Below are 57,671 nucleotides of genomic sequence, written 5' to 3'. Positions count from 1 at the left end.
TTAAAAAACGGTTAAATTAAGCTTTTCGTTTAAAATCTTAGTGGATATGTTTTCTATTAACGTCAGTTTTGGATTAGAAATTAAGAAAAGAGTATAAAAAGCTCCTTTGTGTTTTAAATTTGTGGGATTGAAAAATAATCATAAAAACCAAAGGAGCCGGATATGAATGTATCAAAATTAGTTGAAATATATTACGCTGTTGATGAATTTCTTATAAAATTTATGCCTTATATGGAATCACATTTGTTACCTACTTCAGATAGAAAACCTACTAGAACATGTTCACTGATTTTGAGCGAAATAATGACAATATTAATTGCTTTTCATGTAATTGGCTTTAGAAATTTTAAGTTGTATTATATTCATTTACAACAATTTCATTCTAATGACTTTTGCAAGTTAGTAAGCTATAGTAGATTTATATCCCTAGTTCAAAGAACAGTAGTTCCATTTTACTTTTTTTCTCAAAGTCTTTCTAAAACGAGAACAGGCTGTTATTTTATGGATTCAACCGCTATAAAGGTTTGTAATATAAAAAGAGCTTATGCTCATAAAGTATTTAAGACAATTGCTAGTAAAGGTAAAACTACTACTGGTATGGTTTTACGGAATCAAATTAAACTTGATTGTCAATGATTTAGGAGAAATTATGAATTTTTCTCTTACTACAGGTAAGTCCAATGATAGATGGCCAGTAGAAAACTTATGTAAAAATTTGATCGGAAAAGTATTTGCTGATAAAGGCTACTTGAGTAAAGAATTATTTGAAAAACTTATGGGAAAAGGCATAGAACTGATTACTCAAATCAGAAAAAATATGAAAAATGCTTTCATGCCTATCTGGGATAGGCTAATGCTTCGAAAGAGATCTATCATTGAAACCATTATCGATCAGCTTAAAAATATTAGTCAGATAGAACACTCCAGGCATAGAAGTATACCTAATTTTATTGTCAATTTAATAGCTGGTATTACAGCTTATTCACTAAAAGAGAAAAAACCGGCTATAGATAATATATATACAACTGGTTTACAATAAGTCTAATCCGAAACTCACGTTATTAGTTATATAGGTTTTAATTTATGTGATTGTGATGATGTTAAGAATACTTTTCTTGTAATCAGTCTTAGATAGTGTCGTCATGAAATATTTTGTATATTAGGTTTGTAGTTCGTATTATATTTTTAGATTAATAAGATCAATTAACCTGAACTCTGGATTAGATTTTCATATTTGCGTATAAAGAAGCTTCTTTGAGTTTTAAATTTAGGTGATTGAAAATTACCTCTAAAAACTAAAGGAGCCGCTTATGAATGTAGACAAATTAGTAGAAATATATTATATGGTAGATGAGTTTTTAATAAAATTTATGCCTTATATGGAGAAAAAGCTGTTAACAGAGCCCACAAGAAAACCCACTAGAACTTGTTCTCTTAACTTAAGCGAAATAATGACTATACTAATTGCTTTTCATCTAATAGGTTTTAGAAATTTTAAGATGTATTATATTCATTTAGAGCAATTTCACTCAAGTGAGTTTAGAACATTAGTGAGCTATAATAGATTCATATCACTAGTAAAAAGAACGTTAGTTCCTATGTATTTCTTTACGCATAGTCTTTCTAAGACAAGAACAGGTTGTTATTTTATGGATTCAACAGCCATTAAAGTTTGTAAGGTACAAAGGGCTTGTTCTAACAAAGTATTTAAATCAATAGCTACTAAAGGTAAAACAACGACTGGCTGGTTTTTTGGGTTCAAGTTACATTTGATTGTAAATGATTTAGGTGAAATTATGAATTTTACACTTACCCCAGGTAGGGTCAAGGATAGATTCCCTGCAAAAAGTTTATGCAAAAATTTAATCGGTAAAGTATTCTCGGATAAAGGCTATATCAGCAAAGAATTATTTGAAAAACTTATGGAAAAAGGAATAGAGCTCATTACCCATATCAAGAAAAATATGAAAAATGCTTTTATGACATTATGGGATAAATTAATGCTTCGAAAGAGATCCATCATTGAAATCATTATCGATCAGCTTAAAAATATTAGCCAAATAGAACACTCTAGACACAGAAGCATACCTAATTTTATTGTCAATTTAATAGCTGGTATTACTGCTTATGGGCTAAAAGAGAAAAAACCGGCTATAGCTAATATATATACAACTGGTTTACAATAATTCTAATCCAGAGTTCAGGTTAATAATATTCACCTAAAAACTTTTGTTTTACAATAGAGGTTAGCAAAAATAAGAAACATCCTAAAATCCCAATATTACAAAGACATATCAATTAAATATTTTCTTATACAAAAAATACTTCAGGGATGACTAATAAGGCTATCGCAACGGTCTCGATTTGTAATCGTTTGAGGCCATTTGCTTTTAAAAAACCTTTTGTTTACCTTTCATCCATAAGCAGTGGGAACAATCAGCTAATTTAGGTTGTATTATAGCAATCCGCTAAATAGATAAATATATTAAATATGAACTTGTCTATCGTAGCCCCTAGTGGTAGCCTTTTCAATGGAGAAGTGAATAGTGTAAAGCTACCAAGTCCGCTTGGTCCGTTTCAGGTATGTTCTAATCATACCCCTATATTAAGTAGTTTAACAGCAGGGCAAATTACTTATACAACCGGACCTACTACAGCATCGATTTTAGTAAAAAGTGGCTTTACTTCAGTAGCTGATAACCAAGTTATAGTAGTTTGTGAGCCAGTAAAGTAAAAAGTGGACGATTTGGTCAAATATAGCTAACAAATAGGCCTACAATAAGTAGACTATATCTAGTAGCTTTTCTGTTTCTTGAACTCTAAATAGGAAGTTTTCAACTTTTTGGCTCTTTAATCTTAAAAGATCCCCACCTGCTGCTGCTTTGGCTTACTATAAAGTATACTATACTACAATTTTTAAGTAAAGTAGTCTAAAATATTTTTTTGGTTTTGAGTAAACATTAATCTAAAAATGTAATATATTAAACAGTATACTCCTTTTCGTTTATCTGAATAGATAGATAACTAATGAATAATTAGGCTAGCAAAGCCAGTTTGCCGTATTTTTCCAATAATTACAGCCAGTATGCAATAAGCATCATTAATAACAAAAGGACTAAAAATGCTACACCATTGCACTAGTATTATATTATCTGAGGCCAATCAATACATTCAATCTAAAACGAATGTAAAAGGGCCAGTTATATCTTTGGCAATTTTAGCAAATTCTCAAATAGAAAGCAAATCCTTAAAGGGTATTATGATGAGATTGGTGGATATTACGTCCGTAGAATTGTGTAGCAATCCTACCCAATATGTCCCACAAGGAGATGGTTTTATATTACGAAAAACACCAGAAGCATTCAACCTTTATTTTTTATTTTCTGTTGATTATAAACCATCTGAGTTGCTAAAAAATTTAGAATTACTGGCTTATATAGCTGCATTCTTTCAAAATAAGTCCCATTTTGACAGCTGTAATACGCCCATTCTACAAGAAATAGGCGTGGAAAGTTTTTCCGTTGAGTTGGTTAAGATGACTGCATCAGAAAAGGCCATGCTTTGGGAAAGTTTACATGCGCCGTATAGCCCTTCTTTGCTATATAAAGTGGGCCTTATATTTATAGGAGATACTACTATGGGTTTAAAAGTCGTATCCACATTTTCATCACGTGAAAGGTAATAGTTATGGCCTTTGCAACAAAATTATTTCGAATCGCTATTTCAAATAATTATTATAAATCTAATAATGTCCAAAATGATTTTGATATTCAACCAACTTTTTCGACTGCTTCTTGGATGGTACAACGTAGGGTTCGTATGTTAACTCACTCGGATGGCATAGAGCTTATATGGCTTTCACAGGATTATGACCATCCATTGGAATTGTTTAAAAAAAAGGCAGAGGGCATCATTCTTTCTTTTATAATGATCTTAAAAAATAACCAAGCATTGAATCTTTCAGAATTAGACGCAGGTTATCCAACAGGTGAAGTCTATTACTTATCTAATCGATATGCTAATAGTGATTTGCTACATAACAAACCCTTTATCAGTATATCAGACTTGGTAAAGATTCGGGAAGTGGAACATTATCCTACACAACCGGGTTGCAATATTTTTGCAATGATTGATATAGATCTTACCTATTGGATCCCTCTATTATCCAAACAAAAAAAGACTTCTTGTATAGAGCCAATTCTCTATAAAATTAAAATTCAAAATCGCGCCACTTTTTGGCGATACTATTTGGTAGATACTAAAAAGCGACTGAATGGATTATTAACCATTCTATCTGAAGAAGATGGCTCTTACTTTAGTGCTGTAAAAGCTTCTACTGAATTGCCTAATACCTATTATGCAGAATCTAAGATGCCCATGGAGCTTTTTGATCAATACGATCGTTCTTTTTCACTTTGTGAGCTTGATAAAAGCACTGACCAAAATAAAACAATAGTATTAAAAAAATTGCCTTATCCTACCTATGATTCGCTCAAGAAAGATAAGGTCAATAAAAAAAAACTCTATAGTGATATAGTTGTATATGTTTAATTTAACTTTTATTATAATTAATTTAAAAATCAAATAAATAAAATGGCTGAAAATTTAAAAACTCCCGGCGTGTACATCGTCGAGAAGGATACGGGTGCCAACGCTGTGGTTCAAGTATCAACTGCAGTTCCTGCTTTTATAGGTTTTACTGAAAGAGCTGAAATCAACGGAAAATCTTTTCATATGAAACCAGTTCAGATCTCTTCACTTTCTGAATATGAGTTATTTTTTGGAGGGCCAGCTGTTCCTGTTTATACCATTAAGGAAGTTACCAATGGAAATAAAGATTTGGTAATGAATGGAAAATCTTATGCAATGGAACAGAGCCAAAATTCTACATTCTATCTCTATAATAGTTTAAAACTATTTTTTGACAATGGTGGAGCAGACTGCTTCATTGTATCTGTCGGTCAATATGGCGATCCAAATGTCCAGCCAGCCATTACACCGGACCTATTTAAACAAGGTATAGACACATTAGCTGGAGAAGAGGTACCAACTATGTTGTTAATGCCGGATTCACTTTTATTAGATGAAGAAGATGCCTCTTACTATGCGGTGCAGACCTATGCACTGGCCCATTGTGGGAAGTATTTGAATAAAGTGGCATTATTTGATATATGGGGTGGCAACCATGAACTATCTATCGAAGATAAAAACAAATATGTAAATAGATTTCGTGAATACATTGGATTAGATAATTTGAGTTATGGAGCTGCCTATTATCCATGGGTTAGAACAAACATTATCCCATTGAATAGTATTGATTACAAAAATTTTGATCTAGACGCGCTAAAGAATGTGTTGCAATCAGAGCATCAAACCATGCTTTCTAATTTGGTCAGTGCTACAACAGAGAAAGAAAAGATTTACTGGGATGCTGGACTAAAAAATAGCAGTAAAGAATACAAATTACTTCGTAAAACCATTGCAGATCGATTAAATATTCTTCCAGCAGCTCCAGCTATGGCAGGCCTTTATACTAGAACAGATAAGGCAAGGGGTGTATGGATTGCGCCAGCGAATCAAAACTTAAATGCTGTGGTTGAACCAATGGTTAAGATTACCCATGAAGAGCAAGAAGCTCTTAACGTAGATAATATTAGTGGTAAATCCATCAATGCCATCCGTACTTTTAAGGGAGCAGGTGCTGCTGTAGTTTGGGGCGCAAGAACCTTGGCTGGAAACAGTCCAGAATGGAGATATATTAATGTTAGAAGGTTGTTTATACTTATTGAGCAATCTATTAAAAATGCTGCATTTTCTGTTGTTTTTAGGCCAAACGTACCCGTTACTTGGGCTGTTGTACAGGGTATGATTTCTAACTTTTTGACCAATCTTTGGAGGCAAGGTGCTTTAGTGGGTGGAAGTCCTGCAGAGGCATTTACGGTACTTTGTGGATTAGGTGAGACCATGTCGCAGGATGACGTTAATGAAGGCATCATGCGTATTTCGGTAAAAGTATCAGCTCCTAGACCAGCTGAGTTTATTGTGATTACCTTTGAGCAAAAAATGGGTGCAGACGGTTAGCCATGCATATGTGTACAGGGGGGGTAAACTAGTTTTTACCCCCTGTATTAAGACGATTGTTTATAATTCTAAAAAATATTTAAAACTGAAATAACCATGGCTGATAATTTGTTAATACCTGCTATAGTCCATTTTAATTTAGGTTCTTCAAAGGTTAGTATAACCGATTACCACATAGCAGTTGCTTTAGAAAATCGATCTCAATATGTAAGATCCATCAATGGACAAGGCAAGGCAGTCTATGCGATACATAAAGGGGCAGAAATCAATCAAACAGCTGATGTTAAAGTTTCTATTCTCAAAACACCAGATAAAAAGTTTGATGATGATATTAAAAAGATAGAAAAAAACTTAGATGCAACCAAAGAAAATAATCCTGACAAGTATGTAGAAAATATGCTCTTTAGCATTGCAACCAATGATGATAAACCATTTACCCATATGCAATTTCAGGGGTACGTGAGTGACATAAGCAGTGAAGTAGATCCTGAGACGGGATTACAGGAAGTAACAGCAGAACTTTCTATTTATGATCCAGTTAGTTTTGTTATTAAACAATAACTTTCTGGATCCATTATTGAATTTTACAGATATTAAATAGGTTAACTAGAAAGAAACAGAAAGATATTATGCAAAGAGTAACTATTGATTATAAACACTTTAATCAAGCAGGTTTTGATAGTAAAACTTGTAGTGTTTCTGCGGTTGGTATGCCTAATCAAAGAACATCTACTAAAGCTACCGTATATGATACGGCAACCCGTGCACCTCTTTTTCAGAATCAACACAGTGCGCAAGAAGTAGTAACCTTTACCGTAGAGTTTTTACCTTTTATAACTGGTAAACAGTTATTAACTAAAGCATATAGTTTGGTACAAGAGGTGCTTGCAGATAAATATAATGCAGAGCCATTTACACTTTGTGTACATAAAAAAGATGGTTCAATAGATACAAAAACAACTGTAAATGACGTTATTGTACAAAAAGCAGAGTTGTTTTTAAATAGGAAAAACGAGACTACAGGTGAAATGGGCTATATCCGTATACGTTTTACTTTACAAGGCTTGCAGCCAGATAAGAAGTAATTGTATGATGTTTGAATATGAATTCTAATCTTTATGGCGGATTTTAATTTAGTCCACTCACATTCTTTTCAAGTAGAAATATTGGGTGTCACAGATGGTAGTTCCCCAGAGTATTTCTATAAAGTGGAAGGATTAAATAATTTTTTAAATATGGAGGCCTATTTACCTGGGGGGGCTAATAGGCCTTATTACAGATCCAGTGCATGTGAAACCACCGACCTGATCTTGACTAGGCCTTTGGTAGAAGGGAAAACTAAAATGACGGTTTGGTGCGAAGATGCCATTGATAAAGGTCTTTTTAAGCTTACGCAGGCCCATATTTTAGTCTTGAATAAAGAAGCGAAGATTTTGGCGCAATGGAAGCTAGAGGATGTCTATCCAAAAGGAATTGCCATTACGCCATTCCAGTTAAATGCTCAGACAGATCCTGGAATAGGAGAAACCATTACGATTGGCTATTCTAGGCTTGTACGAACAAAGTAATATCTATAATGTCTCGCTGTTTGTATTAAAAATTAATTTTATTGATTATGCCTGTTAAAATTAATGAATTAGTAATCCAGGTTAAAGTTTATGAATCCAATAAGCAAGTAGATTGTGCTAAAAATAGGTCGGATGTGTTTTTATTCAATACTACAGAACAGCAGAAGCTCGCATTGGCAAGAGACTTTTTGAACCTATTAGAGGATCGATCTACAAGGTAAATGATACATCTACTGTTATGAGTAATGTTAGCAAACTAGTTATTAAAGCATGTAATGATAATAAATTTTCTTCTTTTTCAGGTGAATTTATTACATCTATTAATCCAGAAAACTTAACAATTAAAAGTGCTGTATCATACCATGTACCTGAGGGCATGGCTGGTGCTAATTTGCTCAAATATTGTGGGTCGCCTCCAAGATTGCTTTCTTTTAGTCTTTTGTTTGATAATACAGGCATTATACCTGGTAGCAATGCAATTGCAGTTATGGAACAAGTAAAACAGCTACAAGATGTTACCTATAATCCCCATAAAAAGCATAATGCTCCTAATTATATTCGCATAATCTGGGGCCATATTGATTTTAAAGGCAGGTTGGTAGATTTAGATATAGTCTATTCCATGTTTCAAGTAGATGGTACGTTGGTGAGAGCGGAGGCGCGTATAGCTGTATTAGAAGAGATTGTTCCTTTAGGTAAAGGGAAATCTGCTGCTGGTGTAGACACCAACTATGCAAAGCCATCTGGTACCCATGCAACGCTACATCAAACGAAGCCTGGCCAGTCTTTATCTAGTGATACAGCTTTTGCACCGACACCCAATGGTATGAATGGTGCCTACAGTGGTGCGCCAGATGGTGCCTATAGTGGAGGCCCTGATGATGTCTATCATGGCGCTAATAGTTCTAGCCATCAGGTGCACGGTGCCAACGTGGGCCATGCTGGAGGAAAGCCTACTGCTAATCTCGACAAAGATAACGCTGGTCATTATGGTGCTAGTGTAGATATGGATCATTCTACTGGTTCTACACATTCTGCCAGTTATAGTGCTGGATCAGATGTTGACCATACTAGCAATGGCTTTAAAGGCGGCGTTGCAGGTAATGGGCCTGGTGGCAGTGGAGGGGGGATTGGTGGAGGAGGACATAGGCTAGCTATTGATTCAGGTTCATCCGGAGGAGATACTGTTTTGACAGGAATAGACAGGTCCTCCAATCGATCTGCTCCAAGTAGTAAAAGCCATCTGTTAGGTGGTAGTTTAGGTAGATCTTCCAAACATAGTGTGGCTTCTGGGCCAAGTAGCCGTACAGCTAAAGGTAAAAGACGCTTCCCCAAAACAGGTAAAGCACTAGCTAGTGGTGCCGCAGCAGCTGGTAGTGCTGCAGCTGCAGTTGCGGCAAATGCACCAGATAGTTTACGTAAACTAAGTGGACTAAAAGCAAACGTTAATGTTATGAGAAAGAAAATAAGCTTCTTGCGAAGGCTCAAAAATTTTGCTAAAAAAGTAGCACCCAGAGCATATGATGCTGGAAAAAAAATAGTCAAATCAAGCGGATTTTAAAAAAATAAGGCTGTTTTGAATCCCTCTCTTTTCTCGTAATACTTTTTTGAGAAGTGCATCGACGTTCAAGTATATTTCAATCTATTTTTCTATATTTATTACGGTATCATCCTTTAAATAATCCATTCAAATATTTAAATGTAAAAATCCAAAAGTGCTTTTTAAATTGTGGGTAATCTATCTGACCCGAATGGCTCTTATCATATTTAATAAACTTCCATAATTGAATTGATTCCGCAATTGGTGCATCAAAAATATTTTACAATTGAATACATCAATTATATCCCACTAAGGCATGGAATGTGGGACGGATTTGCGCATGATCGATATAAAACTAATGTAGAATATGACCCAAACTTAGCACCACCTAAAGTTTGGACATGGCATCCCATTCACCTCGAGTGGCAAAGTCAAGAAATTGTTTTGTAATAGACTAGTTGGTTATATAAATGCTATAAGCTAGAAGAGACTTATCAGCAATCTCAAAGAGAGGAGGCGCTTATGCCATAGTATAGCCTTTTATGATGTTTATTGATCTATTAATCTATTGATATTTTTAGCTTGTTATAAGCGCTATTTACTAAAATGCCTATGGAAATAAATATTTTAAAGCCCAAATGTTGGGCTATACTTTTTGCCCTTTTCCTGCCTACACCCATTCTTTTAGCCAAGGAGTTATTTCCTGAAAAGGTAATTGAACAGGCTAAAAAATCGGTAGTAACCATTGATGTAAGTGCTTCTTTTGCAGCTTACGAAAAAGGAAATAAGTGGAGTGGAACAGGATGTGTGGTAGATAAGGGACATGGCTATTTGTTAACCAATCAACATGTAATAGGGGCTGCTGTAGTGGGTAATTACAAAGTAACCTTTTTTAATGGCATTCAGCAAGAGGCCCATCTAGTCTATTATGATCCATGGCTGGACTATGGATTTTTACAAGTTGCACCTACAGCTATTCCACAAGAAGTTACCGAAGCTACTTTTAGCCGTCGTAATCCAGTTATGGATCAGCCTATTTTTATCGTTGGCAATAATGCAGGGTATAGCTTTTCTTTACATACAGGCGTTGTAGCAGATTTGTATGAGGTGGAAGGTAACATGCCCCAACACTCTGTTAAGCTTAGTTTAAATACCAAGGGTGGATCAAGTGGTTCTCCTGTTTTTAATAAACATGGACAGGCCATAGCCCTTAATTATGCTGGAAATAATACATTTGCCCTGGCCATCCATCCTGAATACATTCGGTATGCCTTGTCAGCCATCCGGCAGGGTAAATGCCCCATTAGGAAGCAAATAGGGATCATTACCCAATCTACGCCTATTAAAGATTTGGTTCAGTATGATGGGTTGCCCACATCATGCCAACAACAATACATCAAGACATTTCCTAATGGCGCCACCTCTGTGATTGGAGTAGATTATGTGCTAACTGGTAGCCCTGCGGATGGATTGCTATTTCCTGGAGATGTGATTTGGGCCATTAATGGTCAGCAAATAGGACCTAATTTAGTTGCTTTTGATATGGCTATGAATCTCGCTACTACAGATCATGTAGTGTTAACCATTTTTAGAATGGGTCAGTGGCATAATATTAAAATAGGACTTTATGATCTTGAGCGCCATAAGATCAAAAAAATGGTCCATTTTGGCGGAGCTATCTTTTTTGAAATGGATGATTATTCGGCTAAAATAAATGGTATAGCTGCTAAGAACTTAACCTTTGTTAAAGCAGACGCAAATCATATTTTTAATCATGTTGCGCCTAATAGGATTAAAAATGATTTCAGGGTTAAAGTTTTATCTTTTAATGAAAAACCGCTTGCCAGTCTTGAAGCATTAGGGGCAGTGATACCATCTTTAATAGCTAAAAAATACTTTACTATAGCCTATACAGACTTGTCTCCTTTTTATTCATTTGGTGCGCTACATTTAGGTACTAGGCCATCAAGAGACTATGTCGAGTATAGAGCCCATATTCCTCAGCCCAGATGGTTTACTTGGGATGAGACCCATCATCAGTGGATCAGTTCTCCTATAAGTGTAGAATAATTGCTCTTTTAGCTCTTTATAAGCGCTTTTTGCATCATATACCAAGTGGTTAGAGGAATAGGTTCACTGGTATAGCCCTTTATTTGACCCTATTAGCGGGATAGATAGACTTATGGAACTAGATAATATAGACAAACATATTTTAAATATTTTGCAAGTTGATTCAAAAATCACAAATGCTGCCCTTGCACAAAAAATCAATTTATCTCCTGCTGCTACGCTTGAGCGGGTAAAAAAGTTGGAGCAGTATGAAATTATTACCCATTATGCTGCACAAATCGACTATCCAAAATTAGGTTTTGGGCTACATCTAATGGTTGCTATTCGTCTTCAAAAGATCACAGTCGACCACATCAAATTGTTTAAACTTACAATTAATAAAATACCATCCATTGTAACTTGCTATCAAGTAATAGGTGACTTTGATTTTATTTTAATGGCTTACGTTAAAGATCTATCTAGTTATCAAACAATGGTTATAGAAAAACTTCATATGTTGCCCATGGTAGACCATGTCAAAACTTTGCCAGTCAGCCAACTATTTAAAAATAAACCATTATCTATAGAATAGAAGGCTGATTAGAAAGTAAAATTTTATTGCATATATTTTCCATTTCTGGCACTATAGCCATAGATAAAATCTTATTAACCTGCGTCGTTCTGGATTAGATTGTTTGTTTATTTAATAAGCATTTTGTTTGCTTTTATCAGCTTATTATATATAATAAGCTGATAAGTAGCTAGCCAGCTATATGAATAAAAGTGTAAACCTTTTTCCCTTCTTTAACATACTTGTTGTGCCGCATTACCGCATGCCTAGTAGCTAAAATTTCATAATCTTGAATTTCATTGTTTTGTTTTTTCTTTTTTAAGGCTTCTTGTAGTGATTTGCTTATATCTAATTTGCCTTCTATTCCTTTAGCAATAATCAATATGATTTCTTTGATATCCCCTTCTATAGGATCTATAGCCCACCATTCATCCAAAAATTCCTTTGGTATACCACCTTCTTCATCATCATGATTACCCCTATACTTCATACCATATTTTATCGTTTTAGGAAATTTTTCCGATGTCACACGGCCATAAAAGTTAGGGGTTAATACCCAGTTAAACGCTTTTTCATCATCGACTGCATCGTCGACTTTATCGACGTGAACCATATTATTACTAGATTTAAAACCAGCATCATCGGGATGAATAGGTTGTTGACCACGTGCAATATGGAAGCGCAGCCTTCCTAAGTCTAATTTGGTAATCAGACACTTATCTTCAGGCAAATCTTCCTCTGGCTCATTTAACTCAGACCATCTAGGATGATAAACTTCCACTTCTTGTTTTTCAGCCGGACAAGAGGATGCGCCCAAGAAGGACACTGGAATGATAAGAACTGAAACCTTGAGAAGGAATAATAACAAGCTTATAAAACAACGCATAAAAAATTGGAGTTAACTCACCCTGCATTGCAAATACAGGGCTTAAGATTACGGCATGAATGCCTTAGCCACAGCTAGTTTTCGACTTGAAAGTCTCCAAGTTGATCTTCTATTTATCCATGTCTATCAACATAATCCTTGATCAGTTGATCTGTAAAAGTACTAGAATTTTTTACAAACAGATTACTTTTTTATAAAATTGAACCTTTAATTGCCAAATATGTTGAAACGACGCACTGCAAGTGCGGGGTTTTTCTCCCAAAGTGAGACAATAAAAAAGGTAAAAAGAAGGTTAAACCGATCACCTTGGGCAATTTAGAAAAAATAAGTCGAATACAAAAATGATTGGAGCACACCCCCTAGCTTACCGACCAGATGCATAGAAGTGGCTGTATATCGAAAAATTGACTGATTTAAGATCATAACAGACAAAAATCCAACTCAATATAGGCAAAATAGCTGGTTTTTTCAGAAAAAAGACGTAACATTGTGTGGTATTATGGATTTTATCGCTAAGACCTACCTGTAGCGGTAAATTTCATAAAAGGGCCCATAGCTCAGTCGGTTAGAGCATCTGACTCATAATCAGCAGGTCCCAGGTTCAAGTCCTGGTGGGCCCACATCATTTATCTTTCTTATTGCAATGATACTTAGCCTTAACCCATCAGTTGCCTGGTTTGTCCATACAGTCAATCCTTAATAGTAGCCATCCCCTTCTACTGTGTTTCCCGATATATATACCTATGCGCCAATTGCCATTTATGACAGTGGTGTAGGTGGTTTAACCATTGCTAAGGCAATCAAAGAAATTTTACCACAGGAATCCATTCATTATATCGCAGATACTAAAAATCTACCTTATGGTGACAAAACATCGGTAGCATTATGTGGCTATATTGCACAAGTAGTAAATTTTTGTCTAAGTAAACGGTATAAACTACTGGTCATTGCGTGTAATACAGCCACTGCTGCCGCAGATTATTTTATGGCCAATTATCTTAAAACAATAGGACATAAAATGGGTATCATCAATGTAGTTGATCCAGTAGTCAGATACATCGATGGAATAAATCGCTATAACCAGGTAGGTCTTATAGGTACAAAATATACTGTATCATATGGCATCTATGCAAAACGATTTCGAGCCACTGGTATAACGGTTACTTCTCTGGCCACGCCGCTACTGGTGCCTATGGTAGAGGCCTCTTTCAATGGCAAATCAGTAGATCATCTTTTATTAGATGGTTATTTAAATCAAATCGTTTCCCCAAACTTAGATGCACTGATTCCAGCTTGTACACATTATATATTTTTAGAACAAGCCTTAAATTTTTTTTTAAAGAAACACTTTTCAAAAGAGATTGAACTGATCGATCCAGCAAAACTTACTGCATTAGCGGTCCAGCAACTTTTAAGTGTACATCATCTTTTAAATAAAACAAAAAAAAGATTGCCTGACTGTTTTATGGCAACCGCGTTAATCCCATCTTTTAAAAATGCTATTGATAAATTATTTGGACAAAAACCTATGGCCATCAATCTATCGGACTATACACCATTCATAGACCTTACATCACTCTATTGATGGTGTCATATGTTTGTAATTGAATTGGATTTAAATTATATTAAAATTCAGTAACCTATCTGTATTGGTCTAATAATGGTAACTAAATCAAACAAATGATGGCTTCCACTTAAAAAATATGTTTTTATTTAAAATTTCTATCTGCATAACTTTTTTACTATTTACGGTCAGTTGCGATTCTAATAGACTCCCTCAAAATGGTAGTACAAATTCCCACCAAGATCATACCAGGCCATTAATAGTTTTGTTTCATGGGTTAGGTGCGGATGCTTCCTCTTTTAGTATGCTTAAAAAACAGCTTGAGCAAACTTTTCCTAGTGCTTCTGTAGTTGCGTTGACTAGTATACCGAAAGAGAAAACTGCCCTATATTCCATAAAAGAGCAAGGTAATAAGTGCTTCACAGATCTTTCAGATAGCATAAACCTACAGAGGCCTACACTACTAATAGGTCATAGCCAAGGTGGTCTTCGTGCGTATAATATGTTTGATCAGTACAAAGATAAGTTAAATGTAAAAGGGATTATTACACTAGCTACGCCATGGGAAGGAGCGCCTATCCTTGACACAATTGACAGACTTAACCAACTTGACAGAATTACCAAAGTTAAAAACGAGGCATTGTATTTAGAATACTTTACACTGCCTGTTTTGAATGATATGTGCACACTATCCTATAGCATGGGTCAGCCTACCAACTGGATTGAACAAGAGCTTGTGTGCAGGCTAGAAAATTTGGTAGTTTCAGAGGTAATTGCTGGATGCTACGATTTAAAACCAGGAAGTATATTTTTAAACTCGATTCAGGATACACTTTCTGAAGAAGAAGTGCCTATACTAGCTATAGGAGGAGGTCTAAGTGACTTTAAAATTTTTCTACCTAAAGAAAGTAGCTATGAAAGTAGCTATGATTTTAAACACCTCAACAGCGCATGGACTAAAATTATAGTTGGCGAAACAGATCTTGGCGAAACAGATCTTGATGTTAAAGACAAACATGATATGATTGTGCCGCTCTATAGTCAGCTTGCATGGCATATTACAAACAAAGGAAATTTTAAAAGAAAGATTATTGAAGATGCCCTTCATAGTAAAATTTTAAACGAATCCCCTATTGAAGAGACTAAAAGTATATTATGTCATCCTACTATGGTAAAAGAGGTAATCCAGTTTGCGAAAGATATCTTCTACAGTGATTCTATCACATCTGAATGTCAAGCCCCCGAATACAGCTGATCCAATCAAGCACCCACGACACGATAAAAGTGCATACAAAAAAAGTAGCTTTTATTGGCCAAAGTGCAACGCTAAAGCTAAAGTTCAGCCCAAGCTTTGCGTACGAATTGCGCGAGAGAACGAATATGTCCCTTGCTAAAATCAAAACCAACACCCGCTGTTTGGTAGACCCTAGGGATCGATGTGGTATAGCCTAATTTTAATGCATTTAGGTAACCATTCAATGTTTGTTTAGGGTTTGTTTGCGCATGCTTCCATACTCCTATTGCGCCAAGCTGTGCGATAGCATATTCAATGTAATAGAAGGGCACTTCAAAAAGATGCAATTGTTTTTGCCATAAATGGCTTTTCACTACCTCATAACCTGTCCAATCCGTTACACTATCTGAAAAACTACTAAAAATACGATTCCAATTTTCTGCTCTTTCTGATAAAGTATGATCAGGATGCGTATAGACCCAATGCTGAAAAGCATCAATGGCAGCTATCCAAGGCAAACAACTGATCACATGGATCAAATGATCTTTTTTAGCACGATTAAGCTCCTCTTGTTTGGTAAAGAAAACATCCCAGTAGGGCATAGTGAGTAACTCCATAGACATAGAGGCCAATTCTGCAATTTCTGATGGACAATGCTTAAAAGCATTTAGGGACAAGTTATGCACTAAAAAAGAATGAATCGCATGGCCTCCTTCATGGAACATAGTTCGTACATCATCTACAGTAGAAGCTGCATTCATAAAAATAAAAGGTACACCGGTCTCATCCAATGGATAATTATATCCACCAGGCGCTTTTCCCTTACGGGAGGCCAAGTCCAAATGGCCCATTTGTTGCATGGTACGCAAACAATCTCCTAAAAAAGGATCCAACTGCTCAAATACCACAATGGTTTTAGCAACCAGTTCTTTGGCATCTGCAAAAGGACGCAATGGCTTTCTCCCCTTTATATCTACTGCATGATCAAATGGCTGGAGTATGGCCAATCCCAGCTCTGCTTTGCGCGCTTTTGCCCATTCATTGAGCAGTGGGACTATTTCTTCTTGGATCGCTGTATGCAAGGTCAAACAATCTGCTGGGGTGTAATCAAATCGATCCATAGATACGAAGGCGTAGTCTCTAAAATTCTTAAAGCCAGCATTTAAGGCCAATTGATGGCGTTGCTGAATCAACTTTGAGTAGAGTGCATTAAGTGCATCTTTATCTTGCAACCTGCGTTGTTGTATCTTATCATATACCTCACATCGAAAGATCCGGTCAGTAGATTCTAAATGGGGTGCAGCTTGTTGCAAAGTGCATTCTTTGCCAGCTATTTCTACTACCATCGCACCTGCTATCACACCAAATTGATTTGTATTTAACTGAATTTCAGTTTGAATAGGTATGTTCTCTTGTCTGTAGCAACGCAATTGATTTTCAATCTTTCGAAAAAAAATATCATATTGCGTTTCTTTACGTAGTATATGGGCTGCTTTTGCAGCTAAAACTTTTTGATGCAATTCATCTGTAACAGCAGCTAGATGAGGGGCTATGGCTGTAATATAATATTCATAACGATCTTTAGCCACTGCATCAGTCGTATCGCAAGAGGTACGAATGTAACGCCAACCTGCATCCTCTTCTAGCGCCCCTTCTAGCTCACTCCAATCAGCTAAAAATTGTCTTAGACCATCCAATGAAGAGAGGTCTCTAGCCAGTAAGTGGCTGTAGAAGGGCTCAATGGATGCCCAATCTGTAATGACGTAATCTGTTGGCAAAAAAGTACGAATGTATTTCTGCATGGAATATATTTTTTATATGGCGAATTTTTCTAACCTGAACGCTGGATTAGATTTTAATTTTTGAGTTTAAAGAAGCTTCTTTGTGTTTTAAATTTTGGGGAATTGAAAAATAACCCGAACAATTAAAGGAGCCAATTATGAATGTAGACAAATTAGTAGAAATATATTATATGGTAGAATCTAGATTATACGAAAATAAAATTCTTATTTTTTTGTCTTATTTTTTGAGTCCATTACAGAAGCATGTAAGCAAGAATCAATTCTAGACATCGCCTTTCCTAATACGCTAACGGCGATGGATCCTTTAAAATCAGGTAAAGTACTAACCGTTACATATGCCCAAACTTCGATTGGAAGATATTCCAGAGGCCATAGTGATAGCCCTCTGCTATACACTTTATTAGCTTTCCTCCACTAAGAATAGTAGCCAACAGTGAAGCTACTAGGATGGCTGTAGGAAACCGTTTGTTGCCCACAGCATATTCCCGAAATGTGGTGGCTGGTTTGCGAAATAGTCCTATTACTAAAGCCAATACTAAAAAGACTCCCACTATTAGGAGTGGTGTGTTAAATGATAGCATATATGACTTTATATAAGAATAAGATGCATGGAACAAACTGCATTTTACTTAATTGTTACTACATATGCAAGTGGTTTGATACCTTTTGGTATATAAAGCCTATCTTGGGCGTCAGCTAAATTATAGAACGATACAAGGCATATATTACACCAGTTTTTCATCAAAAAAGTTTAAATTAGCTATTGCATATTAGGATTATACAACATCATGGCCTCCCTTACGTCAGCAGAAAAACACTACCGGTTGGCACTTTCTTTGGTACCAGGTATAGGCGCGGCTCGGTTAAAAAAATTATTGGCCTATTTTGGCAGCGCCCAAGCAGTCTTTGCAGCAGCATATAAAGGCAATACTTTGTTGCCTTATAGACTAGCTCAATCGATTGCCTCAAGCAGTAGCCTGGCTCAGGCAGAAAAAATCCTACAGTTGCATGCATCAGAAGCCATTCAGTTGCTAACCATAGAGGAGGATACCTATCCCAAAAGATTGCTAGACTTACCAGATCGTCCTGCTATGTTGTATTATAAAGGGCAAGCCCTTTTGAATCAACAGCGGGTAGTCACTATTGTTGGTACCAGACAATTGACACCCTATGGACAAGCTGCTATTACTAAATTTTTAGAAGAACTCGGTCCCTATCAGCCTCTTGTAGTCAGTGGGTTAGCCTATGGAGCAGATATATGGGTCCATAAGCAGGCATTAGAGATGGGTTTGACCACTGTAGCCGTTTTGCCTACAGGTTTGGATCAAATTTATCCTACTGCACACAAGAAAATAGCCTTGGAGATGTGTGGGGGTAGCGGAGGCTTACTTACGGAGTATCCCATAGGAAGTGGACTAGGTCCCTATACTTTTGTAGCCCGTAATAGAATTTTAGCTGGTTTGGCAGATGTAACCATAGTTATTGAAGCTAAGGAAAAAAGTGGTGCATTAATTACTGCTTACTATGCCAATAATTACCATCGAGAGGTTTTTGCTTTGCCAGGTAGTATCTACTCAGCTACTGCTGCAGGATGCCATCGGTTGATTAAACGCAATCAAGCCCATCTTTTGACCCATATCGATGACTTGGTCTATATCATGAACTGGAAAGTGGACAAGCCATCTCAACCAGATGCTTGTCTTAACCATCCGCTTACCGAATCAGAACAAATGGTTTTTATCCAGATTCAGGAAGCCACGCAACCCATCACGATTGATGCTTTAACCCATGCCACCGACTTGCCACCTGGGACGTTACAAGCCGCATTATTGTCCTTAGAATTACAAGGTCTATTACATGCCCTACCAGGTAAGCGTTTTATAATAGCTCCTATCTACAGCCAGAACCGTAAAGTATGATTTATGTAAAGAATTTAGCTAAATTTGAGGTAGCTGAAATAGCATGCATAGATCAACCTCATTCAATATATGTTTAAAGTAGCAACTTTATATAAATTTGTACCCCTAAGTGACCTAGCTGCACTACAGCAGCAACTTCAATCTATATGCAAAGAACTAACCGGCACACTGTTGATTGCGCCAGAAGGGATCAATGGTACCATTGCTGGTTTACCTGGTCCGTTGGATGAGGCCGTGGCTCATCTAACGGCTATGCCATCATTTGGCGACTTGTGGTATCAATATTCTGAAGCCAGCACTAAACCATTTCGCCGTCTAAAGATTAGGATTAAAAAAGAAATTATTACTATGCACCGACCAGAAGGTTCATGTATGCCACTGCGTGGTCGCCATGTCTTGGCCAAGGACTGGAATCAGATTTTAGAACAAGCAGCCCTTGTTATTGATGTCCGAAACGATTATGAATGTCGATTGGGAAGTTTTTCTGGTGCCTTAAACCCGCATACTACCTATTTTAGTCAATTTCCTGCTTTTGTTGACCAAAATTTAATGGCTTATAAAGGGCAACCCATTGCAATGTTTTGTACAGGAGGCATCAGATGTGAAAAAGCATCTGCTTATATGTTGTCCAATGGGTTCAAAGAAGTTTATCAACTCAGTGGTGGCATTCTACAATATTTAGCCCATACCCAATTAAATCAATCCAAATGGAAAGGCGAATGTTTTGTTTTTGACGAGCGCATATCCTTAGGTCATGGATTAAAAAAAGGAAGTTGCCTACTTTGCTATGGTTGTCGTATGCCTTTAACCTCAGCAGATCTAGATACAGATTATCAACCTGGTGTTCACTGTAAATTTTGTCTAAAAAATAAATAATATAGGGCTATACATAGAAAAAAATGGATGCTTTTAAAATAAACTTTTAACCATTGCTATAAACTTAAATGTATACAAATGAAAGGATATTTATTTCCTGGTCAAGGGAGTCAGTATATAGGAATGGGAAAAGCGCTCTATCAACATAGCAGGCGTGCACGTCAAATGTTTGCAACAGCTGATCGGATCTTAGATATGGATTTGACACAAGTTATGCTAGAAGGCACTTTAGAAGCTTTAAAAGCAACTACTGTTGCACAGCCTGCTATTTTTTTATATGCGGTTGCAACCGCTTTTTTAAGTGATGCATTTCATCCAGCAGCCGTGGCAGGCCATTCTTTAGGCGAAATAGCCGCTCTGGTGGCCAGTAAGGTCATTACATTTGAAGATGGCCTTTATTTAGTAGGGGTCCGTTCTAAAGCGATGCAGAAAGCCTGTCAGCTTTGTCCCGGTACAATGGCTGCTGTATTGGGTCTAAAGGAGGAAGTAGTTGAAGCAATTTGCGCAACGATTACAGAAGAAATCGTCGTTCCGGCCAATTACAATTGTCCTGGACAATTGGTTGTTTCAGGAAGCCATGCAGGTATCAACTTGGCGACAGAAGCTTTAATACAAGCAGGTGCGCGAAAAGTAATACCCTTACAAGTAGAGGGGGGATTCCATTCCCCACTTATGGCGCCTGCCCAGGAAAATTTTTCCACTGCGCTCTCCTCTATTTCTTTTTCTAAAGGGACTTGTCCTATTTATCAAAATGTGGCTGGGTTACCCGTTACCGATCCCCAAATCATTAAAGAAAACTTGCTGCAACAATTGGTTGCACCCATTTATTGGACAAAAACCATTCACCATATGGTGCAAGATGGCATTAGCGAATGCATTGAATGTGGACCAGGAACTGTTTTACAAGGATTGACCCGAAAGGTAATTCCTGATTTATCGATTGGATCCCTTCAGCTAAGCCATTTGATAACCTAATAGTGTAGTAATTTAGCCATTACGTAAAGATTCTAGTAGTATCCTTAAAGCTTGGCCACGGTGTGATACAATATTTTTCTTTTCTTTTGTTAATTCAGCTGCCGTAAGGCCTAGCTGCGGATCATAAAAAATAGGATCATACCCAAAACCGTTATTACCTTTAGCTTCACGCCTTACCACGCCCTTCCATATACCATGACATATCAGCGGTGTGGAATCTTCGGGGTGGCGTAAATAAACCAATAGACAATCAAATTGGGCCTGGCGGTCATGATCTGGTATATCTTTCATCTCTGTTAATAATTTTTTGATATTATCCTGATCAGAACCATACGGACCACTATAGCGTGCTGAATAGATACCTGGAGCACCTTTTAATGCATGAACAGAAATACCTGAGTCCTCAGCAATAGCAGGTAAGCCAGTTGCTTTTGCAGCATGACGTGCCTTTAAAATAGCATTTTCTATAAAAGTTAGTCCAGTTTCTTCAATTGAAGTTATACCTAGATCGGTTTGAGCTAGAATATCAAATTTGAATGCTTTCAGCAGTTCAGATAATTCATTAACTTTACCGGGGTTGCCTGTAGCCAATACTACTTTTTTCATAAAATTTTCTTAATGTTTTAAATAAAAAATAGCTATTTAACAATTTAGGAGCAGATGAGCCACCTTTAGCGCTGCTTGCTCATAGGGATGGTTTAGTAGGAAGCAACAATGATTTAGCAGAGGGAACGTTGTCAATATACAAATAAATAAATTAGTATACTACATATAAATGCTTTTTGTGCTATGTAAGCAAACCGCCATCTACCTGGATAACTTTTCCCGTAATATAGTTTGATGCATCGGAAGCTAAAAAAAGTGCACAATTCGCTACATCTTCCGGAAGCCCTGGGCGCTTAAGGGGAATATTTTGGATCCAGGCTTGTTGAATGGATGGCTCCATTTGGTCTGTCATAGCAGTGGTTATAAAACCTGGTGCAATAACATTAGCACGTATATTCCTACTGCCTAGCTCTAAGGCAATTGACTTGGTAAAACCAATCATACCAGCCTTAGAAGCTGCATAGTTCGTTTGTCCAGCATGGCCACTAATGCCTACAATAGAAGCTATATTGATAATAGAACCACTGCGTTGCTTAAGAAAGGTTTTGATAGATGCTTTGACAGTGTTAAAAACAGATTTTAAATTTATATTTAATACTGCATCCCAATCCGCTTCTGACATACGCAATAGCAAGTTGTCTCTAGTAATGCCTGCATTATTGATCAATACATCTAATCCACCAAAGGTCTCTATTGTGTCTTCTATTGCTTTATGAGTAGCTTTAAAGTCAGAAGCGTCTACATGTATAGACTGCACCTTAACACCAAAAGCACGTAATGCTGCTTCTGTAACTTGTACCGCTTTTAAGTCAGATGCACAATAGGTAAAAGCAATATGACCGCCTGCCTCTGCCAATTTAAGTGCAATGGCTTTTCCGATTCCTCGTGTGGCACCTGTAATAAATATTCTTTTCTCTTTTAGATGCATAATAAAAACTGATAATAGATGACCTTTAATGAAATAAATAATACATAAGTATCCAGAATAGAATTTTTAATCGATTATATAGTTAGAGATTAAAATTAAGTTATTAGTGTTTTACCATGGCTATATTTAATATATTTTGAATATGTAGCTCCAATTCCTGACTTATGGTCACTAGCTGCATTTGTATGGCCAATGGCAGGTAAAATTTTTGGATTAACCTTGCTTTTTCTATCTGTTTTTCAGCCGTGTGTCCAGCAATTGTTCTTGCATTATGCAACACATCTGCTAACCTAACCAGTATAGCGTCATGATTTTTATTACGTATTATAGCTTCAATATAGGTAATATAATTATCTTTTTGGCTTGGTAGTTCTTTTTCTAAATGGGCTGCAACCCGTACAATCTGTGTAATAGAATTGCCAAATAGTGTGGTTAAGCCTGCTTCTGTAAGAGGCGTATTTTGTACTACATCATGGACTAAGCCAGCAATAATAACATGGGCATCATCTGTTATATTCAGTAAGATAGAAGCCACTCCCATAGGATGCAAATAAGATAACTCACCTGTTTTTCTTCTTTGCGTTGTATAATAAACTTTAATCAATTGCAGCGCATCCATAACTGTATCAATGTCCAGGTCTTTTTTCTGCTTAACTTTTTCTAAAAAATCTGCTTCTTCTTGCATGCTTATTGGATCTAAGACCATTTTTTTTGTATGGACCACAGGTGAAAGTGTAGCAAATGCCTTAGTAATTTCTTTTACATTTACAGGTATTACGTATAAATGGGTAATAGCTGCTTCAGAATTGAAGCGTTCATAGTGACCATAATGTGCATGGACGATATGTTGATTTTCTGAATCAATTTTTTCTTCATTCCCATCTAATATTTGAATATCTGCCATTTCTGTTACTTTGTATAAAGGGCGTATGGCAGGCAAGCGTGTATCGGTTGTAATGATCAAGCTAATCGCATTTATTTTTTGTAATTTACCCTCTAAAAGCGTTAACCGATAACCTAATTTTGTATCATCTATATAGATATATATATCTTTTTTTTGGTCGTCATGTAGGGTATTATATGCACTACAAGAGTACAAACTATTGATAATCAAGTTTTTTATACTTTCTATGGCACATTGTATATAGAGATGTTTGGTATCTATGATTACATATGGCACATCATATATATTGTTCATTTTTATAGCATCGAAACATTCGGCTAATAATTGATCAATGCTAATCCAATTGGTAGTTAAATAGAGGTTATGTTTCAGATGGTTAAAAATACGGTTGCGATACTTTTTTAACATAGTAGCTTGTTCTGAATAAGCAAGAAAGCGCTCTTCCGGTTTTTCCAATCGAGTGAGTTTATTATTCAATTGCGACATAATACAATTGCTTTCATAAGCAAGTGCTTCTATTTGTTGTTTATTAAACAATTGTTTTGCATTTTGTTCCTCTTTTTCACAAGTTAATGCTTGTATGATGGATAAAAGTTTATCTAAGCCCTTATTATGGTACAGGAAGCCACCAATTAAAAGAAAGACCATGAATACTCCATATGCAATACCTATATTAAAGTCTAAAAAGTAAGCTATAAATGTATTATTACTCATATAGTGGAACATGATCCAGGCCATCATCGCACTTATCATATATCCAAACCATACCACAATGGTTGGGGTTATAAACATAGCTAAGGCTAGATTAATCATAAAAATTATATTATGTATATGTGCGAATTTAGTAAGTATAGCCATACCAGTTCCTACCAAGAAAAAAAAATAGATATGACTCAATGGCCACACTACTGATGCAATTTTATGGATATATGGTTGAGGAGTAATCGACAGATAGACTAAGAAAAATGTAACCACAAAGAGGCTTGGTATAAGAACAAAGGACTCTAATGTAGAGTACCATTCGGGATTACTGGAAAAAGTATAAAAAGAGCCATAACCTGTCAACAAGATATAAAAACTAAAAAGTATATAAGGCAAAGGATCTTTTGGCAATTGTTTTTGAAGGTAGTCCCAAAGGTTGAATTGCTTAATATTTTTCAAAACATATTTAGAGCATTGCTTCCATAATGGTGGTATGTTGGATACTATTGTTTGAGCCAATATATTGTAATATGGCTTGGAAAGCTGTTTGCCTTTTACCATTTGAATAGCAATACTGCTCAGTAGATTCATACCAATGGCTGAGAGTACACCATGCATGGCTAGGTTAGATTCAAAACAGTACCATGCTATAGTGGTTAAACCTCCTGTTAGCATACCGATTAAGACTGCATCTGGATGAAAGAAAATTCCAATTAAAGAGAGCAGTAATGGTACACTTATAACCGTTTTAAACAGCATAATAGCCATCCATATTACTTGATCTTTAGCGTATAGTGAAAGCAGTGTAGCCATTACCCCTACTATAACCTGATACAGGACTGGTTGTTTAATCCATCTAAATAAATTGGGTAAATCATTAGCCATTAAACCAGTAGCTGCATGCAAGTGTGCGCCTGCTGTAGAGATCGTTAAAGCTGTAACCCCTAGCATAAATAGGGGTTTTAATTCCATATACGTAGTAAAGGTACCACAGGAAACAGCTGATAGCATCAAGTTACAAGTATCTTTCTGTACCAATAATGCAACCCATAGTAAAAGTAAGTTTATGCTTAAGGAAAAAAAACCAGCTCCATTAAAGGAATGTTTGATCTGGGTGGCATTTTTAGAAAGTACAATACGGTCTACCTGAGCAGGATAGAAAGCAGGAATAGCAAAAACAGTAAAATAAGCAATATAGTCTAGTGGATTAGTATGGAGGTCCATTAAGCTATTCCAAGAGCGTTTAATGGTTAAAGCAAGATGCATTTGATTGGCATGATGCTGACTTACCATATGCTTCCACACCGTCCAAGCCATCATGGGTAATAATATACCAAAGGTAGTACAACGTACTACACGTACCAACGTTAAGGATTGTATGTTATTCGACCCAACACTAAACGTTATCAAGAGAGCAGCTATAATCAAACTATAATTTCCTTGAATAGAAAAGAACCAGCATATAACAATCGAGAGTAGTTTGAATTGTATGGCCGCTACTGCTACGCTATGTAATATACCACATATGGCTACAATTTTTCGAATAAGATGGCCATAGAGTTTACCCATTGTTTCTGCTAATGAACCATTGCTTAAAAAAAGATATAGACGATTTGCGAGCAAGTTTCCTATTATAAAATAGCTAATGGTATTACCTGCCAATCGCAATAAGTCATCTATATTAAGCGGATTACAGAGCACTTCCCCCCCATAGGTTATGGCCAAGATGGCGCCAATAATATTGGGTGTAGTAGATTGGGTATGTTGGATACGAGGACGTCTAATTGACCGGATGCCAACAAATAGATTAACCAATAGAAAAAGAAGAAAAATAAAACTGTTTACGTGCATGTAGAGGCCTTTTGTTATTTTGCTGAAAAAATATGCTTTTATAAGGATTTAACGCCACAACCGTCTATAAAATTTTTAAATAACAAATAATAGGGGGCTCGTAAACCCATTATTAAAGCTACACGAAGCCGTTAACAGCCACTATTGGATCACTATTCAGGTAACTCTCTACGATCTATTTAGTAAAAATCTAAAATGTTGCAACGATTTAATAACTACCCTATTTAAAATAGGATAGTGGATCTTTTCCTCCTTTCCAGTATACACATATCCTATTAAAAAGACAAGTTTAGAACCAGTTGTATCTAAAACATCATCTAATATGGATTTATTGATCCGATAGGCTTCCCGAAGCAACCGTTTTACATTATTACGCTGCACCGCAGAGCGGATCTTTCTTTTAGAGACCGCAAATAGAACTTTATTATATAAAAATAGTTCTTTCTTTTTTTGCAGGTAAAACACATTACAGGGATGCAGCTTAAGCATGCTACCTTCCTGAAAAAGCATACGTATATGGCTTCGGTTGGCTAATCTATTGTACTTGGGGAATCTGTTTTTTCCCATGGCCAATAGGAAAACGAGGATATATTAACGCTTGTGCCTGAGCTCATCAGAAACCGTTAACTTGGATCGCCCTTTGGCACGCCTTCTGGCCAATACAGCGCGACCATTGGCTGTGGACATCCGCTCTCTAAAACCATGTTTGTTGCTTCGTTTTCTAAGTGATGGTTGAAATGTTCTTTTCATAGCCGGTTAAAATCTTAAATATAGCTTTAGAATAAATAAAACCTTTACTTTTTATATGGTTACTTTATGTGTTCTTTTATCAATCAATCAATCAATCAATATACATTATCTATAGATTATAGTTTTATCTTAGATAGGCATTACCAAATGTAATCCTTTTGTTTTATGATTTTGCCTTGGTAAGGTAGGTAAATCTCTGAAGGAATCCAAATGATTGTATCTGTATTTTTCGTAAATAAACTCATTTTCAATAAGTTATTATTCTTTGCTTTTTTGATTTATCATCCCTTAAAATAAGGTAATAATCTTAGAGTAATAGAAAAGGTTTTTTATAAGTATTAAATGGAAATACCCGTTTAATACTTTGTTTAAAACAAATGCAACAAAACCAACATTAAGAATTTATATCATCTTTTAGATGAAGGGCGTACAAAACAACTACTAATCCAGCGGATACCGCTACATCTGCTAGGTTAAAAATAGGAAGGCAATATACATAATATCCGCCCCAGATGGGTAGCCAACTAGGCATAAGACCAGACCAAAGGTCAATATGCAACATATCAATGACCTGACCATATAACCACTTCATAGGGGCATCGGTAGGGGCGTTATTCAAATAAACACCATAAAAAACACTATCTATACTATTGCCAATAGCCCCCCCTAAAATCAAACTCCATCCTAAGATCCAAGGCGCAGCTGCCTTTCTTCTTATGGATTGAATGATATACCAAAAAATATATAAAGAAGCTAAAACACGGAAGGTTGTAATCAATACTTTTTCATACTTGAAACCAAGATGCATACTAAAAGCCATGGCTGGATTCAAAGTATAGGTAAGTTTTAAGATATTTCCCAAAAGATTTATTTGTCCATCTGGCCCCATTTCCATATGGGTATATACCCAGAGTTTAGAGGCTTGGTCTACAAGCACAATCAAGGATATTATAAAAAAGTACTTTACAAACTGTTTCATGATAAAATATTTTATAAGATAAAATTGGTTGTTTGTTCTTTTTTTTGAGATGTAAGCAATCGTCTAAAAGCATAGAATAGAAGCCCCAATCCAAAAAAAATAGCCATATCTGCTATATTGAAAATAGGCAACACACAAACCTCTTGCCCGCCCCAAATAGGTACCCAATTAGGCAGGATACCAGACCAAAAATCGATATGGAGCATATCAATGACTTGACCATGGAACCACTTCATTGGGGCTATATCAGGTGCATTATTTAAATAAATACCATAAAAAACACTGTCAATGCAATTGCCAATTGCTCCTGCTAAAAGCAATATCCATCCCCAAATCCAAATAGGGGGGGCAGCGTGTGCCAATAACCGAACAATATGGATGGCTATATAAAAAGAGGCAAAAAGACGGACCAAAGTAATGAATAATTTCCCATATTTAAAACTAAATTGCCATCCAAAAGCCATACCATAGTTTAATACATAGGTAAACTTAAATAGGTCACCAAAGATTTTAATATGGTCGTCCAACCCCAATGACATATGACTATACACCCAAAGCTTAGATCCTTGATCGACAAGAATAATCAGCAACCATACTAAAAAGTATTTTAGATATTTTTTCATGATACAATAGGGCTTAATTATGCTATATAGCGCGCCATCATTTGCTTAAGTTGTACTTTTTTGCGCAAAACTTTGATCGCATATTTTTTTTGATTTCTGCAGTGGAATACGGATTAAAAGATACAAACTATAACCAAAAGCATGGTCAGATTCTTCTAATCCGAACCCTGGAATATCAAATGGAACAGTAGCTAGAGGCTTTTCTAATTTTTTACTGAATTTGTAACGAGCAGTACAACCAATCGATAGCATAGGCATTACATATACCTTCCCCCCTACTACCCACTCCCACCAGTGGGCTACTTGAGCACCTTGGGGCTTCTTTAAGGAAGCCGATAAGCTATTAGGTGGCCTACATTTTTCAATACAGGGCTTATCTGAGGGATGTTTGCACTGCAATTTATTACTTTCTAATTGAAAATTAAAAAAACTTCTAGCATAGCGAAAGCCTATAAAAAATTGATTGTGGTCGATGGTAGGCGCTAGAAAATTATATCCTAAGCCTATTCTAAAATAGTACCCCCTAGAAAGTGTAAAAGAGCCTTTATGTTGCCTATAGTCACGTTGTATGGTCCCAATCCCATAGTCTAGATCCAATAAAATGCGGCTAAAATCAATAGACCCATTCATTTCACAAGCAGAACCTGTCTTTTGGTACCAACCCACAGAAGTTTTTGCTAGATCTATACCAAGGCAGCAGGTAGTGGGCCAAATTCTATTAGGGGGCAACTGATCCTTAGCTGCCATATAGTGAGGCACTGCAGCCAACAAAAACAGGCCCAGGAATGGCTTAATAATATAACGTAACATGATTAACATGTGTTTGCACTCCTTCATTTTTTGAGTTTAGGAGTACTGGATGTTCGATTTCGAAACGTTTGAAAATAGCCTTTTCTGTATTTTTATCAAACTGTATGCCTTTAATACGGTATTGTATTTGCAGCCCGCCAGCTTGAGGAGAAATCATGGAAACAATCGTTTCATAATAAATGGTAACTTTTTGATGATGCGGGTTTTGTTTGCCTATTGTAGCCTCTATGAGCTCAAAGCTGACTTGATTGGTACTGGAGTCGAGGGGTATTTTTAAAATATCAGTTAATTTAAAGTTTTCCTTATTACCTAGAAAAGTTGGCTCTATGGAAAACACCGGGCCCGAAAGTTTTTCGCTGCCCAAGTCTTCTGGTACGCCTGGTGCCCATTCATCCATTGCTACTTGAAATTTAATCTTTAGTTCATTTCCATATATACTTTCCCAATTTTTAAAGTCCTTACAGCCCAATAGGCCGAATAGCCACAAGTAGATAAAAACATTTCGTAAGTGGTTTAGCAAGCCATAGGAAAACGAAAAAAAAGCAAACATGTAGCAAAAAGTTTACAAATAATGGTTGAAAAACCCTACAAAAAAGCTGAACCTAAATTAAGGTAACCTATGCAAAGCGATACGATTGGATGAAGATTGGATGCTACTACACATAAAAAAGATAAAATTTAACCGTAAATTTACGTCTTAAAAAGGTAGCAAGCAAACAGACCAGACATGATAATACGTATGGCTTCTTATGACCAAAATATCCCGCAGTTTGGTGTGATCTAATGAATAGGCTGTTTTAAGCAGATAACCCCAACTCTTTTTTTAAAAAACAACCGGTATGGCTCTCGGGTACCCTAGCAACTGCTTCTGGGGTACCTTCTGCGACTAGATATCCTCCATCTCGTCCACCATCGGGTCCCATATCAATTACATAATCTGCTACCTTTATCATATCTATATTATGTTCTATAATTAGCACCGTGTTCCCTTGGTTTACTAATTTTTTTAATACAGACAATAGGGCTAAAATATCTTGAAAATGGAGCCCGGTACTGGGTTCATCTAAAATATATAGGGTATCTCCTGTACTTTTTTTGGCCAATTCGGTGGCCAATTTCACCCGTTGCGCTTCTCCTCCTGATAAGGTAGTAGCATGTTGTCCCAAGGTAATGTAGCCAAGCCCTACTGCTTCTAGGGTGCGCAGCTTAACCAGTATAGAGGGATGGCATTCAAAAAAAGGAATGGCATTCGATACCGTCATATCCAAAACATCGGCAATAGATTTACTTTTATATTGTATTTCTAATGTTTCACGATTGTATCGCTTGCCTTTACAGCTGTCACAGGTTACGTATACCTCTGGAAGAAAGCCCATTTCTATACGTTGGATACCAGCGCCTTCACAAGTGCTGCAGCGGCCTTCTTTTAGATTAAAAGAAAATCTACTTGGCTTATAACCTCTTATTTTAGCTTCTGGGAGAACCGCAAAAAAGTTGCGGATATCTACAAACATACCGGTATAGGTACTAGGATTAGAACGGGGTGTTCTACCTATAGGTGACTGATTGACCTCTATTACTTTATTAATATGGATCAATCCAGTCGCTTTTATGTAGGGGAACGGTATAACCTGACTATTGTAAAGCTGTTTTTTAAGAATAGGCAAAAGGGTTTTTCGAATCAATGAAGACTTTCCACTCCCTGATACCCCTGTTACGCAAATCATTAGACCCAGTGGAATGGTTAAGGTTACATTTTTTAAATTATTCCCACTGCATCCTGTAATGGTTAAGGTTTTACCATTGCCTTGTTTGCGATCGGATGAAAAGAGAAAGCGTCTTTTGTTGGTTAAAAATTCAGCTGTAGCGCTAGGCTGTGCTAGGAACGACCCTAAGGGACCTGCTGCGACTATTTTACCCCCACAAATACCTGCCCGGGGCCCTATTTCAATCAAATAATCTGCTGCCAACATGATGTCCTTATCATGCTCTACTACCAATATGGTATTTCCTATATCCCTAAGCCTTTTTAGAGCATGAATAAGCCGTCCATTGTCCCGTTGATGTAGGCCAATACTTGGTTCATCAAGGATATAAAGAACCCCTAATAGTTGGGTACCTATTTGGGTGGCCAGCCTAATCCGTTGTGCTTCCCCTCCTGATAAGGTACTTAAACTTCTATTAAGATGTAAGTAATGTACTCCCACATCTATTAAAAACTGCAACCGCTTGGTAATTTCTTTTATAATCTCATTTCCAATGATTTGCTGTTTGTAGGTCAATGCAGTGGATAAGGAAGCAAACCATTCTTTGAGTGTATCTAGATCCATAGAAACCAAATCAGCAATACTTTTGTCTTTAATTTTAAAAGACCGAGCGGTTGGGTTTAATCTAGTCCCTTTGCAATCTGGACATATAACACTATAGATCAATCCTTCTTCTGAATTACCATGCTGTATAGCCGTTTCTCGTTCTTGTTGTCTGATGAGTGTAGTAACAATGCCTTCAAAAGGTTCGACGCAATTTGCAACCACCGCAGAACGATATGTTGTAACGTTGCCAAACAACAACAAATTTAATACAGCCGTAGGAAGTACTTCAACCGGATCGGTTATTTGACATTGAAAAAACTTTAGTAAAGCAGCTATTTTTTTAAATAAAAGTGACGTTTTATAAGGACCTAAAGGTAGAATAGCGCCATTTTGAATGCTTAAGCTTTTATCTGGAATAAGCTTATCTATATCTATTTGGGTAGTTTCACCCAATCCCTCGCAAGTAGGACATGCTCCATAAGGTGTATTAAAAGAAAAAAGGCTAGGTTCTGGTGGACCATAGGCAAGTCCTGTTTCTTCATCTACTAAGTAGGTAGAAAAATGGTAATCTTTTTGCTCACTATCTACGACTAATAATGTCCCTTTGCCATGTTGTAGGGCCAATTCCAATCCATTTTTGATGCGATCCAATATTTTTAGATCTATGCGCATATGATCTATAATCAAGGCAATATCATGTTTTTTATGACGGGCTAGTTGTAGACGATCCGTCAACTCAATGATTGCACCATTCACCCTAATTTTATTAAAACCCAGCTTAATAAAACGTTTTAAAAGTGTTTCATGATGGCCTTTTCTTCCTTTAACGAGAGGAGCCATTAAGGTAACCTTTTGACCAGCAAAAGTGCGCAATAAATGGGCAAGGATTTGCGCCTCATCTTGGGTGACCATTTTGTTACCTGTCGTATAGGCATAGCCATCGGCTACACGTGCAAAGAGCAAACGGATAAAGTCATAAATTTCTGTAGTAGTTCCTACCGTAGAGCGGGGATTCCGATGGGTTGTTTTCTGTTCAATGGCAATAACTGGACTGAGTCCATTTATTTTATCTACTTCCGGCCTGGTTAAGCTACCTAAAAACCCCCGTGCATAGGCACTAAAACTTTCCCTATATCGTCTTTGACCTTCTGCATTAATGGTATCAAAAGCCAAAGAAGATTTTCCACTACCACTTACACCTGTAATGATGACCAATTGATTGCGTGGAAAAGTAATGTCAATATTTTTTAAATTGTGGGTCCTTGCACCCAGCACTTCTATATAATTAAAACCATAACGCGGTTGCGTGGCGTAATCGGTCTTTGGGATATCCATTTTATCTGCCATACTACTACATACTTGCCAGGTTTAAATTGAATCAGACAAGAGAGGTGTAATACACCTCTACAAATCACACAACTTAAATATTAGACGCTGCTTCCAATAACTTTATAATCTCTACGTGATTATATTTTTTCGCATGGTCCAAAGCAGTCATTTTAGAATCATCTTTTATATTCAGATCTGCTTTTTTTTCTATCAATAGCTTGATAATATTTATATTACCAGTTATCACTGAACGTATCAAAGGAGTTTTCCCTCGGTTATCCTTTATATTCAAATCTGCCTTGCTATTTATCAATAATTCGGCTACACCTGTATTGTCATATCCTATTGCACAGATCAAAGCAGTTTCTCCTCCGTTATTCTTTATATTTAGATCTGCTTTGCTCTCTATCAATAGCTTGGCTACACCTGTATTGTCATATCCTATTGCACAGATCAAAGCAGTTTCTCCTCCGTTATTCTTTATATTTAGATCTGCTTTGCTCTCTATCAATAGCTTGGCTATATCTGTCTTGTGATATTTTGTTGCATAGATCAAAGCAGTGTCTCCTTCAAAATCTTGTCTATCTAGTTTTACGTTTCGGTTTATAAACAATTCCACAATATTTTCGCGATTGTGTGCTACTGCATGCATCAAAGCAGTTTTTTGTTTATAATTTGCTGCTTCTAGGTTTGCTCCTCTCTCTAGCAATAATTTGCCCGTGTTAACCGCATTGTATATAGCTGCATATGCTAAAGCAGTGTCCCCCTCACTGTCTATTGTTTCTCGTTTTGCACCTTTTGCTAGTAATAATTTCGCACAATCTACATCATTATATATGGCTGCATACATCAAAGCAGTCTTATTTTTTGCTTCATGGTTTTGTATTTCTAAATTTGCACCACAGTTTAGTAATAACCGGGTATTATTTATGTTAGATTTTATTACTTCACGCATTAAAAGCGTCTGGCCAGCAGCATCTGTCAGATTCAGATTCCCTCCATTTTCTATTAAGCATCTAATATAATCTGGATTAGCGTTATCACATGTTTCTGGATGGGGATTTTGTATCTTTGATATTGGACAGGTAACATTGGCACTACCCGGCAGAGGTGTTGTGGGTGGTATATATGGAGGTGTAGGTGTAACGTTGGTCCCATTTTCCCCGGGTATAATATCTGATTCTGAGGACCTGTTCCGATATAGTATACCTCCAGAAATTGCTGATCCGACCAATAATCCGGCCAAGCAGGTACCGATGACTTTTTTCTGGTTCCTATTATAGCTCCTTTTTACATTACCTAAGGTAGGTCTTTTATGCATCGCTTGCTTAGTGTCTATACAAGATGATAAAGTGCTTAAACTTAAAAGGCCAATACATAGCCCTATTTTCCCGTTTATTTTTTTCATATAAATTATGTTTGATGTATTTATGTTTATATAAACAATTAGCGCATCCACTCCACTAGCAGTAATCTCTTTTATTCAAAAATTACTGCTTTGCTAAGTAAATGATATTGAGCACTATATGGAAAAGGATGTAAGTTTTCTACCAATAAGTCAAGCGTATAGGCTGGGCTATATAAAGCCACAGAAACATCCAACGTAGTTTTACCAAATAGGGGCATCTCCAATTTAGAAAATATGCGCTATTTTCCAAATGGAACAGAGCTTTGTTACCTTTGGTACGTTTAGGAGTAGGAGTGATAGAGGTGTCAATAGCTGGACCATATTGAACCAGTACAACATGACTCCATAGCTGGCTACTAATTATGGTTCTGTCGCATTTGTTTTAAAAAACGGTTAAATTAAGCTTTTCGTTTAAACCCTTAGTAGATATGTTTTCTATATAGTCCCATCTTATTGTCCGATTTTAAAGGATTTTGTTCATCATCGGCAGTGATTTTGTTATTCGTGTACATGAAATACCGCTTTCCATTAGGCTATAGAGACTTCGATGGGATGATGTACTCACATTCCGCATCAGAAAATATTTGCTTATTTAATTATTTTCTATTGATTAATAATATTTTGAGACCGTTTCTATAGATAGTTATTGTAATTTTTGATAAGTTTCAGGTGTTATTTTTTGTAGTTTTTGTGGTCGTACGTTTGTATTATACAATTATACGATTTTTTATCTCAAAAGAGCTGGAAAAGTGGGCAACGTGATTAGTACTAGATACTTTCCGAAAGGTTCAGTCCTTAGCTCTTTTCATCTTAACAACTAAATAGTTCATCGTCGTTATGTAACCAGATAGATCTTACTCCTCCAGGAGAGACAAGTATACTTTGCTGCTTTAATTCATTGGATATAGTAAGTTGTCCATATACTGGGTAAGACAATCTTTTTTAAACAAATGCGAGAGAGCTCTATAAACTGTTGTGAATAATCTAATCATCATGTAACTTAGTACTTGTCATAGTTTCAATTCTTTAGGTTATCTATGCTATTAAAACTTCTATAAAAGGGAAGCAACAGTTATGGGCTTATGCATTATGCTGGGCCATCTTTTTATAATTTGGAAATACATTGTTCACCCGTTGGCAAAAAAATAGATGGCTATATTACCCTGTCTTGTAAAAGGTATGCGCGACTACAGCCCTCTTCAGCTGTATCGTCGCAATTATATTCTTTCTATCATTCGGTCTATTTATGCTTTGTATGGATTTGAACCGCTCGAGACGCCTGCTTTGGAAACCCGCGCTACCCTTACAGGAAAATATGGTCAAGAAGGAGAGCAATTGATCTTTAATGTCCTTAAATCTGGTAATTTCTTAGGAGGAATGGCTGAAGCCATAAGCCCTACAGAATATGGAAAATTAAAAGCGTTAATCAGCGATAAAGGGCTCCGGTATGATTTAACCGTTCCTTTGATGCGTTATGTAGCAGCCCACCAGCATCAAATATGCTTCCCTTTTAGGCGCTACCAAGTACAGCCAGTATGGCGGGCAGACAGACCGCAAAAAGGCCGTTATAGAGAGTTCTTACAGTGTGATGCCGATATTATTGGCAGTCCCTCTTTATTGTGTGAAGCGGAGATTTTAAAACTAATCTATGATATAGGTGTCCAATTGGGTCTGCAAAATTTTTGCATTAAAATCAACCATAGAGCTGTACTATCCGCTATTACTGATCCAGAAAAAGAAACCCTATTTTGCACCATTGTAGATAAGTTAGAAAAAATTGGTTTTCAACAAGTATTAACTGCATTGCAAGAAGCAAATTTTAATGACACAACCATTGCATCACTTTCTTTATTACAAAACTTTAAAGGGAGCAATGCCGAACGGTTGATCCAATTGCAGGCTGCTATTGGCCACACCGACCAAGGATCCAAGGCGATTAAAACATTCACCGATATACTAGCACAGACCCATACGCTTGGTCTGCCAGATCAGGTTTGCGCTATTGAACCGACTCTAGCTAGAGGATTGAACTATTACACCGGCCTCGTTATGGAATTAACTATAGCAAATAGCCTTGTAGGAAGCCTAGGTGGAGGAGGTAGATATGCCAACCTTGGCAATCTATTCGGGGCGACTGGATTGGTTGGAGTAGGATTTTCCTTTGGCATAGATAGGCTTTATGATGTTATGGAAGGACAAGATCTTTTTCAAAGCATTCCTACTTATAATACGGAGGTATTGTTAACCAACATGGAAGAAAATCGAGCCACACAACTGCTTCATCTATTGCGTCAATTGCGTGTGCATGGATTTAAGTCAGAGCTATATCCTCAACAAGTAAAAATTAAAAAACAATTGACCTATGCCCATAAAAAAAATATCCCTTTTGTGGTTATATCAGAAAAATCTACATCTGTTAACCATTATTATATACTAAAAAATATGCAAACAGGCGTACAAAATAGGTATAGTTGGTCTGAGCTTTGTGACGCATTAAGAGCCGCTTTAGTAGCAACATGTTGACTATGGATGTACTCTGGACCATTATGATTGCTGCGTTAGCCAGTATAAATTGTGCCTTAGTAGGCAGCTATTTGGTTTTAAGAAAAATAGCCATGATGGGAGACGCGATTGCCCATTCAACCCTACCAGGAATCGTATTGGCACTTCTACTCACTGGATCTAAAAACTCCCCTATACTGATTGCTGGAGCCGGTATAACGGGCATCCTGGTTACCTTTCTTATAGCATTTTTAGAAAAAAAAATAAATATACAGGCAGATGCTGCTATAGGGATTAACTTTACCTTTCTTTTTGCTTTAGGTGTTGTTTTAATCTCTTTTTTTAGTAGAAAAATAGACTTGGACCCAGAATGCAGTCTGTATGGAGAACTGGCAACAGTATCGCTAGATATCTGGCGTACCAGTAGTGGTATACATTTAGGACCTAAACCATTTTACGTCTTATTAACAGCATTACTAGTCAATTTAACTTTTCTTATCATTGGTTATAAGTACTTATTTGTAAGTACCTTTGATCCACAATTTGCGCAAAGCATTGGGATCCACACGACCCGTTGGCACTATTGTTTAATGGGTATCACCTCATTGACCACTGTTGCTACATTTGAAGTAGCAGGAGCTATTTTAGTAGTTGCGCTTTTAATTGTTCCAGCTGCAAGCATGTATTTGGTTACAAAATGTCTTAAACGTTTGTTATTTTACAATATACTCTTTGCTATAATAACCTCTGTCAGTGGATATTATATCAGTTTCTGGTTGAACAGTGCTATGGCACCTACAATGGTGACCATAGCAGGGCTATTATTTTTAGTGGCTTTTGTATATTCCAAAAATAATTAACATAATCATAAGTAGAATGCACCATACAGCATTGATAGAAGTACTAATTTTTGTTTATTAAACCCATAAATACCATGCATATAACTGGAAAATTATTTGAAATTGGTCCACCACAGCAAGTGTCTGAATCATTTAAAAAAAGAAACTTTGTAGTAGAATATATAGAAAACCCACAATATCCCGAATATATCTCCTTTGAATTGATTCAAGACAAATGTGATCTATTAGATGGATTTACAGAGAAAGAAGAAATAACCGTTCATTTTAATCTACGCGGCAGAAAATGGACCAATCCCGAAGGCGTTGTAAAATATTTTAACGCTTTACAAGCATGGCGTTTAGAAAAAGGCAATAAATCAAATGATGCTCCGGCATCTAATCTATCTCCTGCTGATTTAGAAGATGATCTACCGTTTTAGGCTATTTTTTGCCATTTTTTTACCATCTACGTTCTTTTTTTTAACAAAAAGCTAGCCAAGTAAAGGTTTACTTAAAATAATTTATTGATTTGATTTTAAGCAATAAAATGTAATATTCATGATGTCTATTAGCCGCAATTAAGATTATTTATTAAAAAAAGTATAAATTTGCAATGTAAGCCTATGCCTTATATAGGTTGCTAAAAATTGATAGGCTTACAAAGCGTAAAAGGTTAAATATAATTTTTACATATTAGTACTATATATATCGTGCATTTACTAGGAAAAAAGGCCCCTGCTTTTAAGGCGTCTGCTGTTATAGATGGTAAAAATGTTACAGCTAACTTTTCACTCGAGCAGTTTTTAGGAAAAAAAGAAGTGCTTTTTTTCTTTTATCCAAAAGATTTTACTTTTGTTTGTCCAACTGAATTATTGTCCTTTCAACAGCATTTACCCCAATTTATAGAACGGAATGTAGCACTGGTAGGTTGCTCTACTGACACAGAAGAAACACATACTGCTTGGTTACGAACTCCTAAAACACAAGGAGGTATTGCTGGCGTAACCTATCCATTGGTTGCAGATACGAGTAAGACCATTGCTTCTAACTACGGTGTATTAGGAGGTAGCTGGAGCTACAATGAAGATAATCAACTGATTTTCACAGGTACGCCTATAGCCTATCGGGGAACTTTTTTAATTGATAAGGAAGGTATTATACGGTACGTATCCATCCATGATTTACCACTAGGTAGAAATATCAATGAAATGCTACGAATTATTGATATGTGGCAGCATGTGATTCAATTTGGTGAAGTTTGCCCAGCCAATTGGGCAAAAGGTAGTATGGCCATACAGGCTACTCCTGAGAGCGTATCTAACTATTTAACCCTAAATACAGAACTATGAAAACAGCATGATACATATTTTCTAAAACCATTTTAAAGCAGCATAAAGTATCTAATGCACTAAGTAGTTTTCTGTATACTTTATATTTTAACTAAATTAAAAACACAATGATCACAAAAAAAGAATTTGGTAATATACGTGGGACTATGTTTCCCATTCATAAAAGTGAGCTACGTAAATTTTTGCCAATGGCTTTTATGTTTATTCTTATATCTTTTTGTTATTCGGTTACCCGCTCCCTTAAGGATATGAATATGATGAACGAAACCGATACTACCGCTATTTACTGGCTAAAAGCAGTAGCCATTACCCCTAGTATGATTTTTTTTACTATTCTTTATGGAAAAGTTAGCCGTTCTACAGGAAGGGATGGTAGGTTTAATGCAGTGATGATCTATTTTTTTACTTTTTTTACCCTTTCACTGCTTTTTTTACTCCCACAAAAAGAGACTTTGCAACTCAATACTTTCTCTAAAATGATGGAAGCAAAATGGCCAAACTTTATAGGGTTATGGGGAGCCATTTGTCATTGGCCCATTTCTTTGTTTTACATTCATGCTGAGGCTTGGGGAACTTTTGCACTAAGTGTAGTATTTTGGACTTTTGTAAATGAGATTACTGGTGTAAATCAAGCTAAACGTTTTTATAGTTTCTTATGTATATCTGGTGCTATTGGTAGTATCCTAGCTGGATCCATTCTTAAACTAGATAGTGTTCGTACCAATTTCGATCACAGTTTACAATTTGTAATTATAGCTATTGTTTTGATTTTGATCGTATACAACTATTTTACTTCAGATATAAAAGCTAATCCAGCCTATTACCAAATTGAAAAAAAACCTAAAAAAATAAAGGTAAAAATGTCCTTTATGGAGTCTATAAGGTTCTTGGCGAAGTCTAGGTATTTGACACTGATTTCGATATTGGTAATCGGTTACGGGTTAATGATTGCGCTTTTTGAAGCGGTACAAAAAGCCCAAATTCAAAAATATGTACAAATAACTGGTGACAAGACCATTTATGCAGAAATATATGCGCAACAGCAAACTGCAGTAGGTATTATTGCAATTGTAGTAGCACTTTTTCTTGCTACACCTATACTAAAAAAAGGATGGAGGTTTGCCGCATCTGTTACACCAATTACTGCATTGGTGATGACACTTTTATTTTTTGCCTTTCTTCGTTTTGGTAGTGCTTTAGATGAATTTTTGAAAAGTATACATGTAACCGCTTTGTATATGTCTGTTCAGATAGGCATTTATAATATTGTTTTGATTAAGTCTGTTAAATATGTTCTTTTTGATCCAACTAAAGAAGCAGTCTATATTCCACTAGATGAAGAAACCAAGGTGCGTGGCAAAGCAGCTGTAGATGGTGTAGGTGCTCGTTTGGGCAAAAGTTTGGCATCTGTATTGATTACCGCTATGTCTACATTATTTGGTGGGGGAGGGATTGAGGATATTCGTACGCCCATTGTGCTGATTATCATAGCTGTGATTATACTTTGGTTGCTAGCTGTTCGTACTTTAGGAAAGTTAAAAGCAGCAGCTGAAGAAAAATATAAAGAAGAACTAGCAGAAGCTAATAAAGTAGTGGTAACCGATTAAATGAATAAGTCCCTAATGAAGGGTTATGAAAGGCTGGTATTTAAGTCAAATGCCAGTCTTTCTTCTTATACATTTTGGGGCAAAAATTATTTTATACTTTTTGCTTGATTTTGTTTTTACTATAACTCTAATTTAAAAACATTGGTGTATACAGAGGTTTCGTTACAGTTTGTGGCACTGATACAGCTTACATACAAGTTATATAGCGCCGCAAAAATCTTAAAAAATTAGATGATCCTATTTTTATTGTACTTTTTTTGTTTACATGATTCTTCCTTTAAGTCTAAAAAGGTAAAAGCAGCAAAAAGTTAGTTCTATTTTTTAATTTTTACTACATACCGTGCATTTTTTAGGGAAAAAAGTACCTATTTTTAAAGAGCCCGCTATTTCAGGTAATGGGCCCGCCACAGCTGACTTTTTACTGAGATCCTTAAAGGATCTGACTTTCGCTTGGCCTACTAAATTATTGTCCTTTCAGCAATATTTACCTCCATCCATAAAACCCAATGTAGCGCTCATGGGTTTGCGCTATCGACCCATAAGCAATCCATGCTGCTTGGTTGCATATATCAAAAGCAAAAAAAAGTATTACCAGCGTAAAGACCCATTAATAGAGGATACCAGGAAGACCATTGCTGCCAACTATGAGGTCCATAGGGACGCTGTTATACACATCCCTATGCCAGTATGGGATTGGGCACGTATCCAATTATTTAACCCTAAATATATGCAAGCTATATAATTCCTATTTCTAAAATACCATAAAATGTCGTATGGATACAAACGTTAATTGTATTGGATACCTTATGTATTAACTAAATTAAAAACAAAATGCAAACACAAAAAAAGAATAGTACCATACGTGGAATGATATTTTCCATTCACGAAAGTGAACTGCGTAAATTTTTACCAATGGTCTTTATATTTATGCTTATATCTTTCTGTTATGCCCTTACACGTTCCCTTAAAGATATGAATATGCTCAAGGAAACGAATGCTACCACCATCTGCTGGTTAAAAGCAGTAGCCACTACACCTAGTATGATTTTTTTTACCATTCTTTATGGAAAAGTTAGCCGCTCCACAGGAAGAGATGGTAGGTTCAATGCAGTCATGATTTACTTTCTTACTTTTTTTACCTTTTCATTATTGTTTTTACTTCCGCACAAACAAATATTACAATTAAGTAATCTTTCTAAAATCCTTGAAGCAAAATTTCCCAGCTTTATAGGACTATGGGAGGCTATTTGCCATTGGCCCATTTCTTTGTTCTATATTCATGCAGAGGCTTGGGGAACTTTTGCATTAAGTGTATCATTTTGGACTTTTATAAATGAGATTACTACTATAAAGCAAGCTAAACGGTTTTATAGCTTTTTAGGCACTTTTGGTACCGTTGGTAGCATCTTGGCTGGACTGATTCTTAAATTGGATAATGTTCGTACCAATTTCGATCAAAGCTTACAATTTGTCATTATAGCTATTGTTTTGATTCTGATCATATACAACTATTTTACTGCAGATATAAAAGTACATCCAGCCTACTATCAGATAGAAGAAAAACCTAAAAATGTAAAGGTAAAAATGTCTTTTGTAGACTCTATGAAGTTTCTAGCACGGTCTAAGTACCTGATGTTGCTTTCCATATTGGTAATCAGTTATGGATTAGTGATTGCCCTTTTTGAGGCTGTAGAAAAAGCGCAAATTCAGGAATTGGTAAAAATCACAGGAGATAATGCCCTGTATGCAGGTATATATTCTAACCAACAAATTGCAGTAGGTATAATTTCTATTTTAGTAAGTTTGTTCTTTGCCAAACCTACACTAAAAAGAGGATGGCGTTTTGCTGCATCTGTTACGCCAGTAACTGCACTGGTGATGATGGTTTTATTTTTTACCTTCTTGCGCTTTGGTACTGTTTTAGATGATTTCTTAAAAAGCTTTCATCTCAATGCCTTATATCTGTCTGTTCAAGTAGGGCTTTACAATGTGGCTTTGATTAAATCAGTAAAGTATGTTCTTTTTGATCCTACTAAAGAAGCGGTCTATATTCCATTAGATGAAGAAACTAAAGTACGTGGTAAAGCAGCGGTAGATGGTGTAGGCGCCCGTTTGGGAAAGAGCTTAGCATCTGTACTGGTTACCAGTATGTCTACATTATTTGGCGGTGGAGATATTGCCAGTATTCGTACCCCCATTGTACTGATCATTATAATGGTGATTATAGTTTGGTTGGTAGCGATCAGAGCTTTAGGAAAATTAAAAGTAAGAGCTGAAGAAAACTATGAAGCGGAAATGCTTCCTACCAGGAATGTACAAGTAAGTAAATAGCGCAACAGCGGATGAATTCTGTCGCGTTTGTCACATCTATCTAAAGATTTCTTTAACGCGACAGAACCGACAAGGATGCTCCATTACTTAGTAAGCGCTGTAGCGTACATTTTCAAACGATTTTTCCTAGTACCCTCTGCTCGTCCTGTCTGTAAGATTAAATATTAACTTATACATTTTATTTTGGTCAAAATCAAACTGACTTTGGAGTGGCCTCATAAGAGGCAAAATATTGTATACCTTTTTCTATAGCCTTAATGCATTCCAAACATTTTTTTCTTGTAGCTATATCAAGAACCGTTTCATTAAAATTAGTTATTGCATAGATATCTATATCTTTAGACTTTAGGAGGGCGTCAACTGCTAATAGATTCTTTTCATTTATTGCCGTATGCAGTGGGGTATATCCATATACATCTTTTTCATTGACCTTAATCCTTTTATCTGTCAATAACAATTTGACTAATTCTGAGTCGTTTTTGAATGCTCCCAAATGGAGTACGGTATATTTATCTCCATGTGTTGCATTAACATCAATATTTTCATCTTTTAGTAATACCTTAACCATTTCTATATTACCTTCTCTTCCTGCACTATAAAGTGGGGTATCGCCATAGTCATTTCTTTGATTAATGTTTGCACCATTTTTTAATAAGTATTTTACAAGTTCTATATCCGAATTTAAAATTGCATCAGACAAATCTTGACGGAGCAATGGTGTACTTGACGTGGGGTATCCACTGTAGGCACGTGTTGATCCTATAAAACTTTTAGTATTGTAATCAATTGCATTAGAAAATTGTGTATTTGATGCATTAAGTGGACTTAATGCTGTTACCATACCAATGCTATTATTTAACCCATTTGTATTGGCTACGGATGAACTATCTAAAAGATTAGATATGGCCATTGTACTAGCTCCCAAAATTACAGTTGTACCGACAACTGCTCCAGCAATAAATTTTTTAGGATTTCTATTGTAGCTTCTTTTTAGATTACCTAAAGTATAACCTCGCTCTCTAATATCTCTAACCATTTCTTGCTTTCTGGTTACACAAGATGAAAAACCGTTTAAGCTTAATAGGCCAATGTATAGGCATATACAATAGTTTATTCTTTTCATGAAATTAATGTTTAGTATTATAGTTAATCGATATGCATTTTCTTTACCAGATCTTAGATCTGCTAAAAAGATAAACCACTAAGTGGAAAGCATGAAATATAAGAAAAAAATACTAAATATATTTATAATCAATTCATTATATAGAATAAATAAGATTCTATTGAATTGTCTTAGCTATTTTTTCATAGATTTTTACAAAATAAGGCAACTATACCCAGTCCACTGCGTTATTGAGCATGTATTGAGATGGCAGATCTGTAATGTACAAGGTCCTTGCAATCTAGAGTAGGCCTGTAAGCACAGATATTATATCCTTAACTTATTTTTAAATAAATTTTAATAAATTGTTGTAGTTTATGCAAGCCATGTAATCATCGAGCAGCATCGGGTAGATTCAGATAAACCGTTACACTGCTAGGCATACTCTTTTTAAGTAGCATTATCGCCATATATCCTTTTAGTTATGTCAGAAATTATCGCTAGTCTTGACATAGGTACTAGTAAAGTTTGTGTAGTTATAGGAACACAAAGCCAATATGATCCTAATAAACTTGAGGTATTAGGTATAGGAAGTGCTGCTGCAGATGGCATTGTGCGCGGTATGATTGTGAACATTGATAAGGCAGCTATTGCGGTCAAGCAAGCCCTAGAAGCTGCAGAAGAGGACTCTGGTATAAATATTAATATCGTACATGTAAATATTTCTGGGAAACATGTAACAGGATCTTGCCACCATGGTAGCATTACAAGAGATACCATAGAGGAAGAAATTACGGTAGAGGACATCAAAAAACTTACCAATGATATGTACCGTATTGTCCCCCCCTTAGGTACAGAAATTGTACATGCTATGCCGCAAGAGTATACCATAGACTATGAAATTATAACCCAAGATCCAGTAGGTATGTCAGGGGTAAAATTAGAGGCAAATTTCCATATCATTACAGCTAAGACCCACGCCATTCAAAACATACATAAATGTATTAAAAAAGCGGGTGTAGAAGCAGAAATAGTCATGGCTTCTGCCCTAGCGGCTAGTTTGGCTATATTGAGTGATGAAGAGAAAGAAGCAGGAGTTTGTTTGATTGATTTCGGAAGCAGTATGATTAAAATAGTAATCTTTTTTGATGCCATCATTCGGTATACCGCTACCATTCCATTAGGAGGACATCTGATTACTTCAGATATAAAACAAAGTTGTATGGTTACGGAACGGCAAGCAGAGTTACTAAAGGTAAAATTTGGTAGCATTGGATCCAATACCTTAACTACCCAATCAGTAGTAGCGATTCCAGGATTGCGCAATCGTAGACCCAAAGAGATTATTACTACTAATTTGGTTAAAATCATAGAGGCACGTGTAGACGAAATAGGGACATTTATCCATGAAGAAATCCTGCATTCTGGTTTTTACGATAAGTTAGTAGCTGGTATCGTTGTAACAGGTGGAAGTGCCAACTTACCAGCTATACCAGCCATACTTCAGCAGGTAACTGGATTAGATACACGGTTGGGCTTTCCAGATGAGTATTTAGAAGAGGGCAGTAGCAAACAATTACGGGACCCTAGTTACGCCACTGCTATTGGATTAACACTAGCTGGATTTAAAGCATTAGATTATAGAGAAGCCTACTATAGAGCAGCAAAGTCTGCCGACTTAAATTCTACGAAAAAAAACGTTAAAAAAGCAAAAAAAAGCAACTTTTCTTTTGCACGCATTCTTACCAAAACAAAAGCTTTTTTAGTAGACGATTACGATGAAAACTAATCGACAAAACAATATCATACTGCCTTATATAGCTTGTTGGAATTAAAGCACCTTATTATGTGAATTATGAAGGATATTACCTATAAATTTGATTTACCTACCCACCATAAATCTATTATCAAAGTGATAGGAGTAGGTGGTGGTGGCAGTAATGCAGTGAACAACATGTATAAGCGTGGTATTAGAGATGTGTCCTTTATTGTTTGCAATACAGATGTCCAAGCGCTACAAAATAGTCCTATACCCATTAAGCTACAAATTGGTGCAGCGCTTACAAGTGGACTAGGGGCTGGGGCCAATCCAGAAGTGGGACGTAATGCTGCATTAGAAAGTAAAGAAAGCATTCGAGAATTATTGGATGATGATACAAAAATGCTTTTTGTTACAGCTGGGATGGGGGGTGGAACCGGTACAGGTGCGGCCCCTGTTATTGCTAGTATTGCCCGTCAGCAAAGTATCTTAACAGTTGGTATCGTGACACTACCTTTTTCATTTGAGGGGAAAAAAAAGCATTCACAAGCACAAGAAGGCATTAATGAATTACGGAAACATTGTGATACGGTTCTTATCATCTTAAATGATAAAATTCAAACCATATTAGGCGGACTGTCCATTAGTGAAGCTTTTATAGAAGCGGATAATGTGTTGACCACTGCTGCTAAAAGCATTGCTGAGATTATTACGGTACCGGGTTATGTTAATGTAGATTTTGAAGATGTTAAGACAGTAATGAAAAATGCGGGTGCAGCGGTTATGGGTTCTGGCGAAGCCAGAGGTGAAGGCAGGGCATTACAGGCTGCTGAAACGGCGCTTGCTTCTCCTTTATTAGACTATACAGATATACGGGGTGCTAAAAAAATACTATTATCCATTGTTTCCGGACAAACAGCCGAGCTACAAATGGATGAATTAACCATTATTACCAATTATATACAGGAGCAGACGGGCAACGATGCTGAAATGATTTTTGGTCATGGTTCTGATTCGGAAATGGAAGAAAGTATTAGGGTTACGGTTATTGCTACTGGATTTAATAGAGAAGCAGACCATGCAAATCAAGAGCTACTGGCTCCGTCTAAACAGGAGGTGAACTATACGGAACCTAAAGTATTGCACCATCCAGCATCCAATACGGAAATCTTAGATGCCTCCACAGAAAAGATAATAGTGGGGCCTGTTTTTAAAACAGCTAAAGCAAGTCCCAAGCAGTCTGCAACAGCAGAAGAATCTGCTATACAGTTACCCCTACCTTTTGGTTCTCCTAAGGGAATAGTCTTGGAAAAAAGCTGTGCATATAGACATGTACCCACTGTAACGTCCAAACGGGGTATTGCACCGATAAGCTGGGATGATCGTTATTTAAAAGAAGAGTTGGCAATACCTACTTATTTAAGAAAAAAAATAGTGCTTGATGCGGCAGATGCAAGCACAGAATGGATCCGCTATCGCTTAGATGATACATTAGACCATACTGATTTGAAAGGAGGTCATGTGCCTCATGAGTAATAATAGTTATGCAAGTTACTGCTTATAAAACCCATAAAGTTAAGCCTGGGGAGTCTTTGTACCTTATACTAGATCAGTATTTACCTAAAATAGCGCCTCAAAGTATCATTATAATTACGTCAAAAATTGTCAGTCTATGTCAGAATAGAATAGTTCACCAAAGCATCATTTCTAATAAGCTGGCTTTTATCCAACATGAATCCGACTTCTATCTGGAAGGTGATTATATAGAAAAGTATGGTGTAGTATTAACCATTAAAAATCATATACTTATTCCAACAGCCGGTATAGATGCATCGAATGGGAATGGGTATTATATTTTATATCCTGAAGACCCACAAAAAACAGCTACTGAAATTTGGCAGTACTGTCGCACTCGGTATCCTAATCAAGAGATGGGCGTACTCATTACAGATAGTCACACTACGCCTTTGCGTAGAGGGGTAGTCGGGATAGCATTAGCTTGGTGTGGATTTGAACCGTTATACAGTTATATTGGGAAGCCTGATATATTTAATAATCTATTGCGCGTCAGTATGATTAATATTTTAGATGGTTTGGCAGGAAGTGCTGTTCTAGTCATGGGGGAAGGCGATGAACAAACACCATTGGCTATTATTCAAGAAGTACCAAAAATTACTTTTCAGAGTAGACCACCCAATCAAGAAGAACTACAATCGATTATTATAGACCCCTCAGATGATTTGTATGCACCATTATTGACAAGCGTCAAGTGGATAAAACCATCTTAACGTCAATTCTGGATTAGATTTATTGTAACCCAGTGTATATATAAATGCGATCTTATTCCAGCTCTTTAATTCAGATAATCTATAATAAAACGTACGACCTTAATTTAATGCTGTTTTTAACAGATACGACAGAGCCAAATTTTCTATTGGAATGGCCTCAAAAAATAGGGAAAACTATATCAACCTGCTACAAACGTCTTATACATTTTTCTATTAATTTTTCTATGTAAGAGCAACAGATCCATTTATTTCAGATGGTTGTTTTGTCGTAAATCAGTTGATGTGGTCCCAATATCATCTATAAAATTCACTGTTTTATCATGTGCGCCTGCATAAGCGTCAAATATATTCAATATATACCAAGCACTAGCAATTATAATAAATAGATCACGCGTGCGTTGACATTCCCGAATACGTTTTTTGGTATACGCAGGAACTCGCTCAGATTGATTATTGGCATCAAAAAGAAGCGTTCGGTTATATTTGTGCATTTGTTGATGTTCGGAGTAGATTTTATAGCCAACCAAAGCAAAGCCCAAATAAAGGCAGGGCACTTTCCAGTAATCTTTATTATAAATTTGCCCTAAGCCAGGAACCACCATAGAAGTAATCCACGCGCGTTGTACCATGGTTTCTGTAGGCATGGTTTTAGACCACAATGGTCTTTCTTCTATCTTTTTAGAAGAAAGATCAGATGTATTGTGTATAAAATATAAAGGTCTAAAGGGGTGGTTAATCACATTCCATACAATAGATTTATCCCGTGGGGCAACAGCCCAACTTAGATAAGGAAATAAAAAAAATCCCATTACGCTTAAAAAAAAAGGATAGAACTTTTTCATTCTTGTTTTATATTTGAAATAATAGCCAAAATTCTTCCTAGTTCTTCCTCAGAAGAAAATAAGATCTTAATTTCTCCTTGTTTTTCTGTATCTGCTTTGATAATTACTTTTGTATTAAATTGCTGGCTTAATTGATGCGTTGTGTTTTGTAACTTTCTTTTAAAAGAAGGATTAAGTTGTATTTTAGTAGTTGGCTTTTTCAAATGGCCAATGGCAGAGAGGTCTTGCACCAATTTTTCGACTTCTCGTACAGAAAGAGCGTCTTCGAGTATCTTTTTTAGATAACTTAACTGGATTTCTGGTGTTTGCAAATTAATCAGCGCTCTTGCATGACCCATAGAAATTTTTTGGTCTCGAAGCGCAATTTGAATATCAGGTGGCAATTTAAGCAAACGAAGGTAATTATTTACAGTAGTTCTATCTTTTCCAACCCGTTCAGCTAATGCTTCTTGTGTAAGTTTGCAATCTGTCAGCAAACGTTGGTAGCTCAACGCAATTTCAACTGCGTTCAATGCATCACGTTGGATATTTTCAATAAGCGCAACCTCTAGCATATGGAGATTATCCGTGCAACGTATATAAGTAGGTACCTCTTCTAAGCCTGCTAATTTAGCTGCACGCAAACGCCTTTCACCAGCTATTAACTGATAGGTATGATTGCTTAATTTACGAACAGTAAGCGGTTGTATAATCCCGTGCAACCTTATGGAGGCACTTAACTCATCAAGTGTTGCTTGGTTAAAATCTTGTCGAGGTTGGCAAGGATTGGTAGCAATCGATGCAATCTGAATCATTTTAAAAAAATGGTCAGAAGTATTAAGAGATGTTTCTGTATGGGCACCTTGCAACAAAGCACTTAACCCTCTACCTAAGACGCGATTCCCTTTTGTAGGCTCCATAATTTAATGAATTTTATTATTTCTAACGCCACCTGTGATTTCTTCAGCAAGCCTAAGATAGCTAACCGCACCTTTACTATCTGCATCATAAATAATTGCCGGCATACCAAAACTTGGTGCCTCACTTAATTTAATATTTCTTGGAATAATGGTTTCAAAAACCATGCATTGAAAATGCTTTTTGACCTCTGCTACAATTTGGTTGGCCAAACGAAGCCTTGCATCATACATCGTCATCAATATGCCCTCTATTTCGAGATTAGGATTCAAGCGAGATTGAATAATTTTAGTTGTATTTAATAGCTTTCCTAACCCTTCTAATGCAAAGTATTCACACTGAACGGGTATAATTAAAGAATCTGCAGCGGTAAGTGCATTGATGGTGATTAAGCCTAAAGAGGGTGCACAATCTACTATGATGTAATCATAAATCGACGTTATGGACTTTAAAGCCAATTTGATGCGACCTTCTCTATTCCTAAAGCTTACCATCTCTACTTCTGCACCTACTAAGTTGATATGAGAAGGCAAAAGATCTAAATTGGGTATAGCGGTAGCTTGAATCAACAGCTTGGGATCTACAGTCTCTACAATGCATTCATAGATACTGTGTGCTACTTCTTCTGGCTTAATCCCCACACCAGAAGTTGCATTTGCCTGTGGATCAATATCAATCAGAAGAGTTTTTTTTTCTAAAATAGCAAGACTTGCTGCTAGGTTTATAGCAGTAGTTGTTTTGCCAACCCCACCTTTTTGATTTACAATCGCTATGATTTTTCCCATATTATACTGCGATTTATTCGCATAAATTTTACAAATTATACATAAATAGCCCCAAATCTTTATTTTTTACTCCTTGATTACAGAAGAAACTCCGCAACTAAGAAAACAAAACCAATATTTAATATATACCAAAGAAAATAATAAGGAATAAACCATAAACGGATTTTATCACCGTATGATTACCACATTATATGATGTGCTGGCCTACAATCTATGAAAAAAATAAAATATATCAAAAAAGTATATTTAAAAATGTACGACTTGCTTTATACAAGATATATGTTCCATCTGTGCAGGAATATACTCAAAACTAGACAAAATAGCTTATTAAGCTATTTTGTCTAGTTTTGAGATGTAACTGTTTTGATTACCGTCCTAAATAAACCATTAAAATAGAGATATCAGCCGGACGCACACCGCTTATTCGTGAAGCTTGTCCTAAGGTACTCGGTCTTACTTTTTGAAGTTTTTCTAATCCTTCTGCAGAGATTGCCTTAAGTTTTGTATAATTAAAATCAAGTGGAATGGTATAATGTTCCAATTGTTCCATTTTTTCTACAAGGTCTTTTTCTTTTTGAAAATAATTTTCATATTTAACCTGAATGTTCGCTTGTTGCAACACTTCTTGTCCATAAGTAGATAGTGCATTGCTTTGCTCTTTATCCAATTGAAGCAGATCATTCAAATTAACCTCTGGTCTTTTTAACAACCCATCAGCATATTGTGGAATATCTATTAAACTTGCACCTTGTGCTGCTAAGACTGGATTAATCATTTCTGGCTGTATCTTCCATTTTTTTAAAAAATCAAAGATAGAAACCAGTGCTTTTTTCTTTTTATATACTTTTTGAAGTCTTTCTTCATCAGCCAATCCTATCGCATACCCCAATTCTGTTAAACGCAAGTCTGCATTATCTTGCCTGAGTAAAATACGAAATTCAGCCCGCGATGTAAACATTCGATAAGGTTCCTCTGTTCCTTTGCCCACTAAATCATCTATTAAAACGCCAATATAAGCTTCAGATCTTTTGAATACTACTTGACTAAGTTCATGGATCTTTCTATAGGCATTGATCCCTGCCATTAAGCCCTGACAGGCGGCTTCTTCATAACCAGTTGTTCCATTGATTTGCCCTGCAAAGTATAGATTTTGAATTAATTGGGTTTCTAGTGTATAGTGCAACTGTGTAGGAGGAAAATAATCGTATTCAATGGCATAACCAGGGCAGATCATTTTTACTTTTTCAAAGCCAGCGATAGCCCTTAGCATTTTTAATTGAATAGCTTCTGCTAATGAGGTAGATAGTCCATTTACATAGACTTGAATAGTATGCCATCCTTCTGGCTCCACAAAAATTTGATGGCGCTCTTTATCTGCAAATCTATACACTTTATCTTCGATAGAAGGGCAATAACGGGGACCTGTGCTTTGAATTTGCCCATTGTAGATAGGGACATCTGCTAAATTATCCTTAATAAGGTTGTGGACAGTTGGATTGGTATACGTAATATAACAATTCTTTTGCTTTATAAGCGGAGTAGTATTTAAAAAAGAAAAGTTCCCTGGCACAGGATCGCCTGGTTGTTTTTCCATTTTATTGTAGTCTAATGTTCTACCATCTACACGGGGTGAGGTTCCTGTTTTCATCCTTCCTGTTTGAAAACCCAATTTTTGCAGTTGTTCTGTTATACCCGTAGCAGCCCTTTCTGCAGAACGACCACCAGCCATTTTTTTTGCACCAATATGGATTATTCCATTTAAAAAAGTACCATTGGTTAAAATTACAGCGGAACCCTTTATTGTAATACCTAATGCAGTTTGAATACCCTCTGCCTTTCCATTTTTTACTAGTAATGAGACCACTGTATCTTGCCAAAAATCTAGATTGGGCAATGATTCAAGCGCCCTGCGCCAACATATTGAAAATAATCCTCGATCGTTTTGTGTCCGAGGACTCCACATTGCTGGCCCTTTTGAGGTATTTAACATCTTAAATTGAATAGCCGACTGATCTGCTATAATGCCAGAGGATCCTCCTAAGGCATCTATTTCCCGAATAAGCTGCCCCTTTGCAATACCTCCCATAGCTGGATTGCAAGACATTTGACCAATTGTCTGCAAGTTCATCGTAACCAATAAAACTTTAGCACCTAATTTTGCAGCAGCTGTAGCAGCCTCACAACCTGCATGGCCACCACCTACTACAATAATATCATATTCAAGTACCATAAATTTAAAAATGTTCCACGTGAAACATATCACTAATAATTTGCTAAAGCAGAAAATAGACCATTTAAGGACAATTTATTGGTGTAGCCTGATTACTGAACGAGCAACCTATTGTAAATGAATGGGACCAATATGATTGCTTAAAAAGATCGAACTAGAGGTGAAATATTTTTATCAAAAAAAATAAAATTAAATTACAGAAAGCACAAAAACGTTACGAATCCATCGGACCGCTTAGCTTGTTAATAAAGGATATATTGACTATGGGCATCCTATATGGTAGAGATTTTTTTTACAAGGAGGTCACGACCAGGGAAAAAAAAAGAACTTTCCAATGCAGCTGTTTCATCTGAATCTGAGCCATGAATAGCGTTATAGTCAATAGAAGTAGCAAATATTTTTCTAATGGTACCCTCAGCGGCTTCTCCTGGATTAGTAGCGCCCATTAGTTTCCGTAGATCTGCTACAGCGTTCTCTTTTTGTAAAACCATAGCTACTACAGGGGCAGAAGCTATGAATGCACACAGAGCTTTGTAGAAAGGGCGATCTGAATGGACAGCATAAAAATGTTCCGCAACAATTGGCGTTAACTGAAGCATAGTGATGGCATCTATGGAAAAACCTGCTTTTTCGATCATAGAAAGAATGGCACCAATATGATTGGCTTGAACTGCATCGGGCTTAATCATTGAAAATGTATATTTTCCTTGTGTTCTGTTCATTTGATTAAGGGTTACTAAGATTGCATTTGTTCGTTGTGTACTGAAACCTAGAACACTTTCGCACTTTTCTAGTTGATGTATGATTAACCCTATCTACCAATAAATTAGATTTTCAATAAGGGAATAGCTTAGTCAGCTTTTTTGTATAAAGACAAATATAATACTTTTTGTTTTTTATCCAATTACCTATATAATGTCGTCATAAGAAGTTAGCCCATAGATGGATACATCTAATTTGGACAGCTGCCAAGAATGATGCTGTGTTTTTTGCATACCTAGTGGAGATTCCTCTCCATTGCTTAATTTTGAGAAACATATTTTCAACAAGATGTCGGAATTTATATAGATTTTTGTCAAAATCACGCTTTATTTTTCTGTTTTTTTTGGGTAGGGATAACAGGAACAATACCTTTTTCTCTAGCATATTTAATGATTTTATCGGTATCATAGGCGCGGTCTGCTAACAAATGCTTTGGAGTTATCCCTTCAATAAGATATGTAGATTGGCTACAATCAGCTCTGGTACCTTCTGTGATAATAGCTCTGACCGGCATACCAGACGCATCCACGGCCAAATGTAGCTTCGTATTAAGCCCCCTTTTGTTCGACTCATAAATTGGTTTCCTCCTTTCGCACCCGTTCCATGCATATGTACTTTTATATAAGTAGAATCAATCATAAGCCATTTAAAATCAGGATTATTAATTAGTCTCTCTAAGATCCTTTCCCATATACCATTATCTCTCCAGCGAGAAAATCTACGATGGGTGTTTTTCCAATCCCCATAGCTAGATGGAAGATCACGCCAAGGAGATCCTGTACGTAAAATCCAAAATACTGCATTAATAAACAGCCTATTATCTTTGGCAACAGCTCCCCAACCTCCTTGTTGACCTGGAAGTAGAGGTGATAAAATAGACCATACTTTGTCTGAAATATCATGACGGTGAATCCATTTAGACATCTTAGGAATATAATTGATCTTATTAATCTAAAAATATAATAAACGTGAGTTTCGGATTAGACTTATTGTAAACTAGTTGTATATATATTATCTATAGTCCGGTTTTTTCTCTTTTAGTGAATAAGCTGTAATACCAGCTATTAAATTGACAATAAAATTAGGTATACTTCTATGCCTGGAGTGTTCTATCTGACTAATATTTTTAAGCTGATCGATAATGGTTTCAATGATAGATCTCTTTCGAAGCATTAGCCTATCCCAGATAGGCATGAAAGCTATTTTTCATTATTTTTTCTGATTTGAGTAATCAGTTCTATGCCTTTTCCCATAAGTTTTTCAAATAATTCTTTACTCAAGTAGCCTTTATCAGCAAATACTTTTCCGATCAAATTTTTACATAAGTTTTCTACTGGCCATCTATCATTGGACTTACCTGTAGTAAGAGAAAAATTCATAATTTCTCCTAAATCATTGACAATCAAGTTTAATTTGATTCCGTAAAACCATCCAGTAGTAGTTTTACCTTTACTAGCAATTGTCTTAAATACTTTATGAGCATAAGCTCTTTTTATATTACAAACCTTTATAGCGGTTGAATCCATAAAATAACAGCCTGTTCTCGTTTTAGAAAGACTTTGAGAAAAAAAGTAAAATGGAACTACTGTTCTTTGAACTAGGGATATAAATCTACTATAACTTACTAACTTGCAAAAGTCATTAGAATGAAATTGTTGTAAATGAATATAATACAACTTAAAATTTCTAAAGCCAATTACATGAAAAGCAATTAATATTGTCATTATTTCGCTCAAAATCAGTGAACATGTTCTAGTAGGTTTTCTATCTGAAGTAGGTAACAAATGTGATTCCATATAAGGCATAAATTTTATAAGAAATTCATCAACAGCGTAATATATTTCAACTAATTTTGATACATTCATATCCGGCTCCTTTGGTTTTTATGATTATTTTTCAATCCCACAAATTTAAAACACAAAGGAGCTTTTTATACTCTTTTCTTAATTTCTAATCCAAAACTGACGTTTATACGAACTACAAACCTAATATACAAAATATTTCATGACGACACTATCTAAGGAGGATTGATAAATTCTTTAATTTGCTTACGTAAAGCATGTTGGTCTGTATCTTGCGATTTTTTCAGTAAAAACTTCAATAACCAATTATACTTTTCCAGAAGATTTTCTTTCTGCTCAAGTTGAAACAATTCTGTACGGGCATCATCTGGAAGTGTTCTATCTGACTTCATTTCAGGAAAATGTACTGCAAAATTATAGTGCAACACCTTTCCCAGGGTCAATATAAAGTCATAGCTTAAATTTTTTTCTTTAAATCTGTTGTAGAGCGTATTTCTACTTATACCTATCTTTTCAGCTAATACTGAAATAGAGATACCGCTTCTTCTCACTACATTTTCAATAATTTCTCCTCTATGTTGCATCTGACATTGGCAAATTAATAAGTAGGAAAAGACATGATGATAAGGTCCTTCTCATTGATCTTTATGTTTAAATGTTTTCAACATTCAAAAGAGATACCCTGTAATTGTAAATTAGGAACCATACAGGCAATATAAATATTTGGCACTTTATTTTAAATAAAATCTTAATACAAAAATTATACACAATTTAACTTTTTTAAAATAATTTGCGCTAAAATGTCCGATACATCCATTATAGGAATCGATTTCTTTAATTCTTGTTGCATAGATGTTACTGCTTTGGTTATACCACAGGGTATAATTTGATCAAAAGGAGCCAGTTTATTATTTACGTTTATGGCTAGTCCATGCATGGTGATCCATCTGCTTACCTTAATGCCAATAGAACAAATTTTTCGGTCGAACGATTTGCTATTTTTATCTGCTTTTAACCATACACCTGTTAAGCCAGGTAAGCTAGTTGATGGAATATTGAAATGGGCCAACATTTCTATAACAGATGCTTCAAGTAAGCGAAGATAACGGTGTATATCTGTGAAAAAAAATTCTAAATCAATAATAGGATAGGCTACCAATTGGCCCGGTCCATGATAGGTAATACCTCCGCCTCTATTTACATGATATAAGGCAATTTCCTGTGTTGCTAAGGTAGCTGTATCCACTAATAAATGGTTCATAGATCCCATTCTGCCCAAGGTATATACAGGGGGATGCTCACAAAAAAGTAAATAATTAGAAACTGCTGATTGACTAAGTTGATCTACCGTACCATGCGCATGTTTTTGATCAACTATGGTTTTATAATAGGCCTCTTGAACTGCTAACGCTTCTTTATAATCTATTAAACCCAAGTGTTTTACAATTATTCCTCTATTTTCTACCATTTATCCTAATTTTTGGTTATTTATTTGAATGTATTTCCTTGTTATTGGATAAGCACTGTTTTAAAAAACGTAACTATATACAATATAGTATAGACATATTACAAACGTTGACTTAACAAAAAGCAGATTGTCCTTTTATAAAAACTTATGCTTTCACATAATCAGAACGGGTATCATTTAATAGATTGCCTATAGTTATATATAGGTTATATTAGATAGTGTCGTCATGAAATATTTTGTATATTAGGTTTGTAGTTCGTATTAACGTCAGTTTTGGATTAGAAATTAAGAAAAGAGTATAAAAAGCTCCTTTGTGTTTTAAATTTGTGGGATTGAAAAATAATCATAAAAACCAAAGGAGCCGGATATGAATGTATCAAAATTAGTTGAAATATATTACGCTGTTGATGAATTTCTTATAAAATTTATGCCTTATATGGAATCACATTTGTTACCTACTTCAGATAGAAAACCTACTAGAACATGTTCACTGATTTTGAGCGAAATAATGACAATATTAATTGCTTTTCATGTAATTGGCTTTAGAAATTTTAAGTTGTATTATATTCATTTACAACAATTTCATTCTAATGACTTTTGGCAAGTTAGTAAGCTATAGTAGATTTATATCCCTAGTTCAAAGAACAGTAGTTCCATCTTACTTTTTTTCTCAAAGTCTTTCTAAAACGAGAACAGGCTGTTATTCTATGGATTCAACCGCTATAAAGGTTTGTAATATAAAAAGAGCTTATGCTCATAAAGTATTTAAGACAATTGCTAGTAAGGGTAAAACTACTACTGGATGGTTTTACGGAATCAAATTAAACTTGATTGTCAATGA

52 protein-coding genes, 1 tRNA gene and 5 pseudogenes (1 of these 58 running past the window's edge) are annotated in these 57,671 nt (G+C 36.0%); 32 read left to right on the top strand and 26 right to left on the bottom strand.

All coding sequences use genetic code 11. The features are described from left to right. The 14 genes and pseudogenes from nth to CHV_RS03370 all read left to right on the top strand — a co-directional run. Positions 1 to 4, top strand: the 3' portion of a protein-coding gene (gene nth, locus CHV_RS03430; protein ID WP_223245681.1) for an endonuclease III. It extends 683 nt beyond the left edge of the window; only the last 4 of its 687 coding nucleotides appear in the window; its start codon lies beyond the left edge, outside the window; its stop codon occupies positions 2 to 4. A gap of 158 nt (positions 5 to 162) precedes the next feature. Beyond that, positions 163 to 1,039 (top strand): annotated as a pseudogene (locus CHV_RS05335) (IS982-like element ISCca4 family transposase). Between the two features lie 271 nt (positions 1,040 to 1,310). Further along, on the top strand, positions 1,311 to 2,186 hold the full coding sequence (locus CHV_RS03420; protein ID WP_034576736.1) for an IS982-like element ISCca1 family transposase: 876 nt from the start codon (positions 1,311 to 1,313) through the stop codon (positions 2,184 to 2,186). A gap of 305 nt (positions 2,187 to 2,491) precedes the next feature. Continuing rightward, positions 2,492 to 2,734, top strand: a complete 243-nt coding sequence (locus tag CHV_RS03415; RefSeq protein WP_034577371.1) for a F0F1 ATP synthase subunit delta/epsilon — start codon at positions 2,492 to 2,494, stop codon at positions 2,732 to 2,734. Positions 2,735 to 3,121: 387 nt separating this feature from the next. Continuing rightward, positions 3,122 to 3,682 (top strand): Pvc16 family protein, encoded by a 561-nt coding sequence (locus tag CHV_RS03410; protein ID WP_034577369.1) that lies wholly within the window; start codon positions 3,122 to 3,124, stop codon positions 3,680 to 3,682. A gap of 5 nt (positions 3,683 to 3,687) precedes the next feature. Continuing rightward, positions 3,688 to 4,551, top strand: coding sequence for a hypothetical protein (locus CHV_RS03405; protein ID WP_034577367.1), 864 nt, complete (start codon positions 3,688 to 3,690; stop codon positions 4,549 to 4,551). 69 nt (positions 4,552 to 4,620) lie between these two features. Continuing rightward, a complete protein-coding gene (locus CHV_RS03400; RefSeq protein ID WP_223245680.1) occupies positions 4,621 to 6,081 on the top strand; it encodes a phage tail sheath family protein in 1,461 nt (486 codons plus the stop codon). 96 nt (positions 6,082 to 6,177) lie between these two features. Further along, on the top strand, positions 6,178 to 6,642 hold the full coding sequence (locus CHV_RS03395; RefSeq protein WP_034577363.1) for a hypothetical protein: 465 nt from the start codon (positions 6,178 to 6,180) through the stop codon (positions 6,640 to 6,642). Between the two features lie 68 nt (positions 6,643 to 6,710). Continuing rightward, entirely contained in the window at positions 6,711 to 7,166 is a 456-nt protein-coding gene (locus tag CHV_RS03390) for a hypothetical protein (RefSeq protein ID WP_034577362.1), read from the top strand. A 33-nt stretch (positions 7,167 to 7,199) separates the two neighbouring features. Next, positions 7,200 to 7,649: a phage tail protein gene (locus CHV_RS03385; protein WP_034577361.1), complete on the top strand. Its 450-nt coding sequence runs from the start codon at positions 7,200 to 7,202 to the stop codon at positions 7,647 to 7,649. Positions 7,650 to 7,696: 47 nt separating this feature from the next. Continuing rightward, positions 7,697 to 7,870, top strand: coding sequence for a hypothetical protein (locus tag CHV_RS05610; protein WP_156933596.1), 174 nt, complete (start codon positions 7,697 to 7,699; stop codon positions 7,868 to 7,870). Positions 7,871 to 7,887: 17 nt separating this feature from the next. Next, positions 7,888 to 9,210 carry a CIS tube protein gene (locus tag CHV_RS03380; RefSeq protein ID WP_034577360.1) on the top strand — a complete coding sequence of 441 codons (1,323 nt, stop codon included), beginning with the start codon at positions 7,888 to 7,890 and terminating at the stop codon, positions 9,208 to 9,210. A 591-nt stretch (positions 9,211 to 9,801) separates the two neighbouring features. Beyond that, entirely contained in the window at positions 9,802 to 11,259 is a 1,458-nt protein-coding gene (locus CHV_RS03375; protein ID WP_165393844.1) for a S1C family serine protease, read from the top strand. 112 nt (positions 11,260 to 11,371) lie between these two features. Next, entirely contained in the window at positions 11,372 to 11,830 is a 459-nt protein-coding gene (locus CHV_RS03370; RefSeq protein WP_051602213.1) for an Lrp/AsnC family transcriptional regulator, read from the top strand. A 169-nt stretch (positions 11,831 to 11,999) separates the two neighbouring features. On the opposite strand, the gene CHV_RS03365 is transcribed toward CHV_RS03370, so the two are convergent. Further along, positions 12,000 to 12,695 carry a hypothetical protein gene (locus tag CHV_RS03365; protein WP_130721374.1) on the bottom strand — a complete coding sequence of 232 codons (696 nt, stop codon included), beginning with the start codon at positions 12,693 to 12,695 and terminating at the stop codon, positions 12,000 to 12,002. Between the two features lie 546 nt (positions 12,696 to 13,241). Between CHV_RS03365 and CHV_RS03360 the strand changes: the two genes are divergently transcribed. The 3 genes from CHV_RS03360 to CHV_RS03350 all read left to right on the top strand — a co-directional run bounded on the left by CHV_RS03360 (position 13,242) and on the right by CHV_RS03350 (position 15,514). Further along, positions 13,242 to 13,315, top strand: a tRNA-Ile gene (locus CHV_RS03360). 101 nt (positions 13,316 to 13,416) lie between these two features. Beyond that, positions 13,417 to 14,280, top strand: coding sequence for a glutamate racemase (gene murI, locus CHV_RS03355; protein WP_051602212.1), 864 nt, complete (start codon positions 13,417 to 13,419; stop codon positions 14,278 to 14,280). 118 nt (positions 14,281 to 14,398) lie between these two features. Beyond that, positions 14,399 to 15,514, top strand: coding sequence for an esterase/lipase family protein (locus tag CHV_RS03350; protein ID WP_034577353.1), 1,116 nt, complete (start codon positions 14,399 to 14,401; stop codon positions 15,512 to 15,514). 77 nt (positions 15,515 to 15,591) lie between these two features. On the opposite strand, the gene CHV_RS03345 is transcribed toward CHV_RS03350, so the two are convergent. After that, entirely contained in the window at positions 15,592 to 17,295 is a 1,704-nt protein-coding gene (locus tag CHV_RS03345) for a M3 family oligoendopeptidase (protein WP_034577351.1), read from the bottom strand. A gap of 137 nt (positions 17,296 to 17,432) precedes the next feature. On the opposite strand from CHV_RS03345, the gene CHV_RS05795 reads away from it, so the two are divergent. Next, entirely contained in the window at positions 17,433 to 17,561 is a 129-nt protein-coding gene (locus CHV_RS05795; RefSeq protein ID WP_255346412.1) for a hypothetical protein, read from the top strand. A 63-nt stretch (positions 17,562 to 17,624) separates the two neighbouring features. On the opposite strand, the gene CHV_RS03340 is transcribed toward CHV_RS05795, so the two are convergent. Then, entirely contained in the window at positions 17,625 to 17,876 is a 252-nt protein-coding gene (locus CHV_RS03340) for a hypothetical protein (RefSeq protein ID WP_130721375.1), read from the bottom strand. 207 nt (positions 17,877 to 18,083) lie between these two features. Here CHV_RS03340 and dprA point away from each other — a divergent pair, with 207 nt between their 5' ends. From dprA to fabD, 3 genes are all read left to right on the top strand, one after another. Beyond that, positions 18,084 to 19,214, top strand: coding sequence for a DNA-processing protein DprA (dprA, locus tag CHV_RS03335; protein ID WP_034577349.1), 1,131 nt, complete (start codon positions 18,084 to 18,086; stop codon positions 19,212 to 19,214). A gap of 69 nt (positions 19,215 to 19,283) precedes the next feature. After that, complete coding sequence (gene trhO / locus CHV_RS03330; RefSeq protein ID WP_084303104.1) at positions 19,284 to 20,090, top strand: oxygen-dependent tRNA uridine(34) hydroxylase TrhO; 807 nt, start codon at positions 19,284 to 19,286, stop codon at positions 20,088 to 20,090. 78 nt (positions 20,091 to 20,168) lie between these two features. After that, on the top strand, positions 20,169 to 21,065 hold the full coding sequence (gene fabD, locus CHV_RS03325; RefSeq protein WP_034577348.1) for an ACP S-malonyltransferase: 897 nt from the start codon (positions 20,169 to 20,171) through the stop codon (positions 21,063 to 21,065). A 12-nt stretch (positions 21,066 to 21,077) separates the two neighbouring features. Here the strand turns inward: fabD and rdgB are convergent, their stop codons facing one another. From rdgB to CHV_RS05600, 13 genes and pseudogenes are all read right to left on the bottom strand, one after another. Beyond that, a complete protein-coding gene (gene rdgB / locus CHV_RS03320; protein WP_034577347.1) occupies positions 21,078 to 21,671 on the bottom strand; it encodes an RdgB/HAM1 family non-canonical purine NTP pyrophosphatase in 594 nt (197 codons plus the stop codon). Positions 21,672 to 21,852: 181 nt separating this feature from the next. Continuing rightward, positions 21,853 to 22,599, bottom strand: a complete 747-nt coding sequence (gene fabG, locus CHV_RS03315) for a 3-oxoacyl-[acyl-carrier-protein] reductase (RefSeq protein WP_034577345.1) — start codon at positions 22,597 to 22,599, stop codon at positions 21,853 to 21,855. A 103-nt stretch (positions 22,600 to 22,702) separates the two neighbouring features. Beyond that, complete coding sequence (locus CHV_RS03310) at positions 22,703 to 26,056, bottom strand: HD domain-containing protein (RefSeq protein WP_034577344.1); 3,354 nt, start codon at positions 26,054 to 26,056, stop codon at positions 22,703 to 22,705. 168 nt (positions 26,057 to 26,224) lie between these two features. Beyond that, positions 26,225 to 26,623 (bottom strand): ribonuclease P protein component, encoded by a 399-nt coding sequence (locus tag CHV_RS03305; RefSeq protein WP_034577343.1) that lies wholly within the window; start codon positions 26,621 to 26,623, stop codon positions 26,225 to 26,227. Between the two features lie 24 nt (positions 26,624 to 26,647). Continuing rightward, on the bottom strand, positions 26,648 to 26,806 hold the full coding sequence (gene rpmH / locus CHV_RS03300) for a 50S ribosomal protein L34 (RefSeq protein WP_034577341.1): 159 nt from the start codon (positions 26,804 to 26,806) through the stop codon (positions 26,648 to 26,650). 394 nt (positions 26,807 to 27,200) lie between these two features. After that, positions 27,201 to 27,785: a lipoprotein signal peptidase gene (locus CHV_RS03295; protein ID WP_034577339.1), complete on the bottom strand. Its 585-nt coding sequence runs from the start codon at positions 27,783 to 27,785 to the stop codon at positions 27,201 to 27,203. A gap of 11 nt (positions 27,786 to 27,796) precedes the next feature. Beyond that, positions 27,797 to 28,408 (bottom strand): signal peptidase II, encoded by a 612-nt coding sequence (locus tag CHV_RS03290; RefSeq protein WP_034577338.1) that lies wholly within the window; start codon positions 28,406 to 28,408, stop codon positions 27,797 to 27,799. A gap of 45 nt (positions 28,409 to 28,453) precedes the next feature. Beyond that, positions 28,454 to 29,155 carry a DUF6048 family protein gene (locus CHV_RS03285; protein WP_130721378.1) on the bottom strand — a complete coding sequence of 234 codons (702 nt, stop codon included), beginning with the start codon at positions 29,153 to 29,155 and terminating at the stop codon, positions 28,454 to 28,456. Between the two features lie 43 nt (positions 29,156 to 29,198). Next, positions 29,199 to 29,687, bottom strand: coding sequence for a hypothetical protein (locus CHV_RS03280; protein WP_156933595.1), 489 nt, complete (start codon positions 29,685 to 29,687; stop codon positions 29,199 to 29,201). A gap of 328 nt (positions 29,688 to 30,015) precedes the next feature. Continuing rightward, the gene (gene uvrA / locus CHV_RS03275; protein ID WP_034577335.1) at positions 30,016 to 32,877 is read right to left on the bottom strand and encodes an excinuclease ABC subunit UvrA; all 2,862 of its coding nucleotides are present in this window, start codon (positions 32,875 to 32,877) and stop codon (positions 30,016 to 30,018) included. Positions 32,878 to 32,950: 73 nt separating this feature from the next. Further along, entirely contained in the window at positions 32,951 to 34,267 is a 1,317-nt protein-coding gene (locus tag CHV_RS03270; RefSeq protein ID WP_034577333.1) for an ankyrin repeat domain-containing protein, read from the bottom strand. 71 nt (positions 34,268 to 34,338) lie between these two features. Next, a complete protein-coding gene (locus tag CHV_RS05605; protein WP_156933594.1) occupies positions 34,339 to 34,485 on the bottom strand; it encodes a hypothetical protein in 147 nt (48 codons plus the stop codon). Positions 34,486 to 35,098: 613 nt separating this feature from the next. Then, positions 35,099 to 35,203 (bottom strand): annotated as a pseudogene (locus CHV_RS05600) (IS481 family transposase); the annotation flags it as partial. Between the two features lie 213 nt (positions 35,204 to 35,416). Here CHV_RS05600 and hisS point away from each other — a divergent pair. The 7 genes from hisS to CHV_RS03235 all read left to right on the top strand — a co-directional run bounded on the left by hisS (position 35,417) and on the right by CHV_RS03235 (position 42,895). Further along, positions 35,417 to 36,790, top strand: a complete 1,374-nt coding sequence (gene hisS, locus CHV_RS03265; protein WP_034577329.1) for a histidine--tRNA ligase — start codon at positions 35,417 to 35,419, stop codon at positions 36,788 to 36,790. A gap of 2 nt (positions 36,791 to 36,792) precedes the next feature. Next, positions 36,793 to 37,629 carry a metal ABC transporter permease gene (locus tag CHV_RS03260; RefSeq protein ID WP_034577399.1) on the top strand — a complete coding sequence of 279 codons (837 nt, stop codon included), beginning with the start codon at positions 36,793 to 36,795 and terminating at the stop codon, positions 37,627 to 37,629. Positions 37,630 to 37,703: 74 nt separating this feature from the next. Continuing rightward, a complete protein-coding gene (locus CHV_RS03255) occupies positions 37,704 to 38,048 on the top strand; it encodes a DUF3127 domain-containing protein (RefSeq protein ID WP_034577398.1) in 345 nt (114 codons plus the stop codon). Between the two features lie 270 nt (positions 38,049 to 38,318). Next, on the top strand, positions 38,319 to 38,957 hold the full coding sequence (locus CHV_RS03250) for a peroxiredoxin (RefSeq protein ID WP_034577327.1): 639 nt from the start codon (positions 38,319 to 38,321) through the stop codon (positions 38,955 to 38,957). A gap of 107 nt (positions 38,958 to 39,064) precedes the next feature. Continuing rightward, entirely contained in the window at positions 39,065 to 40,564 is a 1,500-nt protein-coding gene (locus tag CHV_RS03245) for an Npt1/Npt2 family nucleotide transporter (RefSeq protein WP_034577325.1), read from the top strand. Positions 40,565 to 40,904: 340 nt separating this feature from the next. Next, on the top strand, positions 40,905 to 41,306 hold the full coding sequence (locus CHV_RS03240) for a hypothetical protein (protein ID WP_034577322.1): 402 nt from the start codon (positions 40,905 to 40,907) through the stop codon (positions 41,304 to 41,306). 89 nt (positions 41,307 to 41,395) lie between these two features. Then, the gene (locus CHV_RS03235; RefSeq protein ID WP_034577318.1) at positions 41,396 to 42,895 is read left to right on the top strand and encodes an Npt1/Npt2 family nucleotide transporter; all 1,500 of its coding nucleotides are present in this window, start codon (positions 41,396 to 41,398) and stop codon (positions 42,893 to 42,895) included. Positions 42,896 to 43,088: 193 nt separating this feature from the next. Here the strand turns inward: CHV_RS03235 and CHV_RS04895 are convergent, their stop codons facing one another. Continuing rightward, complete coding sequence (locus CHV_RS04895) at positions 43,089 to 43,931, bottom strand: ankyrin repeat domain-containing protein (RefSeq protein ID WP_191321624.1); 843 nt, start codon at positions 43,929 to 43,931, stop codon at positions 43,089 to 43,091. Between the two features lie 550 nt (positions 43,932 to 44,481). Between CHV_RS04895 and ftsA the strand changes: the two genes are divergently transcribed. From ftsA to CHV_RS03215, 3 genes are all read left to right on the top strand, one after another. After that, on the top strand, positions 44,482 to 45,786 hold the full coding sequence (ftsA, locus tag CHV_RS03225) for a cell division protein FtsA (RefSeq protein ID WP_034577317.1): 1,305 nt from the start codon (positions 44,482 to 44,484) through the stop codon (positions 45,784 to 45,786). 66 nt (positions 45,787 to 45,852) lie between these two features. Next, on the top strand, positions 45,853 to 47,292 hold the full coding sequence (gene ftsZ, locus CHV_RS03220) for a cell division protein FtsZ (protein ID WP_034577315.1): 1,440 nt from the start codon (positions 45,853 to 45,855) through the stop codon (positions 47,290 to 47,292). Positions 47,293 to 47,300: 8 nt separating this feature from the next. Beyond that, positions 47,301 to 48,044 (top strand): coenzyme F420-0:L-glutamate ligase, encoded by a 744-nt coding sequence (locus CHV_RS03215; protein WP_034577313.1) that lies wholly within the window; start codon positions 47,301 to 47,303, stop codon positions 48,042 to 48,044. 245 nt (positions 48,045 to 48,289) lie between these two features. Here the strand turns inward: CHV_RS03215 and CHV_RS03210 are convergent, their stop codons facing one another. The 9 genes and pseudogenes from CHV_RS03210 to lipB form a co-directional block, all read right to left on the bottom strand. Further along, positions 48,290 to 48,853, bottom strand: coding sequence for a DUF5683 domain-containing protein (locus tag CHV_RS03210; RefSeq protein ID WP_156933593.1), 564 nt, complete (start codon positions 48,851 to 48,853; stop codon positions 48,290 to 48,292). 29 nt (positions 48,854 to 48,882) lie between these two features. After that, positions 48,883 to 49,785, bottom strand: coding sequence for a ParB/RepB/Spo0J family partition protein (locus CHV_RS03205; RefSeq protein WP_034577309.1), 903 nt, complete (start codon positions 49,783 to 49,785; stop codon positions 48,883 to 48,885). Positions 49,786 to 49,788: 3 nt separating this feature from the next. Then, positions 49,789 to 50,568 (bottom strand): ParA family protein, encoded by a 780-nt coding sequence (locus CHV_RS03200; protein ID WP_034577306.1) that lies wholly within the window; start codon positions 50,566 to 50,568, stop codon positions 49,789 to 49,791. Between the two features lie 367 nt (positions 50,569 to 50,935). Then, positions 50,936 to 52,798, bottom strand: a complete 1,863-nt coding sequence (mnmG, locus tag CHV_RS03195) for a tRNA uridine-5-carboxymethylaminomethyl(34) synthesis enzyme MnmG (protein ID WP_034577303.1) — start codon at positions 52,796 to 52,798, stop codon at positions 50,936 to 50,938. Positions 52,799 to 53,070: 272 nt separating this feature from the next. Beyond that, a complete protein-coding gene (gene ndk, locus CHV_RS03190; protein WP_034577301.1) occupies positions 53,071 to 53,520 on the bottom strand; it encodes a nucleoside-diphosphate kinase in 450 nt (149 codons plus the stop codon). Positions 53,521 to 53,719: 199 nt separating this feature from the next. Next, positions 53,720 to 54,484 (bottom strand): annotated as a pseudogene (locus CHV_RS05330) (IS5 family transposase). A 62-nt stretch (positions 54,485 to 54,546) separates the two neighbouring features. Further along, positions 54,547 to 55,425, bottom strand: a pseudogene (locus CHV_RS03175) (IS982-like element ISCca4 family transposase). Positions 55,426 to 55,577: 152 nt separating this feature from the next. Then, positions 55,578 to 55,946 carry a helix-turn-helix domain-containing protein gene (locus CHV_RS04885; RefSeq protein ID WP_051602207.1) on the bottom strand — a complete coding sequence of 123 codons (369 nt, stop codon included), beginning with the start codon at positions 55,944 to 55,946 and terminating at the stop codon, positions 55,578 to 55,580. A 176-nt stretch (positions 55,947 to 56,122) separates the two neighbouring features. Beyond that, a complete protein-coding gene (gene lipB, locus CHV_RS03165) occupies positions 56,123 to 56,830 on the bottom strand; it encodes a lipoyl(octanoyl) transferase LipB (protein WP_034577299.1) in 708 nt (235 codons plus the stop codon). A gap of 367 nt (positions 56,831 to 57,197) precedes the next feature. Here lipB and CHV_RS05325 point away from each other — a divergent pair. Further along, positions 57,198 to 57,671 (top strand): annotated as a pseudogene (locus CHV_RS05325) (transposase); the annotation flags it as partial.

Source organism: Cardinium endosymbiont cBtQ1 of Bemisia tabaci (genome assembly GCF_000689375.1).
In the GTDB taxonomy this organism is placed as follows: domain Bacteria; phylum Bacteroidota; class Bacteroidia; order Cytophagales; family Amoebophilaceae; genus Cardinium.
The sequence above is the reverse complement of the archived record's forward strand: the minus strand, read 5'-3'. Positions and strand labels throughout refer to the sequence as shown.

What these genes read in the sequence shown, in the direction of transcription:
- CHV_RS03420 (WP_034576736.1), top strand. Translation starts at nt 1,311, where the DNA reads ATGAATGTAGACAAATTAGTAGAAATATATTATATGGTAGATGAGTTT.
- CHV_RS03415 (WP_034577371.1), top strand. Translation starts at nt 2,492, where the DNA reads ATGAACTTGTCTATCGTAGCCCCTAGTGGTAGCCTTTTCAATGGAGAA.
- CHV_RS03410 (WP_034577369.1), top strand. Translation starts at nt 3,122, where the DNA reads ATGCTACACCATTGCACTAGTATTATATTATCTGAGGCCAATCAATAC.
- CHV_RS03405 (WP_034577367.1), top strand. Translation starts at nt 3,688, where the DNA reads ATGGCCTTTGCAACAAAATTATTTCGAATCGCTATTTCAAATAATTAT.
- CHV_RS03395 (WP_034577363.1), top strand. Translation starts at nt 6,178, where the DNA reads ATGGCTGATAATTTGTTAATACCTGCTATAGTCCATTTTAATTTAGGT.
- CHV_RS03390 (WP_034577362.1), top strand. Translation starts at nt 6,711, where the DNA reads ATGCAAAGAGTAACTATTGATTATAAACACTTTAATCAAGCAGGTTTT.
- CHV_RS03385 (WP_034577361.1), top strand. Translation starts at nt 7,200, where the DNA reads ATGGCGGATTTTAATTTAGTCCACTCACATTCTTTTCAAGTAGAAATA.
- CHV_RS05610 (WP_156933596.1), top strand. Translation starts at nt 7,697, where the DNA reads ATGCCTGTTAAAATTAATGAATTAGTAATCCAGGTTAAAGTTTATGAA.
- CHV_RS03380 (WP_034577360.1), top strand. Translation starts at nt 7,888, where the DNA reads ATGAGTAATGTTAGCAAACTAGTTATTAAAGCATGTAATGATAATAAA.
- CHV_RS03375 (WP_165393844.1), top strand. Translation starts at nt 9,802, where the DNA reads ATGGAAATAAATATTTTAAAGCCCAAATGTTGGGCTATACTTTTTGCC.
- CHV_RS03370 (WP_051602213.1), top strand. Translation starts at nt 11,372, where the DNA reads ATGGAACTAGATAATATAGACAAACATATTTTAAATATTTTGCAAGTT.
- CHV_RS03365 (WP_130721374.1), bottom strand. Translation starts at nt 12,695, where the DNA reads ATGCGTTGTTTTATAAGCTTGTTATTATTCCTTCTCAAGGTTTCAGTT.
- CHV_RS03350 (WP_034577353.1), top strand. Translation starts at nt 14,399, where the DNA reads ATGTTTTTATTTAAAATTTCTATCTGCATAACTTTTTTACTATTTACG.
- CHV_RS03345 (WP_034577351.1), bottom strand. Translation starts at nt 17,295, where the DNA reads ATGCAGAAATACATTCGTACTTTTTTGCCAACAGATTACGTCATTACA.
- CHV_RS05795 (WP_255346412.1), top strand. Translation starts at nt 17,433, where the DNA reads ATGAATGTAGACAAATTAGTAGAAATATATTATATGGTAGAATCTAGA.
- CHV_RS03340 (WP_130721375.1), bottom strand. Translation starts at nt 17,876, where the DNA reads ATGCTATCATTTAACACACCACTCCTAATAGTGGGAGTCTTTTTAGTA.
- dprA (WP_034577349.1), top strand. Translation starts at nt 18,084, where the DNA reads ATGGCCTCCCTTACGTCAGCAGAAAAACACTACCGGTTGGCACTTTCT.
- trhO (WP_084303104.1), top strand. Translation starts at nt 19,284, where the DNA reads ATGTTTAAAGTAGCAACTTTATATAAATTTGTACCCCTAAGTGACCTA.
- fabD (WP_034577348.1), top strand. Translation starts at nt 20,169, where the DNA reads ATGAAAGGATATTTATTTCCTGGTCAAGGGAGTCAGTATATAGGAATG.
- rdgB (WP_034577347.1), bottom strand. Translation starts at nt 21,671, where the DNA reads ATGAAAAAAGTAGTATTGGCTACAGGCAACCCCGGTAAAGTTAATGAA.
- fabG (WP_034577345.1), bottom strand. Translation starts at nt 22,599, where the DNA reads ATGCATCTAAAAGAGAAAAGAATATTTATTACAGGTGCCACACGAGGA.
- CHV_RS03310 (WP_034577344.1), bottom strand. Translation starts at nt 26,056, where the DNA reads ATGCACGTAAACAGTTTTATTTTTCTTCTTTTTCTATTGGTTAATCTA.
- CHV_RS03305 (WP_034577343.1), bottom strand. Translation starts at nt 26,623, where the DNA reads ATGGGAAAAAACAGATTCCCCAAGTACAATAGATTAGCCAACCGAAGC.
- rpmH (WP_034577341.1), bottom strand. Translation starts at nt 26,806, where the DNA reads ATGAAAAGAACATTTCAACCATCACTTAGAAAACGAAGCAACAAACAT.
- CHV_RS03295 (WP_034577339.1), bottom strand. Translation starts at nt 27,785, where the DNA reads ATGAAACAGTTTGTAAAGTACTTTTTTATAATATCCTTGATTGTGCTT.
- CHV_RS03290 (WP_034577338.1), bottom strand. Translation starts at nt 28,408, where the DNA reads ATGAAAAAATATCTAAAATACTTTTTAGTATGGTTGCTGATTATTCTT.
- CHV_RS03285 (WP_130721378.1), bottom strand. Translation starts at nt 29,155, where the DNA reads ATGGCAGCTAAGGATCAGTTGCCCCCTAATAGAATTTGGCCCACTACC.
- uvrA (WP_034577335.1), bottom strand. Translation starts at nt 32,877, where the DNA reads ATGGCAGATAAAATGGATATCCCAAAGACCGATTACGCCACGCAACCG.
- CHV_RS03270 (WP_034577333.1), bottom strand. Translation starts at nt 34,267, where the DNA reads ATGAAAAAAATAAACGGGAAAATAGGGCTATGTATTGGCCTTTTAAGT.
- CHV_RS05605 (WP_156933594.1), bottom strand. Translation starts at nt 34,485, where the DNA reads ATGCCCCTATTTGGTAAAACTACGTTGGATGTTTCTGTGGCTTTATAT.
- hisS (WP_034577329.1), top strand. Translation starts at nt 35,417, where the DNA reads ATGGCTATATTACCCTGTCTTGTAAAAGGTATGCGCGACTACAGCCCT.
- CHV_RS03260 (WP_034577399.1), top strand. Translation starts at nt 36,793, where the DNA reads ATGGATGTACTCTGGACCATTATGATTGCTGCGTTAGCCAGTATAAAT.
- CHV_RS03255 (WP_034577398.1), top strand. Translation starts at nt 37,704, where the DNA reads ATGCATATAACTGGAAAATTATTTGAAATTGGTCCACCACAGCAAGTG.
- CHV_RS03245 (WP_034577325.1), top strand. Translation starts at nt 39,065, where the DNA reads ATGATCACAAAAAAAGAATTTGGTAATATACGTGGGACTATGTTTCCC.
- CHV_RS03235 (WP_034577318.1), top strand. Translation starts at nt 41,396, where the DNA reads ATGCAAACACAAAAAAAGAATAGTACCATACGTGGAATGATATTTTCC.
- CHV_RS04895 (WP_191321624.1), bottom strand. Translation starts at nt 43,931, where the DNA reads ATGGTTAGAGATATTAGAGAGCGAGGTTATACTTTAGGTAATCTAAAA.
- ftsA (WP_034577317.1), top strand. Translation starts at nt 44,482, where the DNA reads ATGTCAGAAATTATCGCTAGTCTTGACATAGGTACTAGTAAAGTTTGT.
- ftsZ (WP_034577315.1), top strand. Translation starts at nt 45,853, where the DNA reads ATGAAGGATATTACCTATAAATTTGATTTACCTACCCACCATAAATCT.
- CHV_RS03215 (WP_034577313.1), top strand. Translation starts at nt 47,301, where the DNA reads ATGCAAGTTACTGCTTATAAAACCCATAAAGTTAAGCCTGGGGAGTCT.
- CHV_RS03210 (WP_156933593.1), bottom strand. Translation starts at nt 48,853, where the DNA reads ATGGGATTTTTTTTATTTCCTTATCTAAGTTGGGCTGTTGCCCCACGG.
- CHV_RS03205 (WP_034577309.1), bottom strand. Translation starts at nt 49,785, where the DNA reads ATGGAGCCTACAAAAGGGAATCGCGTCTTAGGTAGAGGGTTAAGTGCT.
- CHV_RS03200 (WP_034577306.1), bottom strand. Translation starts at nt 50,568, where the DNA reads ATGGGAAAAATCATAGCGATTGTAAATCAAAAAGGTGGGGTTGGCAAA.
- mnmG (WP_034577303.1), bottom strand. Translation starts at nt 52,798, where the DNA reads ATGGTACTTGAATATGATATTATTGTAGTAGGTGGTGGCCATGCAGGT.
- ndk (WP_034577301.1), bottom strand. Translation starts at nt 53,520, where the DNA reads ATGAACAGAACACAAGGAAAATATACATTTTCAATGATTAAGCCCGAT.
- CHV_RS04885 (WP_051602207.1), bottom strand. Translation starts at nt 55,946, where the DNA reads ATGCAACATAGAGGAGAAATTATTGAAAATGTAGTGAGAAGAAGCGGT.
- lipB (WP_034577299.1), bottom strand. Translation starts at nt 56,830, where the DNA reads ATGGTAGAAAATAGAGGAATAATTGTAAAACACTTGGGTTTAATAGAT.